The following is a 56,754-nucleotide window of genomic DNA, read 5'->3' as shown; positions in this document are numbered from 1 at the left end:
GCGCAGCGTGTGCACGCCCTCGATCAGCGTGTGCCCGCCCCCGGCCGGCCCGTGCCGGTCGGCGCGGCGCAGTCCGCGGACGGGCGGCAGCACCGGGTTGGCGCCGGTGGCCAGCACCAGTTCGTCCCAGGCCTCGGTGCTGCCGTCGGCCAGCCGAAGCGTCCGGACCCGCGGGTCGAGCGCCACCACCTCGCACCCGGGCCGGGCCGTCGCCCCGCCGAGCGGCAGCGCGATCGACTCGGCGTCGTAGCGCCCCGTCAGCACCTCGGCGAGCAGCACCCGGTTGTACGGGGCGCGCGGCTCGGCGCCGTACACGGTGACGGTGCCGGGCCCGCCGAGCGCGCCGTACCGTTCGGCGAAGCGGGCGGCCGCCATGCCGCCGCCGACCACGGCGATCCTCGGGGTCACGTCGTCACCTCTTTCAGGACCGGCTCCACCCGCACCGCGCAGAGCTTGAACTCCGGCATCCGCGACACCGGGTCGAGCGCCGGATTGGTGAGGCTGTTGGCCCTGCCGGCGCCCGCCCAGTGGAAGGGCATGAACACGGTGTCCGGCCGGATGGCGTCGGTGACCCGCGCCGGGGCGACGGCCCGGCCGCGCCGGCTGGTGACCGCGACCGGCTCGCCGTCCGCGATCCCGAGCCGTTCGGCGAGCCGGGGGTGCAGTTCGACGTACGGGCCGGGCGCGGCCGCGTTGAGCTCGGCGACCCGGCGGGTCTGCGCGCCGCTCTGGTACTGGGAGAGCACCCGGCCGGTGGTCAGGTACAGCGGGTACGCCGCGTCCGGCTCCTCGCCGGCCGGGCGGTGGGTGACGGCGGCGAAGCGGGCCCGGCCGTCCGGGGTGGCGAAGCGGTCCAGGAACAGCCGCCGGGTGCCCGGGTGGTCGGCGGACGGGCAGGGCCAGAACACCCCGTCCTCGGCGGCGATCCGGGCGTAGCTGATGCCCGCGTAGTCGGCGTCGCCGCCGGCCGAGGCACGGCGCAGCTCGTCGAAGGCCCGCTCGGCCTCGACCGGGAAGCCGTCCGCCGGGAAGCCCGCCGGCACGCCGAGCCGGGCGGCCAGCTCGCGCAGCACCCACAGTTCGCTGCGCACGCCCTCCGGCGGGTCGAGGGCGCGTCGGCGCAGGATCACCCTCCCCTCCAGGTTGGTGGTGGTGCCGTCCTCCTCGGCCCACTGGGTGACGGGCAGGACGACGTCGGCGAGCCGGGCGGTCTCGGAGAGCACCAGGTCGGCGACGACCAGCAGGTCCAGGGAGCGCAGCCGCTCGGTGACGTGCCCGGCGTTCGGCGCGGACACCGCCGGGTTGGAGCCGGCCAGCAGCAGCGCCCGGACGCCGTCGGGCCGGCCGAGGCCGTCCAGCAGCTCGTACGCGGACCTGCCCGGGCCGGGGATCGTCGCGGGGTCGACGCCCCAGACGGCGGCGACGTGGGCGCGCGCCGCCGGGTCCTCGATCGAGCGGTAGCCGGGCAGTTGGTCGGCCTTCTGGCCGTGCTCGCGCCCGCCCTGGCCGTTGCCCTGGCCGGTCAGGCAGCCGTAACCGCTGTACGGGCGGCCGGAGTTGCCGGTGGCCAGGCACAGATCGATCCAGGCGCCGACGGCGTCGGTGCCCTTGCTGTGCTGCTCGGGGCCGCGCGCGGTGAGCACCATGCCGGTCTCCGCCTCGCCGAACATCCGGGCCGCCTCGCGGAGCCGGTGGGCGGCGACACCGGTGATCCGCTCCACCCGGTCCGGCCAGTGGGCCATCGCCGCGGCGCGGGCCTGCTCGAAGCCGGTGGTCCGCTCGGCGACGAACTCCTCGTCCACCAGGCCGTCCGCGATCACCAGGTGGAGCAGGCCGAGGGCCAGCGCCAGGTCCCCGCCGGGGCGCGGCTGCAGGTGCAGGTCGGCGAGTTCGGCGGTGCGGGTGCGGCGCGGGTCGACCACGATCAACCGGCCGCCGTTCTCCCGCAGTTCGCGGAAGTAGCGGACGGCCGGCGGCATCGTCTCGGCCGGGTTGGCGCCGACCAGGATCAGGCAGCCGGTGTGCGGGATGTCCTCGAGCGGGAACGGCAGCCCGCGGTCCAGGCCGAAGGCCCGGCGGTGCGCGGCGGCGGCCGAGGACATGCAGAACCGGCCGTTGTAGTCGATGTTGGCGGTGCCCAGCACCACCCGGGCGAACTTGCCCAGCAGGTACGCCTTCTCGTTGGTCAGCCCGCCGCCGCCGAACACACCCACCGCGTCCGGCCCGTGCTCGGCCCGCACCCGCGCCAGCCCGTCGGCGACCCGGTCCAGCGCCTCCGGCCACCCGGCCGAGCGCAGCGGCCCGCCGGGGCGGTCGCGCAACAGCGGGCCGGTCAGCCGGACGTCCCGGGCCAGCAGGGCGGGCGCCGAACGGCCCTTACCGCAGAGCGCGCCCCGGTTCACCGGGAAGTCCGGGCGCTCCAGCACCTCGACTCCTCCGCTGCCTCCGGTCACACCGGTCGCCAGCCGCATGCCGCACTGCAGCGAGCAGTACGGGCAGTGCGTGTCGGTGGCCGCGGCGGGGGCCGTGGCGGGGGCGGCGGTGCTGGTCGGCGTCATGCCGAGAAAGGTGACGGCCCGCTGTTTCGCGACCGGGTCACGGATGTTGCGGCCGCGGTACGCCTCGCTCACGGCGCCCGGGCACCGGGGTGCACGGCCGGACATCTGCCGTAACCGGAGCGGCACTTTCGCTTACCGCCGGGTGACGGCCGGGCAACGCCCCCGAAACACCCTCGCCGCAGGCTGACCCGCATGGCAGCAACCCTCACCCAGCCCGGACCGCTCACCGGCTTCACCATCGGGGTCACCGCCGCCCGCCGCCGCGAGGAGCTCACCGCCCTGCTCGCCCGGCGCGGCGCCCAGGTGGTCGAGGCGCCGGTGCTGCGCATCCTGCCGCTCGCCGACGACCTCGCCCTGCGCGAGGCCACCGACCGCTGCCTGACGGGCCCGCTCGACTACGTGGTGGCCACCACGGGCGTCGGCTGGCGCGGCTGGATGAGCGCGGCCGAGGGCTGGGACCGCGGCGCCGCCCTCGCCGAGGCCTGCCGCGGCGCAGTGGTGCTCAGCCGCGGCCCCAAGGCCACCGGCGCCGTCCGGGCCAGCGGGCTGAACGAGGGCTACTCCCCCGGCACCGAGGCCACCGACGAACTGCTCACCTGGTTGCTCGCCCGCCCCCTGGCCGGGCGCCGGATCGCCGTCCAGGAGCACGGGGTCCGCCTCGACGCCTTCGCGGCCGCGCTGCGCGAACGCGGCGCCGAGGTGATCTCCGTCCCGGTCTACCGCTGGGCGCCCCCGGAGGACCCGGGCGCGGTACGAAGACTCCTCGACCAGACCGTCCGCCGCCAGGTGCACGCCCTCACCTTCACCAGCGCGCCCGCGATCACCGCACTGCTGGCCGCCGCCGAGAGCGAGGGGCTGTACGAGGCGCTGATCGACGCCCTGCGCGCCGACGTCCTGCCGGTGTGCGTGGGAAGCCTGTGCGCCCGCCCGCTCACCGACCTGGGACTGCCCGCCGTCCACCCCGAACGCGGCCGGCTCGGCTCCCTCGTCCGACTGCTCGCCGAGGTCCTGCCGGTCCGCACCAGACGTGAAGTCGACCTCGCCGGGCAGCGGTTGACCCTCCAGGGGAACGCCGCCCTGGTCGACGGCGAGAGCCACTGGCTCAGCCCGCGCGGCGCCGCCGTGCTCCGCGCCCTCGCCGAACGCCCCGGCCGGGTCCTCAGCCGCGCCGAACTCCTGCGCGCCGCCTGGCCGGACGCCACCGCCGACGAACACGCCGTCGAAGCGGCGGTCGGGCGCCTGCGCGCCGCCCTCGGGCCGCACGCGGCGCTGATCCGCACCGTTCCCAAGCGGGGCTATCGGCTGGCGGCGGGCTGATGCTGCTCGCCGTCGCTCATGGAAGCCGAGACCCGGCAGCGGTCACCTCGGTACGGGCGCTGCTGCGGGTGGTGCGCACCCTGCGCCCCGAACTGCCCGTCCGCTGCTGCTTCCTGGACCTCGCACGCCCCTCGCTTGAGGACGCCCTCGCCCAACTCGCAGGCCGCCAGCCGATCCTGGTCCCCCTGCTCCTCGGCACCGGCTACCACCTGCGGGTCGACCTCCCCGCCGCCCTCGCAGCGGCCGGCCTCCCCCGCACCCACCTCGCCCCCGCCCTCGGCCCCCACCCCCTGCTCGCCGAAGCCCTGGCCGACCGCCTGACCGAGAGCGGAGCCCCGCCCCAGGCCCCAGTGGTGCTGGCCGGCGCCGGCTCCTCCGACCCCACCGCCCTCGCCGACACCGAGCGAATGGCCTACCTCCTCGCCACCCGCCTCGGCCGCGACGTCACCCCGGCCCACCTCTCCGCAGCCACCCCCACCCCCCGCCAGGCAGTCGCCACCCTCCAAGCCGCCGGCCACCCCGCCGTCGCCCTCGCCACCTACCTCCTCTCCCCCGGCTTCTTCGCCCGCCGCGCCACCGGTTCCGGAGCACCCTGGACCACCGCCCCCCTGGCAGCCCACCCCGCCGTGGCCCGGCTGGTCCTCCACCGCTATGACCAGGCCCGAGCGGCAATACCCCTGAGGTCCGCCGCCTGAGCCGCCCTACGCCGTCAGGTGGTCGAACTCGCCCGCCTTGACGCCGCCAAGGAAGACCCGAAGCGCGTCAGGAGTGGTGGTGATGATGGTGCCGGGGTCATCACTCTCACGGAGCTTGATGGCGCGGTCAGGAGCTGCGGCAAGGTAGATGCAGTTGGCCGACTCAGAGCTGTAACTGGACTTCTGCCAGTTGAGAGCTTCCATGTCGCTTCCTCTCAGGTGTCCCCATTGACGCTACGGCGCCGGGGGGTTTCCTGTCACTCGTCGCCGCTTCGACCACGCCGAAGCGGCGACGCCCCCCAAAGCCGCCTGCAGGATCGTCCGGAGGGATCACGTAGTCAGGTGGTCAAACTCTCCCGCCTTGACACCGAATATAAGGATGCGGAGCCTGTCCGGCGCGGTGGTGAGGATGGTGCCGGGGTCATCGCTCTCGCGGATCCTGATGGTGCCGTCAGCAGCCGCTGCGAGGTAGATGCAGTTTGCTGCGTCTGCGCTGTAGCTGGACTTCTGCCAGTCGGTAGCGGCCATGCTTCGTTCCTGTCCTCAGATGCTCTGGGCGATGTGGCGAATGAGGTCGCGGGATGCACGCGGCTTGAGCGAATGTGCCTCCAGCCGATCCATCACGGCTCGGTACTTGATCAGCTGTGGCTCGGTGTCGATGAACTCGGACTTGTCCGTGTCGACCTGGACAGTGTCCAGCCGTGGCACCGAAGCACTGAAGTAGACAATGCCAGCGCCGGAACCGGGGTAGCTGCCAGTGCCGAATGGGATCACCCGAAGGTCGATGTGAGGCTTCTCGCTCATGGTCAGCAAGTGATCCAACTGTGCGCTCGCGACGTCCCGGCCACCGAACCCCATACGCAGGGCGGCCTCGTGGACGATGGCCGACAACTGGACGGGCTGATCGCCAAAGATCACTGCTTGCCGTTTGATGCGATGGGAGACGAGATGCTCTACCTCGGGTGGCGACAGGGGCGGAACTGCATCTCGGAAGAGCGCGCGAGCGTGTTCCGGGGTCTGGAGGAGTCCGGGGATGTGAATCGCGGAAGCGATCCGCATCGAATGCGTGTGGTGTTCGAGTTCGGCCAGGTCGAGCGCTCCAGCTGGAAGGATCTCTCGGTACTCCTCCCACCAGCCTCGCGTGCGGCCACCGGTCATGTGCGTCAGCGCCTCGATCAGGGCGTCGTCCGTGCAGCCGTAGAGACGCGCCAGGGTCCGCACCCGGTCCGCGCTCACCGGGTATCCCCCGGATTCGATGTTGCTGATGCGGGACTGCTGGGTGCCGTGCAGTTCCCCGGCTCGCGTGACCGACAGACCTGCCTGCTCGCGCAGCCGGCGCAGTTCTGCGCCGAGGCGCCGCTGCCGAATGCTCGGCGGAATCTTGCTGGGCGGCATCCGCTGTCTCCTCACTCTCAACCGCCATCGTCGGCATCCATCACCCATTGGAGTGAAGGTGCTTCAAATATCTCAATGGCGGTGGACTACATATTACCGACTGGCTACTTTTGATTCTGCGTCAGGTACGCCTGCGCTGCTACGATCGTGGCAGCGCAGGCGTCCACCTCCCGTTTTATGTAGGAGACTTCCATGACCGCTGCGCCCTCACCAAACCTCCACTCGGTCGGGCTCGGGACGCCATCCGCCCCGACCTTCGAACAGGAGCTGTGCGAGCTGGTGCTCGACACCGCACCCCGGCTGTTCGCCGTCGTCCAGGTGTCCGACGAAGGCCTTGCGGACGCCGACGGGTGGGTGGTGGCCTGGGGATTCGCCAACGGTGACGGGTCGGCGCACGTGATCGGCATCGACGGGCGGGCCCGATTGACCCTCTCCTCCCCCGACCGGGCCGTCCGGCACTTCGCCGGGCGGCCCGGGATCACCTCCCGGCTGATCTGGCTCGCCCAGCCGGGTGCCGCCACGACCAGCCGGGCCGAGGCCGCCTGAGCCCTCCGAAACCGGCGCCGCCGCCTCCGGATGTGTCCACAAGCGGAACCGTGCGAACCCATGGCGCCAACGAGACTGCCGTGCCAGCCTGTTCGAGGCCTCGAACGGGCACCGGTCGACATCGGACCGCACCCACCGGCCTTCCTGCACTGTCGACTTGGGACGGGAGTACGGAATGCGCATCACGATCAAACCGCGTGCGGCCAGGCTCGCAGCAGTGGCGGCACTGACGGCCGGCGCGGTGGCCATGGCCACCGGCAGCGCCTACGCCGCAGGTCCGGGCGGGGTGGAGGCTTGCCCCAACGGAACCGTCTGCCTGTACTACAACTCTCCCGGGGTCGGCTGGGGTTCGTTCGAGAACTGGTCCCCGGGCCAGAACGTCGACCTGCACAACTTCACCTTCGCCCACTGGGCGAACGGCTCCGGCTACGGCCAGACCATCTACCAGAACGCCGCCTCGATCGTGAACAACACCGACCACACGGTGTGGGTCGACAAGATCAGCGACGGCTTCTGGCTGTCCTACCCGGCCGGCTACGCCGGATCCCTCAACGGCGCGGCCAACAACGACGCCCGCCTGCTCTCCTGACAGACCATCCGAGGAATCCGCAGGGCCTCCACCTCACGTGAAGGCCCTGCGGGCTTCCTGAACCGCCATCCGTCAACACACCCGTCCGGATGGCGCGCCGGCCGACGAAGGCATGGGTCGGCTCCCTCACGGGTCATCCCGTTCACCTGCGCCCGCCGCTGCCCTCTCGTTAGCGTGAGAACCAGGAGTGTTGCCCAGGAGACCAGCAGGATCACCGACGCGATGAGGAAGCTCGCTGAGGGGCTTCGGATCACGGCGGCCAACTACTATCGGCAGGAAGCCGCCGTTGCCGAGCAACTGCAGAACGCCGCTTCCTTGTTGGAGGGCAAGAACTGATGCCGTCCGTCTACGACGAGGCTCCGGACGGCCGCCGCAAGGTCGCCGAACCCGTTCACGAGCGTCACTTCGCGAAGCCAGTCACACTGCAGCAGATTCGGTCCTGTGACCCCGAGGCATTCCATCGGGCAGCAGAAGAGTGGGACAAGGTCGGGACCGCCCTTGGCTCCGCGCGCTATCTCGCCGTCGACGTGCTCTCCACGCTTCAGGAGGGCTGGAGCGGCGACGCCGCCGACCTGGGGCGCCGGGTGCTGTCCGACCTGCTTGACGAATTGTCCATCGCCGAGCAGGAGATGGAAGCTGCTCGGCTCACCCTGGTGAATGCCGCCGCAGGTCTGGCCCTGGCTCGCCGGTGGGTGTTCGAGGCGGACGATCTCGCTCATGCCAACGACCTCACGATCAAGGACGACGGCGACATCGGCTATCCGGCTTGGTTGAGCGGGAGCAACGACCCGGAGAGCCTGGGTGAGTCCCGTCGCCTGGCCGCCGTTGCCGGAGACATCCGTAACCTGTTGACGGCTGCCAAGAAGTACGCGGCCGATGTCAGCAACACGGCGGGGCAGGAGCTGGATCGCATTGACGACGCAGTGGCCTACCGCCACCTCGATGACTGGACGAAGCGGGTGGTGAGTGAGGATCTGGCCGCGGCACGCGCCCTACCGAAGGTCTTCGGGGGTGAGGGCGGGGTGCTGCTGCCGCCCGATCCCTACGACCGGGGCGCAGGCGACTACAACACCGAGAGCCCTACCGACAAGGACCACAAGCTGGCAGCCACGCTGGGGGCCGGAATCGCCGCCATGCCATTCGCGGCCGGTGGCACACATGCCAGCGCCAACATGGCGCACTACCTCTCCGGCACGGGCGAGCCGCTGGACCTGAACGTCGAGGACATGCTGAAGGACATCCCCGACTTCCAGCAGAGCGTGAACACCACGCTGGACGGAAACCTCAGCGGCTGGGAGGCCGAGGCCCTGGCGGAGTACCGACGAACGGGCAAACCCGTCGCGCTGGTCCAGCAGACCGGTTGGCAACCCATGTCCGCAACGCCGGACAGCAGCAAGGACTGGTTCTACGCGGTTGGTTCCTTCCACTACAACACCGAAGCGAAGGTCGAGGTCAAGCCGACGTCGCCCGGCGCTCCACCCGAGGTGACCGTCACTTACAGGACGAACGTCCGCGACCGGTACAACTGGGACAACGGGAAGAGCACCGATGTGCCAGGGGTGGGACGGGTGACGGACCAGGACATCCAGCGCCTCCACCGCACCGGACTGGCCCGGGAGTTCGACATGGGGGGGAACCAGCAAGACCAGGAGCAGGAAGCTCTGACATGACATACAGCCGGCCCGATCGCAGGCCGTTGCGGCGTGGAGTCCTGGGCGCGTTCCTCGGGCTCTGCATCCTGGTCACCGTGGGATGCCTCTGGTGGGGGGCGACCGGGTTCCTCCGGTTCGGCGATCAGCCTGAGACCGACAGCGACCGTGCGGAGCGGGTGGCGGGGCTGCATCACGACCAGCATCCCAAGAAGGGGCGGTACTACGTGCCGGCGGACGCCGTGCTCGCCCGGACCGTCGGCGGGGTGCCGGTCGCGTACCTGCACTACGGGATCGACGGCGGCGACGACGTCAACGTCGACGATTTCCTCAGCACGTACGACCTGCCGCAGCCTGGTACCACTGCCCCCCTGCCGGAGGACCTGAGGGCGGCGCTCCCCGGCGACGAGCCGGCGGAGGGCGCGCTGGTTCCGGAGGGGCAGGCCGGGCGGCAGGTCTTCGTGGTGCGCCGGCCCGGCGGCCGCCGGGGGGCGGCGGACGTCTACGTTCGAGCCACGGGCGGCACGTGAGGACGGCCCGCCGCGCGAAGTGGCGCGGCGGGCCCGGGTCGTCGTCGAATCTCAGGAGGCGGCGAGCCAGGCGGCGGGGCCACCGACCTGGGTCCAGTCGGTGCCGCCCTGCCACTGGAAGACGCCGCTGCGGTCGGAGCTGAGGCCGTACACGTGGCCGGCACCGTCGATGGTGAACTCGGCGCCGGGGCCACCGATCCGGGACCAGCTCCCGCCGCTGTAGCGCCAGACGTCCCCGGTCGTGGGGTTGGTGGCGAGCAGGGTGCCACCACCACCCGCGACGATGCTGCCGGCCGGGCCGCCGACCTGGGTCCAGTCGGTGCCGCCCTGCCACTGGAAGACGCCGCTGCGGTCGGGGCTGAGGCCGTAGACGCGGCCCGCGTCGTCCACGGCGAACTGGGCGCCGGGGCCGCCGATCCGGGACCATCCGGTGCCGTCGTAGCGCCAGACGTCCCCGGTACTGGGGTTGGTGGCGATCAGGGTGTTGCCGCCGGCGGCGATGCTGCTTGCCGGGCCGCCGATCTGGTTCCAGTTGGTGCCGCCCATCCAGACGAACACACCGCTGCCGTCGGGGCTGAGCCCGAAGACGTGGCGGCTGCCGTCCAGGGCGAACTGCTTGCCCGGCCCGCCGATCCTGGACCAGCTGTTGGGGCTCCAGTTGTAGACGTAGAGGTCCCCGCTGGTCGGGTTGGTGGCGACCAGCCCGCCGCCGCCGGAGACGATGGTGGCAGCCGGACCGCCGACCTGGGTCCAGGTGGCGCCGTTCCAGTTGAAGACACCGCTCCGGTCGGGGGAGAGCGCGAACAAGGCGGTCGACACGGAGATTCGGGCGCCCGGCAGGGCGACGGACGCGGCCGCGCTCACCGGTGCGAGAGCGACCGTAGAGGTGGTGGCCTGGGCCGGGACGGCCAGCAACGGGGCGGCGCCGAGGGCGAGCGCCAGGCCGGCGAGGAGGAGTTTGCGGGTCGTGGCACGGAGGTGCATCGCTTCCAACCTTCTGGTGGTGTGGGAGTGCGAATGGCGCGTGCTGTTGATCCGAGCGGCAGAGCAGAACTGCCGGTGATCCGCATGGACATGCAGAAGACAGTCTTGCCCGCGGGCCCCTGGCCTGTCTTACGACGAACTGCGGATTGTCCGCCACACCCGGGTGCGCTACAAGCACCCGGGGGCCGCGAAGATCCGCCCGCGGGGGCCGTGGTCACTGAGGTCAGACCTTCGTGAGGCCATGCGCATCGCTGTAGGCGCCCTCAGCAGCCGGACTCCCGCCAGCCGGCAGTGCGTAGATTCCACACCGGGAAACGGGCTGACGATATCCTACTAAGCCGCTTTCACCTTGATAGTTACGATCTCCGCATCCTCCAACTTGTCAAGCTCTACGGAAATCTTCACCCTGCCCGGCTCAATTGGCATTTGGAAATATGGCTTCTCGCCAACAATATCCGAGATCTCAAGAATTCCGCTTCGACACTCAATGGTTCCCAAGAATGCCAAAGCTGCGCCTCCCTCATCGCCATGTTCGCCAATTCTTACTCGCACGGGCCCAAAGTCACCATGCAAAACCGTGACGGTCACACAGCGTTCGTTCGCCGATACCGGTCGGCCCCCTCTGTCCGCATCTGGGATATCCCCACCGCCGCCCGCTGCCTCAATCTTCAAGATCCCCCAGGGAACGTTCGCCATGAACTCGTCCATGTCCACCATCCAACAATCGGTCGCGATCCTATGCAGCATTCAAACTATCCGACTCGACAAATTCATCCAAAAATTCACCTTGCGTCAGGGCTGCTCCCACCCTCCCTGGCGTCACCCGGATCAGGCTGCCACCAGATCCACCGCCCTGCTACGACAGGGTCAGCGGCGAAGGTCGAACCAGCTCGATCAGTCATTCGCTCGCCTCGATAGCGTTCATCGTCCATCAAATCTTGCCGCTCGGTCCTTCCAGTACTGCGTCACGGCATCGGCTGCGCAGCGGGCGGCGCGCGCTGAGTCGGCCGTATGGGACGTTCGAAGCACACAGGACAGGTAATGCCGGACGGTGGCAAGCAGTTCACCGGCCGACGGCCGACTCAGGCGGGGCAGGCACCAGGACTTTAACTGCCGAACCTGTTCACCGGCGCGGCGATTAACCCGCCTGTGTCGAACTCTGGCTTACGGGACACTCTGGCCCCCATCCACCCCACATTGCTCATAGCACTCCGCCCCGCTGGATGACCAGCGGGGCGGAGCAATCAAACAGTGCCCGAGATTCTGGCGGGGGTCACCGGGAAGCTATCTCCCTGCGCGAAGCCCTTCATGAGCCAGGAAATCGAGGAAGCTGGCGGCCTCAAATTGAACTCGCCCATCCTCGTGATCCCAGAAATTGATCTGGTCCGCACATCGCCCGTCAATGACCGAGAACCCCCACCAGTCTCCTGTGCCGACCGGGGCTACAGCGATAAAGTCGGCGTCAAGGAACTCCCGAAGGTTCACCTTCAGTAGATCGTCTTCCTGGTCGTCGGAACTAGCGATCGGCAGCAAGTCGAGGAATAGGAACATCCCTCCGCCATATCGCTTCATAAACTCCTTGTACTCACCAGGAAGCCGCGCACCTAGAGCTTCTTCAGCCACCATGAGGTCATCTTCCGAAGCGGTTCGAAACTCAAATACATCAAACCCCTCTGGACTGTTGAGGCCAGCACGTTTTGCGCGAGCCGCAACCAATTTTGCTTCAAACTCTTCAAACTCCATGACTCTCACCTAACGATCATTCCGCCCAGTTATCGAACCAATGGTCCGGGCTGTACGTTCCCCAACCCTGCTCCTGGGACCTGTACCACCAGTGCAGCTGAGTATCTTCCTTGCGCATATCCTTCGTGACGCCTTGATTGTGCGGATTTCGGTGAAGATCCGTTCCGGCCCCTCGGTGAACACTTTGATCAAGCTCGTGGATTGCCGACCCAGGCATCTGATCTGCATGGTGAATCTCCATTCGGCTTCCAACCTGATTGGGTCGAAGTCCAAGCGAGCCTCGAATAATGTCAGAACGAGTCCAAGGCCCGGAATTCCGGATTGCCACGTCCGCAGGGCCCGTACCTGTACCAGGAAGGCAAACGCATTGCACCCCGGGTGGAGTGTCCCCGCAATTGTGCACGAGGATCGGCGTGGCCCCTGTCAGCACATAGTACGTATGGAGCTGACTAACGGTCAGGTTATAGGCAGACGTCGAGTCAGTGTGGTAGTTGCGAACCGATGCGACGGTGACGGTGTCGCCCGCTGGGGTCAGGAGCTGGTGGCCGGCTTGGAGGTCTGCCGCATCGGTCCACCGCTTGGTGGTGACGTCCCAGTACGGGTGGTGTTGGGTTGAGGTGATGGTACTGGGGACCGCCGCCGGGTTTGCCTCTACCGCGGTCGTCAATTGGAGATCGGTGAAGTCCTTGTCATCGGGCGTGATGATGGTCTTCGTGACACGCTCGCCGGCGGTATCGCCGGTCTGGGGGTCGGTGGCGGTGACCTGGTCGCCGATGGTCAGCTGCTCGATCGGCTTGGTGGTTCCGTCGGCGAGGAGAACCTTGGTGCCGGCAGGGAAGCTGTTGCACCACCCTTGTGGAACTTCCGGGTTGGCGGCGTAGGCATCGCCGACCGCAGCAGGGGCGTACGCTCCCGACACAAAATGTGCACTTTGCGGGTCAAGGCCGTGACCTTGGGCCCAGTCTATATAGGTAGCCATCGGGCCTGGCTTGCTATATTCGTGATCACCCAAATGAATAACCGTGTGCACGAGATCAAGCGGCGCCACCACGATTGTGCCGAGGCCAAAAAGGAAGTCCCTGTTGTTGCCTTCGTGGCCTTCCTTGGAATTTGGGTTGCATCGACCGTTGCTGCATTTTGTCGCATATTGCTCGCGAAGCGTCTTATGCGTTCGCCAGTAGCTGTATGCGGAGTACGCCTGGAACTGTTCGGTCTTCTTGTTTTCTTCTACGATCTGGTCGTAGTCTCGCCCCTTCTCGATCGGCGTGATCCCGCCGCTGCACGTGTACATCCCGTTGCTGCACTCCTCGAAGTGCAGGCCTGAGGGGTCGGAGAGGTTGACGGGGTTGTTGTTGCTGTAGGCGTAGCCGTTCCACTGCTGCGGGTCGGCGGCGTCGAGGATGGGGTCGGGGTTGATGAAGCGGCCGGTGGTGGGGTCGTATTGGCGGGCGCCGAGGTTGGTGAGGCCGGTGGTGTCGTCCTTGGTGCCGCCGACGAAGCCCTTGGTGCCGGCCCACTGGCCGGCGGTGGGCTGGGTGCCGCGGAGGTTGCCGAAGGGGTCCGTGTCCCGGCGGGTGACCGTTTGGGCGGCGTCGGTGTTGATCTGGACGCTGTTGGTGCCGTGCGGGTCTGCGGCCTGGATGAGGACGGTGCCGCCGCCGATGGGGGCGGTGACGCGGGTGAAGGTGAGGCCGCCTCCTGCGCTGATGGAGCGCACGTTGCTCATGGAGCCGGTGGCGGTGTCGAGGGTGAGTTCGTCGGTGGGCAGGAACAGGGTGGTCTTGCCGGGGCTCCGGCGGATCAGCGGGTTGCCGTCGGCGTCGTAGAGGTAGGTGGTGGCACCGGCCTGGCCGGTCCTGGCGTAGGAGGCGAGCTTGTCCTCGCCGTTCCAGGCCAGGGTGGCGGTGCCGCCGGTGTCGGTGATGGCGGTGGTGCGGCCCTTGGCGTCGTACTGGTAGCTGACGGCCTTGGACCCGGTGGGAGTTGTGGTGGTGGAGCTAAGCAGCGCGTGGGGCCCGCCTGTTCCACCGCCGGTGTTGGGTGCAGCGGTCGGGGTGTTGGTGCTCCCCATCGGTCGGAAGGCCTGGGTCGTGCTGCTGCCCGTGCCGTTTCCGGTGGCGACTGTCGACCAGGCGGACCACTTGCCGGTGGTCCCGTCCCTCGTGGTCTCGCTGAGCTTGCCGGCCCCGGCGACCGTGACGTTGAGGCCGACCCCGGCCCCCGCAGCGCCGACGGTGGTCAGCGGGGCGATCTGGCCGGCCACGCCGGTGACATCGGCCCACTGGGACCAGGACCCCGCGCTGTTGCGCACCACGTGCCATGGCTTGCCCTGGGCGAGTGCGACGACCTGGAGCCCGTCGTCGGTGTTGGCGAGCGCGAGTTGGCCGTGGTCGGTCTGTGCCCCGCTCAGCGCGCCGGTGACGCTGTAGACGTCACCCCAGCCCTGGACCTGCCAGTTGCCGTCCGGCCTGCGGAGGGGTGCGCCAGAGCTTGCCACCGGCGCTGACCATGACACCAGCGCTTCAACCTCGCCTCCGACGGCACGGTTCGGGCCGGGGGCTACTGCCTCTCCACCAAGGACAACGCACTCCTCGACGGAACCGGCGTCATCCTCACCGACTGCGACGGCAGGACCGGCCAGAGGTGGACCGTGCGTCCCGACGGTCGCATCTACCTCCCCGCCACCGTGGACCCTGCCGCCAGTCCCTCCGGCAGGTGCCTGGAGGTCCCCAACGGGGCGACCGATCAGGGCGCTCGCCTCGACATCTCCAACTGCCCCGGGATCCAGGCGAACCAGCAGTGGACCCTGAACCCTGAACGCACCCCGTGACGTGCCAGGCGAGGTGACGTAGCAGCGGGAAGCCGGGTCACGGCAACGTGACCCGGCTTGCCGGCCAATTATGCTGCGGGCCTGGGGAGTTGGAGAGTACGGACGGAGTCAGCGGGCGGCGGCGGCGTTCCGGGAGTCGCGGTTCTCGTCCTCGTCCTGGTCGTCGTCGTCCCAGCCGTCGCTGCGGTCGCGGTAGAGGGTGAAGCGGTCGTAGAGGACCGGCGTCGGGAGGGGGTTGGCGGCGGTGGCCGGGACGGAGTGGTAGTAGCTGACGGTGATGGTGGTGCGGCCGCCCGGGAGCAGGCCCGGGTCGACGTCGAACACCGCGACGCCGTACGGGAAGTGGGTGTCCGGGTCGGTCACGGCCGACCAGTGGGCCTTCTCCTTGGCGTCGGGGTCGGCCTTGAAGGTGAGCCGCTGGGTGCGGACCGAGGCCTGCCGCACGCCGTCCGCGTCGGCGGGCAGGTAGACGTCGTCGTGTCCGGCCGTGCCTCCGCCGCCGAGGATGAGGTGGACGGTGCCCTGCGAGGTGTCGATCTGCCGCAGGTCGTCGTCGGCGACGGCCGGGGTGAGCAGGCCGCCCGGTTCGGTGCCGCGCACGGGGTGGGTGCGCTCGTAGTCGTGGTCGTGGCCGGCCAGGACGAGGTCGACGCAGTAGCGGTCGAGCAGCGGCAGCAGCTTCTCGCGGATGCCCATGTCGCCGCCGTGGCTGGCGGCCGAGGAGGACATCGCGAACTGGTGCAGGTAGACCACGATCCAGTCCACCGAGGACCCGCCCCGGGCGCGCGACAACAGCCGCTCCAGCCAGCGCAGTTGGGCGCCCTCGCTGTAGTCGCTGATGTAGATGGAGTGCCCGGTGGCCGGGTCGATGCTGGCGTCGTCCTCGACCGCGATCTCGTTGCCGTCCAGGCTGACGAACAGCACCGAACCGACCTGGAAGCCGTACCAGTTGCCGCAGTGGTCGCGGGTGCCGTTGTCCGGCAGCTCGAAGCGGGTCAGGTAGGAGGCGTACCCGAGGTCCCCGCCGCCGGCCTCGACCTCGTGGTTGCCGGGTGTGGGCATCCACGGGCGGTTGGCGGCCGACTTCGCCATGTTGTTCATGAACGCGTTCCAGGCCTGCGGCTGGAGCTGCGGGTTGTTGTTGGCGTACGCGAGGTCGCCGTTGAGCAGGTGGAACAGCGGGTCGAACTGCTCGACCTGCCGGACGGCGGCCGCGCCGTGGATCGAGGACTTGGCGAACACGTTGTCACCCGTGCCCAGGTCCCCGAAGCTGGTGAAGCGGAACGCGGCCCGGCCGCGCGCCGGCGCCGTGCGGAAGGTGCCACGCACCGGCTCGGCGCCGTCGTGCAGCACCTCGTAGACGTAGGTGGTGTCGGGGCGCAGGCCGTTCAGCCGGGCGTGGTGGGTGAAGGTCTCGACCTTGTTGAGGCCGTCCACGTAGCTGCGGCTGCGCGCGCCGACCGTACGGCCCGCGCCCTCGCGCGGCGTCCCGATCCGCACCCGGGGGCGGTTGACGCTCGCCGCCGTCGCCCAGGAGACGGTCATCTCGCGGGACGGCTCGTTGCCCCACTGGAGGTGGACCTGCTCCGGCCCGGGGGTGCCGGCCACCGCGGGCTGGGTCCACAGCAGGGTGGACGCGGGCAGCGCGGCGAGCGTGCCGACCGCCGTGGCGGTGCGAAGGACGCTCCTGCGCGAGGGATGTGCCGAAGGGTGTGCCACCACTGCCGCCTCCTGGGCTCCGGGAATCGCCGAGGAGGCTCCCAGTCCCACCGCACGCCCGGGCGACTTCGGACGGTTCCCACGGCGAACGGCAGTTGAACGACCGTGACGACCGTGACGACCGCGCGGCACGTACGGCCGGTTGGCCGCGGGCCGCCGGGGTGGTCCGGGCCTGCCGTACGGGTGACCCCACGGACGTGTCGGCGGCGGGGCGCCCGGCCGGTCGTGCGTCGGTGGGAGGGCGCCGACTTCGGACGGCGCAGGCCCTGTCCCCGAACCTGAGAGCCGCCCATGCCTGCCACCGGTTGTCTCCGCCGCCTCGTCCCCGCCGCGCTCTGCGCCCTCACCGTGGCCCTCGCCGCCGCCCCCGCGGCCCACGCCGCACCCCCGGGCCGCAGCACCGGCTCCGACCCAGGCCGGGCGGAGGACAGCCGGGCGAAGGAGAGCCGGCCGCAGGACAGCCGGCCCCAGGACGGCCGGTACGACTGGGACAACGTGGCGGCCTGCGAGAGCAGCGGCAACTGGCGCGTCAACACCGGCAACGGCTACTACGGCGGGCTCCAGTTCGACCAGGCCACCTGGCGCGAGAACGGCGGCCTCGGGTACGCCCCGCGCGCCGACCTCGCCACCCGCGAGCAGCAGATCGCCGTCGCCGAGCACCTCGCCGAACACCGCGGCCTCTCCCCCTGGCCCGTCTGCGGCGCCCGCGCCACCCGCAGCCACGATCGCGACGCCGCCGTCCTCCCGCCCCCGGCCGCCGCGCCGAAACACTCCACGACGCCGAAACCCACCGCCGCGCCGACCGCCGCCGAGGACGGCACCTGGACCGTCCGCGACGGCGACACCCTCACCGACCTCGCCGAACGCCTCCGTGTCCCGGGCGGCTGGCCCGCCCTCTACGCCCTCAACCGCAGCACCATCGGCGAGGACCCGGACCTCATTCAGCCGGGCACGGTCCTGGACCTCCCCGCCTGAGGCCCCGCCCCCTCCGAGCCGCCGCCCACGCCCTCCCCTCCCGGGCGTGGGCGGCGCCATTCGGTCCCGTACCGCCGGAAGGCCCCGGGAACGCCGACGGCCCGCCCGCTCACGAGGAGCGGGCGGGCCGTCGCCCGGAAGGACCCGTCAGCCGACGTGGACGCGCGGGCGGCGCGAGCGGTCCGGCTCGGCCTCGCGCAGCACCTCGCGCGTCACCGGCGCGACCTCGCCCTGCCCGAACAGGAAGAACCGCAGGAACTGGGCGAACGGGTTGCCCTCGGTCCACTCGAAGTACAGGTGCGGCCGCTGCCCGGTGCGGTCCCGGACGGTGAGCGCCAGCGCCGCGATCGCGTTGGGGATACTGGAGCTCTCCAGGGTGAGCACCCGGTAGCGCCCGTGCAGGACCTCGCCCCGGACGGTCAGCTCGGACTCGAAGTCCGACGCGTCGTCGACCGTCACCTCGACGAAGACCAGGTCGTCCTCGCCCGGGATGTCGTTGTCGGCCCGGATCTGCCGGATCTTGTCGCGGTACTCGGCGACGTCCCGCTTGGTCGGCTCGTTGGCGATCAGGCGCAGCGGGCGGTGGGCGTAGTCGCGGATGAACCGCTCGGCCGTCTCGTCCAGCACGACGGCCGTGACGCGCAGCTCGAAGGCCCGCTTGAGGCGGGAGAGCAGCGAGACCAGGATGATGCCGGCGATGAAGCAGGCACCGATCTTGACGCCGTCCGGGCGCTCCATGGTGTTCAGCACGGTGGTGTAGAGGAAGACCGCCGCGATGATCCCGAAGGCGATGGTCCAGCCGCGCTGGCGCTTCTTGTAGGCGGCGATGGTGACGGCGATGGCTGCCGAGCTGATCAGGACCAGCACGCCGGTGGCGTAGGCGCCGCCCTGGGCGTCGACGTTCGCGTCGAACAGCCAGGTGATCAGGAAGCCGATCATCGTCAGCACGATCACCATCGGGCGCACGGCGCGGGCCCAGTGCGGGGCCATGCCGTAGCGCGGCAGGTAGCGGGGCAGCAGGTTGAGCATGCCCGCCATGGCCGAGGCGCCGGCGAACCACAGGATGGCGATGGTGGACAGGTCGTAGACGCTGCCGAAGGTGCCGCCCAGGTACTCGTGCGCCAGGTAGGCGAGGGCGCGGCCGTTGGCGTCGCCGCCGGTCTCGAACTCCTTGGCCGGGATGAGCAGGGTGCAGATGAAGCTGGTGGCGATCAGGAAGGAGCTCATGATCACGGCGGCGGTGGTGAGCAGCTTGCGGGTGCCGCGGATCCGGCCCACCGGGCTCGCCTCCGTGTCGCCGGCATCGCCCTTGATGTGCGGCATCACGGCGACGCCGGTCTCGAAGCCGGACATGCCGAGCGCGAGCTTCGGGAAGACGACGAGCGAGACGCCGATCATCACGAAGATGTTGCCGTGTTCGGCGGTCAGCGCGTTGGACCAGTCGGTGACGACGTGCGGCGCCTGGACGATCTTCCAGATGCCGACCGCGACGACGACCACGTTGAGCGCCAGGTAGATCCCGACGAGCCCCACGGCCAGGCCGATCGCCTCGCTGAAGCCCTTGAGGAAGACCGCGCCCAGCAGGGCGACCAGGATCAGCGTGATCACCATCTGCTTGCCGCCGAGCACGCTGGTCAGGTGCGGGTTCTCGACCAGGTGGGCGCTGGCGTCGGCGGCCGAGAGCGTGATCGTGATGATGAAGTCCGTCGCCGCGAAGCCGAGCAGCGCGAGGACGAACAGCTTGCCCTTCCAGAACGGCAGCAGCCGCTCCAGCATCGCGATCGAGCCCTCGCCGCGCGGGCTCTCCTTGGCGACCCGACGGTAGACCGGCAGTGCGCCCAGCAGGGTGACCAGCACGAGCACGATCGTGGCGATCGGCGACAGCAGGCCGGCCGCGAGGGCGGCGATACCCGGCTGGTAGCCGAGCGTCGAGAAGTAGTCCAGGCCGGTCAGGCACATCACGCGCCACCACGGCTGGCCCGTGTGCGCAGAGTGACCAGGGTGATCGGCGGAGCCCCCCGGCTCCCCGCCTTCACCGTCCTGCTGCGCCTGCGCCTGTGCCCGCTCGGCGTCGGCCTTCTGGGCGGCCTTCTCCGGGGACATGTCCTCCAGCAGCCAGCTGCGGAGCCGTATTCGCGCCGAGGACGGATCCTCCGTCGCCGTCTCCGTCGAACCCGACGAAACCACCTTGCACCTCTTGTTCAAGACCCCGTAAAGCGCCGTCGGGCGACGGCAGTGCGCCAGGCTATGCGACAGGCGTCAAGGAGTCGTCATCGGCCCGCGTTAAGAAAACGTCATGACGGCGCAGGTCGGGAAGGGTGACCCGGCGCGGCGGGTGGCGCACCGGGGTCGGGCGCCGGGGCGGGAATCATGATCCCCGCCCCGGCGTCTCGGCATGCGGACGGGGTTACGCCCGGTAACCGAGGACGGTCATCATGCCCGTCTCCGCGTGGTACACGTTGTGGCAGTGCACCATCCACAGCCCCGGGTTGTCGGCGTCGAAGTCGACGGCCAGGGTCGCGCCCGGCAGGACGATCGCGGTGTCCTTGCGCGGGCCGCCGTCCGGCAGCGCGAAGCTGTGGCCGTGCAGGTGGACCGGGTGCCACATGGCGCTGCTGTTGCGGAACTCCAGCCGCACCCGCTCGCCCGCCGCCACCGGGTAGCGCTGCGCCGGGTCGTACGGGCGGCCGTTGAACGCCCAGTCGGCCTTCGCCATGCCGCTGGTGAGCTCCAACTGCACAGTCCGGTCAGGTGACTTGACGGACAGTCGGACACTCGGGTCGGCCTTCAGCTGCGCGGCGGTGACCAGCTTGCCGTCCAGTTCGGCCGGGCGTGCCGAGGCGTCAGGCGCGACGCCGCCGCCGGTGCGCAGCACGGCCAGTGCGGTGGCGTTCTTGCCCTCGGCGAGCGCGGTCAGCGGGAAGGCGCCGTCCTTGGCGGTGACCAGGACGTCGTAGCGCTCGCCCATGCCGAGCAGCAGCGCCTGGGTGGTGGCCTGCTCGACCGGGAAGCCGTCGGTGTGGGTGACGGTCAGCTCGTGGCCGCCGAGGGCGACCCGGTAGGCGGTGTCGCCGCCCGCGTTGATCAGGCGGATCCGGATCCGGTCGCCGGGCTTGGCGGTGAAGGTCTCGGGGGCGGTTGCGAGACGGCCGTTGACCAGGTGGAAGGGGTGGGCGACGTCACCGGCGTCGCCGCCGAGCAGCGGGCTGGTGGCGCCCATCAGCATCCGGGCCGGGCCGCCGGGCGTGCCGGCCGTGCCGGGCGTGCTCGGTTCGCTCGGTGCGCTCGGTGCGCTCGGTGCGCTCCCCATCCCGGGCATCCCCGACATGTCGTGGCCGGAGTGGTCCATGCCGCCCGTCGAGCCGGCATCGGCGCCCGTGCCACCCGTGCCGCCCATGCCCTTGGCGAGTTCGGCCAGGACGGCGTCCGGGGTGCTGCCGTCGATGCCGTCCACCCAGTCGTCCAGGACCACGACCCATTCCTTGTCGTAGCGCAGCGGCTCCTTCGGGTCCTCCACGATCAGCGGCGCGTACAGGCCGCGGTCCTGCTGGACGCCGGAGTGCGGGTGGAGCCAGTACGTGCCCGGGTGGCCGAGCGCGAAGCGGTAGTCGAAGGAGGCGCCGGCCCTGACGGCGGCCTGGGTCAGGCCCGGCACACCGTCCATGTCGTTGCGCAGCGCGAGGCCGTGCCAGTGCAGCGAGGTCGGCTGCGGCAGGTGGTTGGCGAGGGTGAGGGCGAGCGTGTCGCCGACGGTGGCGCGGACCTCCCGGCCGGGCAGACGGTCGCCGTACGCCCAGGTGCGGACGGTGCGGCCGCCGAGGTCCAGGGTCGTCTCGGTGGCGGTGAGCGCGACCTTGCGCTCCGGGCCGGGATTGCGCCGGGCCTCGGCGGCCGCGACCTCGGGGCCGTTCGGGGAGAGGTAGCCGGCGGGGGCGGTGGGGTTCGTCGAGGCGGTGGGATTCGTCGAGGAGTGGTTCATGGACGAGTGGTCCATGCCCTTCATCGAGCCCGAGCCGGAGCCGGAGCCGGAGTCGGAGGAGCAGGCGGTGAGCAGGCCGGTCCCGGCGGCGGCGAGCGCGGCGCCGAGGACGGTACGACGGGTGGGTGTGCGCATGGCGGAGTGCACCTCGTGCGGTGGGTGTGGGTGTGCAGGACCTCGCGTCGGCCGTTCCGCGCGCGGGCGCCTTGCGGAGCACGCGGGCACGGGACGGCGGGCGCGCGCCTACTGACGCAGCACCGACAGCCGGTTGAGGAGGATCCGCCCGCCCCCGGGCGGGGGCTGCGCGCGAACGGCCCGCAGCAGGCGGGCCCGTACGTCGGCGGCGGCGTCGCCGCTACGGCGCAGCAGCGGGCCGGCGGCGGCGAGGAGCACCAGGGTCCAGCCGGCGAGGACGGCGAGGCAGACCGTCATCGGGTCCATGCCCTCGTCGGCGGCTGGCTCGGCAACCGTGGCAGCGGCCTCGGCGAACGTGGCAGCGGCCTCGGCGAGCGCAGCAGGGGACTCGGCCTCGGCCGCACCTGCCATCGGTACGCCCCCCGCGTGGTGCCCCGGCAGTTGCCGGGCTGCCACCTCACGCCCCCCGTGACCGCCGGTCGGATGGCCGAGCGTGTGCATCGTCACGATGCCCAGCAGCAGCGCGGCGAGGAGCAGCAGGCGCAGCGCCCGGGGCAGCGAAGGGCCGAACGGTCGCAGCTGCGCCATCGTTCGCCTCCCCACCGTCTCCGTCCGCACCGTACCCCGGCAGGGTATCCCGAAGTGCGGCGGACGATCCGAGTCGGGGTCAACCCCGTTCACCCTCTTGGCAGGTGCAATTTCACATTGCTATGTTACGGCTCACTCGGCGGCGGTCACGACCCCACAGCGCCCGCCCCGACGCTCCCCCGGCAGTCCCGGGCCGGAACCCATGGCACTGCCGCCTCGCACCGCCCTGCTACTTCCCCCTCCAGGAGATTCGGTGTCAACTTCCCGCGTTGCCAGGCGAGTTCTGCTCGCCGCCGCGACGGCAGCCACGCTCACGCTGCCCACCCTGCAGACCGCCCAGGCTGTCACCCCACCCACCCCGACCACGTCCGCCACCGCGCCGACGACCGCCCAGGCCGGCCCCGCCAAGGCCGCACCCACCCCCGCCGGTTCCACCCCCACCGACCCCGACCAGCGCACCGCCTACGACGACGCCGACCACCTCGGCACCGACGCCGCCAAGCCCGGCGCACCCGCCCCGGCCCCCGGCGGCGGCTCGCTCGGCAGCACCCTCGTCCCCGGCCTGCTGCCCGACCACGTCGGCGCCCCCGCACCCACCGCCGACCAGGTCGCCGCCGCGCCCGGCGCCACCGCGCCCAGCACCGCCGCCGGCGTGCCCTGTACCGTCGACGGCTTCACCGGCCTGTCCGCCGCCCAGCTGACCGCCTTCCTCACCGACCCGGCCGTCACCGCCGACGGCTGTCTGCGCACCGTCATCTGGACCTGGGACGCCCGCTTCGCCACCACCATGGACAACGCCCACGTCCAGGCCGTCGCCAACCGGATCACCCAGCTGTCCGCGACCGACGACGGCACCGGCAGCTCACACCTCTACGAGCTGTGGACGTACCTGCACGCGACCGTCTACCACGCTTTCAGTCACCACGAGTTGAACATCGGCGACCCGGCCACGCTCAACGCGATCCAGCAGGCGGTCACGGCGTACGCGGGCAGCGCGCACGCCTTCGACCGCACCGACCTCGCCGCGAACACCCTGCGCGAGACCGCCATCACCGCCGGCGCCGACGGCCTGCGCCAGCACAACCTCGGCCTCGCCCGCCGGATCCTGGGCGTGCTCGCCCCCGGCACCACCGTCGCCGACAGCGCGGCCTGGGGCAACGCCGTCCTCCAGGCGCTCAACCTCAACTACCTGGGCATCTACAACCAGGACCCGGCCTTCCTCTCCGCCGTCGCCGCCGACGCCGACTACCGGGCCGCGTTCCGCGCCTACGCCTCCTGGGGGCACCTCAAGGGCACCAAGAACGCCTGGGCCGCCCGCGACGCCGTCGGCGAGTACGGCCGCTTCGGACAGGTCCCTGCCCTGCACGACGCCACCGTCGCCGACCTCGGCCCGGTGATCGACGCCACCAAGGCCGCCTTCGGCGAGTGGTCCGACCCGTGGGCCAAGGCCATCGGCTGGGCCAACACCTACGGCGTCTGCAAGCAGTACGGCGTCTGCATCGCCGACCTGGAGGCGAAGCTCTTCCCGAACACCTTCACCTACGACAACGGCGCCATCGAGGTCCGCACCGCCCTCGACAAGGCCACCGTCGACCAGATGTACTACGCGAGCAAGCAGGTCAAGACCCAGTACTTCCGCGTCCTCGGCACCGACCAGCCGCTCGCCGGGGACGTCAACTCCACGCTGCACATCCACCTCTACGCCTCGCGCGCCGACTACGAGGTCTACCAGCCGATCCTCACCGGCTACAGCACCAGCAACGGCGGCATCTACATCGAGCGCGGCGCCACCTTCTACACCTACCAGCGGCGCGTCCCGCAGGACTCCACGCTCACCCTCGAAGAGCTCTTCCGCCACGAGTACGTGCACTACCTCAACGGCCGGTGGGCGGTGCCGGGTTACTTCGGCGACCCGCGCTGGTACGCCGACGACAAGACCACCGCGATGGACGAGGGCACCGCCGAGTTCTTCGACGGCTCCACCCGCGACCAGGGCATCCTGGTGCGCAAGTCGCTGGTCCGCAAGCTCGCCTCCGACGAGGCCGCCGGCATACCCCGGATGACCGTCGCCCAGCTCCTGCACGCCAAGTACACCGACACCCCGGCGTTCCACTTCTACAACTACGCCGGCACCTTCTTCGAGTTCCTCTGGCAGCAGCACCCCTCGCTGCTCCGCGAGATGTACGGCTACCAGCGCGCCGACGACCCGGCCGGCTTCGACGCCTGGCGCGACCGCCTCGGCGCCGACGCGGCCCTGCAGAGCCAGTACTTCGCCTTCCTCGACGCGCAGATCAAGAACGTCGACAAGCTGTACGTCCCGTCGACGACCTTCACGCCCAACGCCTCCCTCGACCTCGCCTGGGCGGACGACGTCCAGGAGGAGTTCGCCGCCGCCACCGGCTCCACGCCGAACTGCAAGGACAACGGCGACTGGGCCAACAAGCCGATGCGGTTCGTCTGCACCGGCCGGATCACCGCCAACCTCTCCGACGCCAAGAACCCGGACAAGGTCTTCAAGGACATGTCCGACACCGTCGACTACTTCATCCTCACCCGCACCAAGAACGTCGAAGGGGCGAACAACCTCAACGACATGAACTGCAGCTTCGGCAAGGTCGACATCTGGACCACCGGCAAGGCCGGCACCTCCGACTACACCTGCGAGGGCCCGCTGCGCCGCTGACGTTCAACCCCCGGGCGCGGTAAGGACTGTGGGGTCCGTACCGCGCCCGGTGCTGTTTCGTCGCCGCGCCCAGGGGCTACTCGCTCCGCGCCTGCCGGACGGCCGCCGCCAGGTGCTCGCGGAACCAACGATGGCCTGGGCCGGCCCGCCCTCCAGCGCCTCCGGCAGGAACAGCACGTCGACCTTCGGCGCCTGTGCGCGGATCCGCTCGGTCAACGGGCCGGCCACCCGCGCCGGCACCACGTCACTGGTCTGCACGGTGAAGGTCCGCTCCAGGTGCACGGGGTCGAAACCCGCACCGGGCCGCAGCACGTTCTCGCAGCCGCGCAGCAACTCGCCCACCTCCTCGCGCAGTTCGACCGCCCGCGGAGTCGGCACCAGCCCCTGCCCGGCCCGCACCAGCCGCGGATCGCCGACCGCGCGGCGCGCGGCCCGCACCGCGCCCGGAGTCTTGCCGCCGTCCGGGGCGGGGCGCATTCTGGGTCCCACTCGGCGATTCGGGGGGAGGCACGGTGGGACGCGGCTTCGGGGTGCTCTGTTCGACGGTGGCGCTGGTGACGGTGCTGGCCGCGGCCACCGCGTGCGAGCCGGTCCTCGTCCCGGCCCGCCGGCCCGTGCTGCTTCCGGAGCCGGCCCCGGCGTCCGCGCAGTGGATCGTGGACCTCGTCGCCGCGCTCAACCTCCCGCCCCAGTGCCCCGAACCGACGCGTTCGACCATGACGGTGCTCGACACCGACGGCCAGGACCGGGCGGTGGCGTTCTGGATGGTGGACAGCCTCGACGTCTGCTACGCGATCATCAACCACAGGGACGTCGCGCCGACCACCATCTGGTTCGCCGCCGTCGAGGACCTGCTCACCCGCACGCCCATGCCGGCCGACACCACGGCGGGCCTGGACTCCTACGCCTTCACGGCCTACCGCGGCCGGGTGGCGCAGATCGAGGTGTCCGGCGACCCCGACCACCTGGTCAGTCCCGTGCGCCTCCGCACCATCGACCTCGGCGCCGCCGACCTCGTCACCTTCGCCGCATACCACTACCGGATCCCGGCCACCGGCAGGCCCCTCTCCCTCTCCCTCTGCACCCCCACCGGGGCCTGCCGCGACGCCCACTGACTTCTCGACGCCCACTGACCGGGTGACGTCATGTCGATCCGGCCAAGGAGGAGGCCTCAAGATCATCACCGACCACAAGGGCCCCGACCGGTCCGGCCGGTCGGGGTCTCCGTGCATGCGGGCTCGGCAGACCCGGAGCCGGACGGGAGACCGCCCGAGCAGCATCGCGGGTCCGCGCGGGGGCAGTGCTCAGACCACGGCCACGCCGGTGCCGGCGAGGGCCTCGGGCCGCAGCAGGGCCGCGAGCCGCTCCGCGGGCAGGAGCCCCCGCTCCAGTACGAGTTCGGCGACGCCCCGGCCGCTGGCAAGGGCCTCCTTGGCGATGTCGGTGGCGGCCGTGTAGCCGATGTGCGGGTTGAGCGCGGTCACCAGGCCGATGGAGTTCTCGACGGTCCGGCGCAGCATTTCGGTGTTGGCGGTGATGCCGTCCACGCAGCGCTCGGCGAGGGTGAGGCAGGCCGCGCGCAGGTGGGTGATGGACTCCGACAGCGAGTGCAGGATGATCGGCTCGAAGGCGTTGAGCTGGAGCTGCCCGGCCTCGGCGGCCATGGTGACGGCGACGTCGTTGCCGATCACCTCGAAGGCGACCTGGTTGACGACTTCGGGGATCACCGGGTTGACCTTGCCGGGCATGATGCTCGAACCGGCTTGCACCGGCGGCAGGTTGATCTCGCCGAGGCCGGCGCGCGGCCCGGAGGAGAGCAGCCGCAGGTCGTTGCAGGTCTTGGACAGTTTGACGGCGACGCGCTTGAGGACGCCGGACATCTGGACGAACGCGCCGCAGTCCTGGGTGGCTTCGACGAGGTTGGCGGCGGTGACCAGGGGCAGCCCGGTGATGGCGGCGAGGTGGCTGCGGGCGGCTTCGGCGTATCCGGCGGGGGCGTTCAGGCCGGTGCCGATCGCGGTGGCGCCGAGGTTGATCTCGTGGATCAGCTCGACGGCTTCCGCGAGTCGGCTGCGGTCCTCGTCGAGCATGACGGCGAAGGCGGAGAACTCCTGGCCGAGCGTCATCGGCACGGCGTCCTGCAACTGCGTGCGGCCCATCTTCAGGACGTCGCGGAACTCGACGGCCTTGCGGGCGAAGGCGTCCTGGAGGACGGCCATCGCGTCGAGCAGGCCGCGCACGGCGGACACGGTCGCGATCCGGACGGCCGTCGGGTACACGTCGTTGGTGGACTGGCCGAGGTTGACGTCCTCGTTGGGGTGCAGGTGCCGGTACTCGCCCTTGGCGTGTCCCAGCAGCTCCAGGGCGCGGTTGGCGATGACCTCGTTGGCGTTCATGTTGGTCGAGGTGCCGGCGCCGCCCTGGATGACGTCCACGACGAACTGGTCGTGCAGCTTGCCGCCGCGGATCTCGCGGCAGGCGGTGACGATCGCGGCGGCCTTCGCGGGTTCCAGCAGGCCGAGTTCCTCGTTGGCGAGGGCTGCGGCTTCCTTCACGGCGGCCAAGGCGTCGATCAGGTGCGGGTAGGCGGAGATGGGAGTGCCGGTGATGGGGAAGTTCTCGGTGGCGCGCAGGGTGTGGATGCCCCAGTAGGCATCGGCGGGGACGTGGCGGTCCCCGAGCAGGTCGTGTTCGCTGCGGGTGGCGGCGGTCATGGGTGTGCGGGTCCTCTCGACGTGGTGGGCCGGATGGGCCCGAGGGTCAGGCGCGGGCGAGCAGGGCTGACGGGTCCAGCGCGGCCACCGGCCGTACGCCACCGACGGGCCGGCCGCCGCCGGCCGCCGGCTCCCCCGCGAATTCGGTCAGCAGTCGCGGGTCGACTCCCGCCAGCGCCAGGGCGGCTGCCGTCACCGGGACGCGCGCCCGGTTCGCCCCGTCGGCGATCTTCAGGGCGACGGCGCGGCCGTCCGCCAGCGCGGCGATCTGGACGCCCTCGAAGCCGTCCTTGGAGAGCAGCCCGGGGACCGCGTGCATCAGTCGGGCCACGTCCCGCCCCTCGCCGGAGGCCATTTCCGGGTGGCTGCGCAGTGCGTTCGCCACCCGGAATTCGGGTGTCCCGGGCGCGCCGGTGGCGATGCGCGCGGCGGCACGGGCCAGTCCGTGGAGGGACACCGCGAAGAGGGGGGTGCCGCAGCCGTCCACGGTGACGTGGGCGATGCGCTGGCCGGTGAGGTCCTCCACGGTTTCCGCGATCGTCCGTTGGAGCGGGTGCTCGGGGGCGTCGTAGTCCTGCAGCGGCCATCCGTTGAGCTTGCAGAGGTGGAGCATCGCGGCGTGTTTGCCGGAGCAGTTCTGGGCGATCCGGGAGGGCAGGCGGTCCTGCCGGATCCAGGCATCGCGGACGGCCGGGTCGTACGGCAGGTCGGGGACGTTGCGCAGGTCGTCCTCGGTGAGGCCGGCGAGTGCCAGGATCCGCCGGGTTCCGGCGAGGTGGCGTTCCTCGCCGGAATGGCTGCCCATCGCGAGGGCGAGCAGTTCGCCGTCGAGCGGCAGTCCGGCGCGGACCATGGCGACGGCCTGGAGGGGTTTGAGGGCCGAGCGCGGGAAGAAGGCGGTCTCGACGTCGCCGAGGCGGAAGCGGACGCCTCCGGCCGCGTCGAGGACGACGACGGAGCCGTAGTGGGTGCTCTCGACCACGCCGCCACGGGTGACGTGGGCGACCGGAACGTGGCGGGGCTCGCGGATCGCGGGTGCGTCCGCACGGGGGCTGGTGAGCATGACTGCCTCGATCGTGATGACGTGGGGGGTGCGGACCTGCGGGCGGCGGGCGCGGGCGGATGCGCGGGTGTTCCGCGCATCCGCCCGGGCCGTCCGGTGTGTCAGTCGCCGGTTCCGGCGGCGACGCGCGCGATGCGCCCGCGGATCGCGTACCAGCCGGCGACGAGTGCGGCGGCGATGAGCGGTACGCACAGCACGGTGGTGCGTCCGGCGCCGCCGTCGGCGTACATGAGGACCAGGACGGTGGCGAGGAAGCCCAGCGTCAGGAGTTCGGTCCAGGGCGAGCCGGGCAACCGGTAGGCGGGGCGGGTCAGTTCGCCGGCCTGGGTCTTCCGCCAGAACAGCAGGTGGCAGACCATGATCATGCCCCAGGTGGCGATGATGCCGATGGCGGCGAGGTTGAGCACGATCTCGAACGCGTCGGCGGGGACGACGAAGTTGAGGACGACGCCGAGCACGCACATGCCGCTGGTGAGCAGGATGCCGCCGTAGGGCACCTGGCTGCGGCTCATCCGGGCGGTGAAGGCCGGGGCCGATCCGTTGACGGCCATGGAGCGCAGGATGCGGCCGGTCGAGTAGAGGCCGGAGTTGAGCGAGGACATCGCCGCGGTGAGGACGACCAGGTTCATCACGCTGCCCGCCGCCGGGACGCCGATGTGGGAGAGCACCGTCACGAAGGGGCTCTGGCCGGAGCTGTACGAGCTCCACGGCATCAGCATCGACAGCAGCACGACCGAGCCGACGTAGAACAGGCCCACGCGCCACATGATCGAGTTGATCGCCTTCGGCATGATCTTCTCGGGGTTCTCGGTCTCCCCGGCCGTCACACCGACCAGTTCGACGGAGGCGTAGGCGAAGACGACGCCCTGGATGATCAGCAGCATCGGCAGCAGGCCGTTGGGGAAGATCCCGCCGTTGTCGGTGATCAGGGACGGACCGGGCACGGTGCCGTCGACGGGGTGCTGGGTGACGAGCAGGAAGATCCCGATGCCCATGAAGACGACCAGGGCGCTGACCTTGACGATGGCGAACCAGAACTCCAGTTCGCCGAAGATCCGCACCGAGATGAGGTTCACGGTGAGGACCACGGCCAGGGCTATGAGCGCGATCACCCATTGCGGGACGTCGGAGAACAGGTGCCAGTAGTGGGTGTACGTGGCGACGGCGGTGATGTCGGCGATGCCGGTGGTCGCCCAGTTGAGGAAGTACATCCAGCCGGCGGTGTACGCGCCCTTCTCCCCCAGGAACTCCCGGGCGTACGACACGAAGGCGCCGGAGGACGGGCGGTACAGGACCAGCTCGCCGAGCGCTCGGACGACGAGGAACGCGAAGACGCCGCAGACGGCGTACGCGACGAACAGGGAGGGCCCGGCATCGGCGAGCCGTCCGCCCGCGCCGAGGAACAGCCCGGTCCCGATCGCGCCGCCGATGGCGATCATGTTGACGTGCCGGGGTTTCAGGGACTTGCTGTAGCCGGTGTCTCCGGCGTCGACGTGACGGGTCGTGGGGCGCTTCTCGTCTTTGAGGAACTGCTCGCTCACGCCTCGGCTCTGCCTTCTCTCGGGGTGTCCGCCCGCTGGGGGCGCACGATGTCGGTCAGGGTGGCCTCCACGCGGTGGAGGTGGTGGGACATCGCCTCGACGGCGTCGGACTCGGAACCGTCGATCAGGGCCTCGACGATCGCCCGGTGCTCGCAGTTGGACTGCTCGCGCCGACCGCCGAGTTCGTTGAGGAAGGTCGACTGACGCGCCAGTGCGTCACGGATCTCCTCGATGACCCGGCGGAACACCGGATTGCCGGAGGCCTCGGCCACCGCCAGGTGGAACACGGTGTCCAGCGCGACCCACGCCGTGGTGTCGGTCTCGCGCTCCATCCGGTCGAGCAGGTGGGCCAGGTGGTCCAGGTCCTCCGGGGTCCGGCGCAGCGCCGCGTACCCGGCGACCGGGATCTCGACGTGCCGGCGCACCTCCAGGAGGTCGCTGGCGGCGTAGTCGCCGAAGGTGGGGTCCTCGACGGTGTTCGCCACGACGAAGGTGCCCTTGCCGGTCTTCGAGACCGTCAGACCCATGGCCTGCAGGGCCCGCAGGGCCTCCCGCAGCACGGGCCTGCTGACCTCCAGGATCCGGCACAGCTCCGCCTCGGACGGAAGCTTGTCACCCACGGCGTACTCACCGCGCTCGATGGCGCTGCGCAGGTGGCCGAACACCGCTTCCATCGCGCTGACGCGCCGCGGGACCGATCCACCTGTCTTGCTGTCTGACAGGTTCACGGGCTGATCCTGGGCCCGGAGCTCCGCGGTGTCAAGACACCGCGGTCGTACCGGTGACTTCGGGTGCACTCCGCCGGACCCGGGCCCTCCGCTCTCCGGCGCGGCTCGGAGCGGGAGGCACGGGCGGAGTCGACCTGGCCGCGGCCACCAGCGCGTGCACCACCGCCGAGTCGAAGGCCATCTCGGGATGCCACTGCACGCCCACCACGAAGCGGTGCCGAGTGCTCTCGATCGCCTCGATGGTGCCGTCCGCCGTGCGCGCACCCACCACCAGGCCGGCCCCGAGGGACTCCACCGCCTGGTGGTGGTGCGTGGCGACGTGGCGCGTCCCCGGGAGGAGCGCGGCGATCCGCGTCCCCGGCACCGTGGTGACGGCGTGCGGCGAGAAGTGCCCGCCGTGCAGGTTGTGCCCGTGGTGACCCACCGCTTCGGGCAGGTGCTGGATCAGCGTGCCGCCCGCGTGCACGTTCAGCAGCTGCATTCCGCGGCACACTCCGAGCACCGGCATGTCCCGCGCCAGGGCCTCGGACAGCACGGCCCACTCCCACCGGTCGCGCTCGTGCACCGGCGGTCCCGTGCAGGGGTGCGGCTGCGCCCCGTACAGCGCGGGATCCACGTCCTCACCGCTGGTCAGGACGATCCCGTCCAGCCGCGCGACGACATCGGCCGCGGCCTCCGGAACGTCCGGCGGCAGGAGGACCACGCGGCCGCCCGCCGCCTGGACGCAGCTGTTGTACGCCGCGGGCAGCAGCGCGGCGGGCAACTCCCACTCCGCCCACTGGGCGTGGGCGAGGTACGTGGTGAGTCCGATGAGTGGCTTGGGCATACCACTTCCTTCCGGGGGTGGCGGGATTCGACCGTCGACGGCCGTCTCCCCCGCAACCCGACCGACGGAGGCGGTGGCGGGCGGGCTGCGGAGGAGGGGGTGCACGGCCCCGACGGGCGCGCGAACGCGCCCGACGACGGTGGGGGTGACCCGCGGACCCGGGCTTGCGCATCCGGGCCGCGAGCAAGAATCCTGCTGCCGTTCACGCTTAAGCACAAGAAAAGACATCTTCGCGACAGATAAGTGAGCGTTAACTCGGTGCAGAGACTCGACCCCCGGCTGCTCGCCACCCTCGAAGCCGTGGTCCGCCACGGCTCCTTCAACGTCGCCGCGCGCGAACTGGGCTACAGCGCGCCCGCCGTCTCCCAACAGATCGCCGAACTGGAACGCCGGGCCGGCCTCATCCTGATAGAGCGCCGCCCGGTGCGCGCCACCCCGGCCGGCATGGTCCTCCTCGACGCCGAACAGCGCGTCCGGAGCGCCCTGGCGGCGGCCTCCGTGGAACTCGACGCGATGCGCGCGGGCACGGCGGGACGGATCAGGCTCGGCGCCTTCGCCTCCTCCGCCGCCGGCATCGTCCCGCAGGCGCTGGCGGAGCTCCACGCGGCCTACCCCGACGTCCGGGTCAGCCTGTCCCAGGTGGAGCCCGAAGCCGGCTACAGCCGGCTCAAACGGGGCGACATGGACCTGGCCCTCACGTACGACTACGACTTCATCCCGGTACCGCCGCCCCGGACGCTGCGCCGACTGCTGGTCGCCCGGGACCCGGTGGTGGCGGTCGTCCCGGCCGACCACCCCCTCGCCGACCGGGACGTCATCGCCCTGGCCGACCTCGCCTCGGAGACGTGGATCGCCGCCCCCGAGGCCGCCCTGCGCCTGGAACTGCTCGCCCAGATGGCCAGGACTCCCGGCTTCCAGGCCCGCCTGGACTACGACGGCGACGACTTCAACACCGTGCTCGGCTTCGTGGCCGCCGGCCTGTGCGTCGCCGTCATGCCCAGGCTGGCGCTGCCCCCGGGCAGCGCGCAGGTCGTGGCCCGCCCCCTCGCCGACCCGGAGCTGACGCGTTTCATCTACACCGTCCGCATCGACACCCGGCACGCCCCGTGCGCCCTCCTGGCCCTGGAACGGATGCTCGCCGCGCAGGCGCAGGCCGCCCTCTCCTGAGCGGGGGCAACGCCGCACGGTTCGGAGCGTTGCCGGCCCGCCTGCGGGCCGGCCCTGCGGGCAGTCCCTCAGGCTTCCGAGTGGACGCTCCGGTCGGCGGTGAGCCGCTCGCGCCACTCGGCCACGGCGCCGGGGGACATCGCCGCGAGACCGGCGATCACCTCGTCGTCCCGCCCGTCGGTCCAGCTGAGGACCCGGGTCAGGACGGTGTTCCGGACCAGGCGGACCTCCTTCAGCAACTCCTCCAGGCGCTTCAGCTCCTCCCCGGTGGCGGCGAGCGTGTCGTCGATCGCCGCCCTTTCCTCGGCCCGCTGTTGCCGCAGGTGGGCCGGCAGGCCGGTGAGGACCACACCGTCGTCGGCCGCGGCGCTGCGGAACGTCTCGGCGAGATGGTTCAACACGCAGTCGGGGGCGTCGGCGAGGCTCGCTCCCACGACCTTCGCGCCCTCCCAGCTGCTCCGTCCGGCGTCGGTGGTCCGCAGCCAGATCCCGGCTTCGACCGGGGTCCGGTCGCCGCAGGCGGCCGCACGGTAGGCGTACAGGGCGGCCCGGTGGCCGTAGAAGGTGTAGCCCTCCTCGATCCGGACGCCCGCCGTAGCGCACATCAGGCCCGGAACGCCGCCGTATCCGGAATCGGCCTGGTAAGCGGCACAGCCGTCGAGCTCGGCGTCGGTGGCTGTCGCCCAGGCCGGGTCGCAGAGCTCGGGGTTGCGGGCGAGGAAGTCCTGCACTTCGATCCGCCACGCGGGAACCGGGCTCATGCGGGGTTCGGACCAGGTCACGGTTCCCGTCGCGTCGAGCGTGAACCGGCAGGCCTGTTCGAGATCGGTCCAGGCCGTGGCGGCTTCGGCGGACCATTCCGGATCCCCGCCCGGGCCCACTCGGTGCAGCGAGCCGATCACCCGCTGGACCAGGGGCAGTAGCCGCCGGACGAGCGCATGGAGTTCCTCGACACCGAAGAAGCGCCAGGTGTCGGCTCCCCGGTCGTCGACGGTCCGGTGGGTGAGCGGGATCACGAACACGGCCGGGGACGGCAGTGCGCCGTCGCCGACCGTGGCCCGGCGATGTCCCGGGAGCGAGTCGGCGACCTCCTCGTCCTGTGTCCGCCAGTCGGTGTCCCCGAACCAGATGGCGCCGGTGGCGACATCGACGGCGATCCACTGCTGGTAGCAGTTGCCCGGCCCGAACCGGTCCCGGCGGTGCTCGGCCTGCCGGTCGTGCCACACGTATTCCGCTGGAGGCGGACTGAACTGGACGGCGACGAAGCCGTCCTGCGGGGTGTATCCGACGACCACGTGTGCCGTTGGTTTGCTGTGCTCGGTCCCGGACATGCGGCTCCCTCCGTGCCGGACCGTGGCGGGTCCACCACTGTGCGGCACCGAGCCTGCCCTGTGAGAGCCGTACGATCAAATCCGATCAGTTGCGGACTTCTCGTCCTGCGACGAGCAGGAATCGGACCTTGACGCCGCGCGGTCGGGCGGCGCATGATCGAGCCGAGAACCTGTCAGACAGCAAGACGGGTAGCTTGGTTCAACGCTCACACCGAAGGAATCGGTTCCGCCCGCACGTGCGCCGACCATGGTTGTCCCCGTAACGGTCCGCGGTGTTGGGCTCGGAGTGACGAAAAGTATCAGACGATCACCCCGCTTTGAGAAGGGTGTAGCCGGATGATCTCCTGATGGCTCGTGGTGGGTCAGCGGGTCCTGAAGCGGCGGTAGAGGTTCCGGGCCACGAACACCCCCGGCCCGCCGAAGCCGACGAGGTCAACGCGCCCCTCACCGGTGATGTCGCCGACGAAGCGGGGGTGCCGGTCGACCCGCCAGGCGCCCGCGTCGTCGCTGTAGCCGAAGCCGCGGCACACCAACTGAGGCTGCCCGAACCGGCCGTCGCCGAGGCCTTGCGACGCCCAGACGCCCTCGTCACCGAAGCCGACGATGTCCGGGGTGCCGTCGCCGGTGACGTCGGCGAGGAACCGCAGGTGCTTCTTGGGCGTCCACCCCTGCGCCGTCCCGAAGTCGTTCAGGACCAGCTTGGCGGGCTCGAAGGTGCCGTCGCCGCGCCCGCGGGACACCGCGACGCCCTGCGGGCCGAACCCGACGATGTCCATGGGCCCGTCGGCGGTGGTCCTGACCAGGAAGCGGGGGTGTTTCGCGACCGACTTCCAGCCCTGGACGGTCCCGAAGTCGCCCAGGACGAGCGAGGGTTCGGTGAACGTGCCGTCGTCGCCCTGGAGGGAGACCCAGACGCCCTCGTCGTGGCAGCCGACGAGGTCGAGGCGGCCGTCGCCGGTGGTGTCGGCGAGGAAGCGGGGGTGCCTGTCGAGGAGCCAGCCGCCCGCCTTCTCGCCGTGGCCGAACGCCCTGAGGGCCGGCTCATCCGGGAGATCGGCGAACGTGCCGTCGTCGGCCTGGAGGGAGATCCAGACGCCGTCCTCGTGGCAGCCGACGAGGTCGAGGCGGCCGTCGCCGGTGGTGTCGGCGAGGAAGCGGGGGTGCTGGTCGGCGAGCCAGCCACCGGCCTTCGGGTCGCTGCCGAACGCCTTGAGGACCAACTTGCCGGCGGCAGGGGCGAACTTGCCGCCGTCGCCCTGGAGGGACACCCGGACGCCGTCGGCGGCCAGCACCACGACATCGGGCTTGCCGCTGCCCGTGGTGTCGGCGAGGGTCCACAGGTCGGTGGGCGCCAGGGCGGGCGCGGACTTGTACAGGGCCTGCTCGTCGTCGAAGGTGCCGTCGCCCCGACTGGGCGCCGTCACGGCCCCCTTGGCGGGCCGAAGTGCCACGATGTCGTGCCGCCCCGCCCCCGTGCGGTCGGCGAGGAACCGCGCACCGGCACCGGCCCACCAACCCGGTTGACCAGGAACGCGGTTGGGCCCCTCGCCGGTCCACTCCCCGGCGGTCTTGTCGCTCCCGAACTGCTCCAGGACGAGCAGCATGTCGCTGAAGGAGGGGGTGGCGCCGGGGACCATCCGCAGCGCGGTCGAGCGGACCAGGGGCCAGGACCGGCGGCCGTTCCAGTGGTCGCGCTGGGCGAAGCGCAGCACCAGGTCGCTGGTGCGGACGGGTTCGGCGGTGACGAAGCGCCAGCGCTGGCTCTTCGCGGCGTCGTCGTACCTGCGCAGGACGACACGGATCTCGGGCTCATCGGCGTCGTCCTCGTCACGGTCGGGGAGGTCGAGGACGGTGCCGTCGGTCACGCTCTCGATGAAGTAGAGGCCCGCCTCACCCTCGACAGGGACGACGTGCCACTGCTGGTCCTTCTTGCCCGCTGCGGCGGCCGACCGGCGGACGCCGCCGTCCTTGCTGATGGGTTCGAGCGCCTTGTTGTCGGCCGCGTTGCGGATCACATAGCCCTGGTCGTCCTGCTCGAACCCGCCGTTCGCGGTCTGCACGGGGGCGAGCTGCCACTGCTCCGGGCTCGGGCCGTCCCCGGGGAAGCCGCGGACGACCAGTGCCCCGTCCGAGTTCGGCGTCGGCGGGGCGCCGAGGGTCTTCCCCGTGGCGGCGTTGACGATCTCCAGCTTCAGTTCTTGCGTGGGCACGGGCATCGTGGCGCCTCTTCCAACTCTTCAAGGCATTAGGGGATTTGGCTAGGGACGGTGGTGACGCGGCGACGGGCTCGGCTCACGTGAAGACGTGGTGGTACGGCACGTTCCACTCGTTGGGCAGCCGCGGGTAGAAGGTGTTGATGATCGTCCCGGTGAAGTCTCCGCCCCAGTTGTAGGTGGTGCGCACCTCGTTGTCGGGCGTCACCGCGTAGTCCTTGAAGCCGAGGATGGCGTCGGGGTGGGTGATCGGCACGAAGGTGATCCCGCCCCACGGTGTCACCGAGACGACGAAGAGCTGGGTGTCCTCGGGGGCGCCGTTCTTGCCGCGCCACTTGTCGCCGACCTTGCTGGGGAGGCCGACCTGCACGGTGTCGGCCGCCGTGGCCTTCGGGGCGTCCTGGTGGACGCTGATGCGGCGCCGCTGCGGCTTCGGGGTGCCGTCGTCGCCGCGCCCGGCGGCGGTGCCGGCCGGATCGATGGGCGCGGGCATCGTCTGGCCGGCGGCGCTCTCCAGGAAGTAGAGCGGTCGCTGCCCGAAGAAGCCGCCGGGCGTGATGTACCAGAGGTGGCCCTTCGCGTCCTTGGTGTCCGGGTCCAGCGTGGTGGCCAGCTTGACGCCCTTGTCGTGGACCGAGTCCTTGAGCTCGACGGGCCGCAAGTAGCCGCCGTTGAAGGCGTGCACGAGCATGACCGGGCGGTTCTCGATCAGTGCCGCCACGATCGCGTTGTCGTAGCTGTTCACCGCCACCGGGCCGCCGACCACCAAATTCGCCATCGCGGTGCGTTCTTGGGTGTACATCGCGGAAACCTCACCTGTTCGGGATGTGGGAGAACAATGCTTCGGACGCTCGGTTCAGGAGTGCATTTGCACGGAAACTGCCAGCGGCGCCACGGTTCCATAATCACCAACTGGTGTGTAGAGCACGGAGGTTGCTTCACCCGAACGAGTGTCATGCGGGGACAGGTCGCTTCCGGCGATAAGGCCCGTGCTAGCTTCGGTCGCCGGAACGTGCGCACAATTCTGTTCCCATTTCACCGAGTTCACCGATCGCGGTTCGACCGGATCATTCGAGGACATCATCCGAGGACGGGGAATGCCTTCCAACGCATACAACCTGGATCGGGCCAAGCGCCAGCCGCTGACCAAGAAGAACCTGCGGGAACTGGGCATCGAGCAGACCTGGCAAGCCATCCTGGAGCACCCCAGCCTGGTCTACGTCGACGATTACGGCGTACAGCACAAACCCGTCGGCTTCTCCGTCAACAAGGCGAGCTTCGGCACCTTCCCCGGTACGGCCCACCAACTCGGCTGGCTCGCCTACATGAACCTCGGCGAGCCGCTGATCGAGGAGCGGCGCGACATCCAGCAGCCGCCGCCCGACATGTTCTCCTCGCGCAGCTACGTCAACCGCAGCCTGACGTCCGACATGAGCTTCACCGACACGGTCGACTTCACCGTCTCGAACGCCGTCACCTGGTCACTGCAGGGGTCGTCCCAGCTGACCTTCGGCGGCAACGTCAGCGCGCAACTCCAGCTGCAGTTGCAGAACCAGCTCCAACTGAGCCTCCAGGGACAGCTCCAGGGACAGCTCCAGGGACAGCTCAGCGCCCAGCTGCAGAACGCCATGGCCAACAAGTGCACCGCCACGGTGACCAACAAGAACAGCAAGGACAACGTCGGGTTGGACAACGCGAACGCCACCGAGAACGGCGTGACCAACACGATGTCCACTACGGCGCAGGCCTCCGCCACGGCCACCGCGACATCCTCGATCACGGACTCGGTGGCGTTCACGACCACGGGCAGCGCCACCGGGAGCGCGCAGCTCAACGCCGCGTTGATGCAGGGCATCACGGCCTCCGTCGGTGGCACCCTGACCACCAGCTGGAAGTCCACCTCGCAGATCTCCGGCAAGGTCCCGCCGACCACCCGGATGGCGACCATCGCCAGCCAGCGGCGCACCCGCAAGCAGTACTCCTACGAGATCCCGGTGACCTTCTCCGGGCTGCTCGCCGTGCAGTACGACGTGCCGGTGGCGGTTCTTTCGCCACCGCAGCCCGGGGACTACCCCGGCCTCGCCAAGTTGGTGGCCCGCGACATCGCCGACCTCGACCTGGCGGGCGGCGGCTTCCGGATGAAGGGGCTGGCCGAGGTGGTCTCCGCTCTGGAGGTCCACCACACGATGTTCGACGGCGAGAGCCTGACCGACAGCGAACGAGACCTTTTCAAACTGCCCTGACCGAGCTGTTCCAACAGCCGTGAACGGGCGCGGCGCCGCCACGACGACCAGAGGTGACAACCATGGTGTTCGGCAACATCTTCGAATCCGCGGGCACGGGCGCGGGGCTCTTCTCGGTGATCTCCGACGGCGACAAGCCGGAGCCCGGCGCGGACGTCGACTTCGAGGACTCCGACGACGAGACGTACGACGACACGACCACGAGCCTGTTCACCAGCGGGATCCACGGGGCCAACAACCGGGCAAAGATCGTGCAGGAGCAGTCGCCCGAAGCACGGGCCATCCTGGGTTTCCTCGGCTCCTTCGTCCAGACCACCCAGGCCTCGGCCGGCACGCAGGCGCAGTACGCCAAGGACCCCGGTTCGGTCTCCACGGCCGCGGCCGGCCGCATGCGGGCAGCCAGTCCGACGGTGACCCAGAACGACGATCTCCAGAAGGCCCCGGACTTGGTGAGCAGGCCGAAGAGGGACGACTACAAAAAGCCCCCCAAGCCGGAGAAGCCGACCGTGGAGGCCCCCGAGCCCCCCGCGACGCCCGAGGCCACCAAGCCGACCGCGGAGGCCCCCGAGCCCCCCGCGACGCCCAAGGCCACCAAGCCGACCGCGGCCGACCCGTCGAGCTCCCAGTAGTGGTCGACCGCGAAGGGGGTCAGGGGCGCTGCCGCCCCTGACCCCCTTCGCATGTGTCAGAGCTCGTGTCAGACGGGGAGCAGCTGCCACTGCCGGTTGCGGTGGTCGCCGTCCGCCTCGTACTGCTTGATCGCCGCCGGCCCCGTGGCATCGACGCGCAGCACCAGACCGCTGTGCCGGTTGGCGATCTCGAACACCCGGGGGCTGTCGCTCGCGGGGCCGATGGGGATCAGCCGCCACTGCTGGTGGTGTGCGTCAACGCCCTGGTAGGCGCCCTGCGCCGCCACCGCACCGGCGGCCTCCTCCGCTTCGAGGATCTCCAGGACCTTGCCGCTGCGCACGTTCTCGAACCTGTAGAGCACCTCGCCGTCCTGCTGGCCCGCCACCACCAAGCGCCACCGCTGGTGCTCCCGGGGGACGGCGAGGGACTGGTGGATCTCGGCCCCGTCCTCGGTGGACTCGCGCAGCACGCCCATCCGCAGCCTGCTGCGGACGTTGGCCCAGGAGACCACCGTGCCCGACGCGGGCAGACCGGCCATCAACGGCGAGGCGATCTTCCGGATCCGGTGACCGCCGTACTCGGCGATGTAGAGCGTGTCGACGCTGTCCAGGGCGAGCGCGGACGGGAGGCTCACCTGGGCCTTGTCGGCCGGGCCGTTGTCACCGGTGGAGGCGGCAGTGCCGGTGCCGGCGATGGTGGTGATCGTGCCGTCGGCCGCGACCTTCCTGATCCGGTGGTTGGCGTGATCGGCGATGTAGAGCACACCGGTGCTGTCCACCACCACCGCCAAGGGGCTGTTCAGTCGGGCCTTGGTGGCCGGGCCGTTGTCACCGGTGGAGCCGGCGGTGCCGGTGCCGGCGATGGTGGTGATCGTGCCGTCGGCCGTGACCTTCCTGATCCGGTGGTTGCTGCCGTCGGCGATGTAGAGGGCGCCCGCGCCGTCCACCGCCAGCCCGCGCGGGTAGTACAGCTGGGCCTTGTTGGCCGGGCCGTTGTCACCGCTGAAGCCCGCGACCCCGGTCCCCGCGACCGTGCTGATCCGGCCGTCCGTGGTGATCCTCCTGACCCGGTGGCCGTTGTAGTCGGAGATGTAGAGGATGCCGGTGCTGTCCACCGTCACCGCCAACGGGTAGTTCAGCTGGGCCTTGTTGGCCGGGCCGTTGTCACCGGTGGAGGCGGCGGAGCCGGTTCCGGCGATGGTGGTGATCGTGCCGTCGGCCGTGATCTTCCGGATCCGCTGGTTGGCGGCGTCGGCGATGTAGAGGGTGCCCGCGCGGTCCGCCGCCAGTCCGCGGGGCTGGTTCAACTGGGCCTTGTTGGCCGGGCCGTTGTCACCGCTGAAGCTCGCGGAAGCGGTGCCGGCGATGGTGCTGATCCGGCCGTCCGTGGTGACCTTCCGGATCCGGTTGTTGCTGTAGTCGGCGATGTAGAGGGTGCCCGTGCTGTCCACCGTCACCCCCAGCGGGTAGTTCAGCTGGGCCGAAGCGGCAGGGCCGCCGTCCCCGGCGAACCCTCCTGTACCCGTCCCCGCGGCCGTGGCGATCGGAGGGACGGACGGGTTGTTGGGAGTGCTCATCGTCATTCCTTCGGTCGTGGTGCCCGACATTCGGTCAGATGGGGAGCAGCTGCCACTGCCGGTTGCGGTGGTCGCCGTCGGCCCCTCGCTGCTGGACGGCCGCGGGGGTGGTGGCGTCGACGCGCAGCAGCAAGCCGCTGTGCCGGTTGGCGATCTCGAACACCCGGGGGCTGTCGGTCGCGGGGCCGATGGGGATCAGCCGCCACTGCTGGTGGTGTGCGTCAGCGCCCTGGTAGGCGCGCTGCGCGACCACCGTCCCGTGCACCTTCAGCCCGTCGGGGACCTCCAGGACCAAGCCGCTGCGCACGTTCTCGAAGGTGTAGAGCACCTCGCCGTCCTGCTGGCCCGCCACCACCAGGCGCCACCGCTGGTGCTCCCGGGGCGCGGCGATGACCTGGTGGATCTCGGCCCCGTCCTTGGTGGACTCGCGCAGGGCGCCCATCCGCAGCCTGCTGCGGACGTTGGCCCAGGAGACCACCGTGCCCGACTCGGGCAGGCCGGCCGTCGCGGGTGAGGTGACCTTCCGGATCCGGTGGCCGCCGTACTCGGAGATGTAGAGGGTGCCGACGCAGTCCAGAGCGAGCCCCAAGGGGTTGTTCAGTTGGGCCTCGTCAGCTGGGCCGCCGTCGCCGGTGGAGTCGGCGGTGCCGGTGCCGGCGATGGTGGTGATCGTGCCCTCGGCCGTGATCTTCCGGACTCGGTGGCTGTTGTATTCGGCGATGTAGAGGACGCCCGTGCCGTCCACCACCAGCCCGGTCGGACAGTTCAGTTGGGCCTCGTCGGCTGGGCCGCCGTCGCCGGTGGAGTCGGCGGTGCCGGTGCCGGCGATGGTCGTGATCGTGCCCTCGGCCGTGATCTTCCTGATGCGGTGGTTGTCGGCATCGGTGAAGTAGAGGGTGCCCGTGCCGTCCATCGCCAGCCCATGCGGGCGGTTCAGTTGGGCCTGGTCCGCAGGCCCGTTGTCGCCACTGAACCCCGCGGCACCGGTGCCGGTGTCGGTGCCGGCGATGGTCGTGATCGTGCCGTCGGCCGTGATCTTCCTGATGCGGTGGTTGTCGCGGTCGATGAAGTGGAGGGTGCCGGTGCTGTCCACCACCAGCCCGGTCGGACAGTTCAGTTGGGCCTTGGCGGCCGGGCCGTTGTCGCCACTGAAGCCCGCGGTGCCGGTGCCGGCGATGGTGGTGATCGTGCCGTCGGCCGTGATCTTCCTGATGCGATGGTTCTCGCCGTCGGTGAGATAGAGAGTGCCCGCGCCGTCCACCGCCACCCCGCGGGGGTAGCTCAGTTGGGCCTTGGCGGCCGGGCCGTTGTCGCCACTGAAACCCGCGGTGCCGGTGCCCGCGACCGTTCCGATCCTCCCGTCGGTCGTGACCTTCCGAAGCCGGTGGTTGTCGCGGTCGACGAAGTAGAGGGTGCCGGTGCTGTCCACCGCGATCCCGAACGGGCCGTTCAGCTCTGCCCGGACCGCAGACCCGTTGTCCCCCTTGGGGCCCGCGACTCCGGTCCCCGCCACCGTGCTGATCACGGGGGCGGGGCTCTCGCTGCCTGTGGTTGCCTCAGGAGCAGTGCTCATCGTCATCCCTTCACCGTTCACTGGCCGCCTGTTGGTCTTTTGCAGGGGGCTGTCGGGTGATTCCAGAAAGTCATATGGACATGGGGATGGCAATTGCCCGTCCGAGTGCTACCTCGCGCAACAGGTTGACGTGCCTGGTGGATGGTCAACTTGTCGGAAGATCAGTGCATGAGTGAGATCCGGACACAAGGGAGCCGGCAGCGCTGGAGCCACTCGCGCACCAGCTCGACGTCCCGCCGGCCCGAATCAGCGACGCCGGGCACGAACCCTGCCCTCAGCAGCCCGAGGTGGCGCGGGCGCACCTGCGCCGGTCGGACAGGAAGGGCAGGGAGCCAAGGGTCGCGCTTCAGCTGCTCGACCCGCGAGCGTTCAGGTGCGTGGAAAAGAAAGCGGTCAGCTTGTCGACGGCCGCATCGATGTACTCCTTCTTGTCATACAGATCGACGTGACTGGCGCCTTCGATCCAGTACAGCTCGGCCGGGCCGGTGGCACGCTGATGTGCCTGGACGGCCATCCACGAGGTGACGGCACGGTCGCCGACGATCTGCAGCATCGGACGCGGGCCGATCAGCGGGACGGCGAAGAACGGGTCGTAGCCGGCCAGGCGGTCGATGCTTTCCCAGGCCAGGAACTTCGCGGACCGTTCGTGCTCGCCGCGCGTGGTGCAGTAGTACTCGAATCCTTCGACGCCGTGCTCGCCGCCCAGCGCGTGTGCCTGCTCGGCGCTCCGCGGGAACATCGTCATCACACCGGGGTCCTTGCCGCGGGCGGCTACGGTACGGGCCCGGGCAGCCGCGTCCAGCAGGGACCGGAAGACGGCCGGGTTCTGCCCCCCGTCGGCTCCCAGCCGGAACTGGCGGGAGGGGTCGGCGGTGCACACGGCGGCCACCGCCCGCACCCGGCTGTCACTGCCGGTCGCGGACAAGGAGTACCCTCCGGACGCGCAGATGCCGAGCAGGCCGATTCGGTCCTCTGCGATGTCGTCACGCGCGATGAGGTATGACACCGCGGCCTTGAAATCCTCCACACGCTGCGCCGGGTCCTCCAGGCCCCGCGGAAGACCGCCGGACTCGCCTTGGTGGGCGGCGTCGAAGGCGAGGGTCACGAACCCGCGCTCGGCGAGCCTTTGCGCGTACGTCCCGGAAGTCTGCTCTTTCACCCCTGTTCCAGGATGGCCTACCACCAGCGCGGGAAGAGGGCCCGCAGTGGGGGTGTCGGGAGTGTACAGGTGCGCGGCGATCTCGATGTCGGCACTGTAGAAACGGATGTCGGACCTGGCCATGCGGGCACTCCTTTGAGTCGGTCGGTTCGTGGGATTTCCGGCAGGTTCCGGACGCGTGAGGATGGGACTGTCCCTCCCGGGCCGGAGGCCCCTGCCCCGGTGCCGCGGGCTGGGCGTGCGGGCCGAGGCAGGAGCGGTGTCAGACCTGGTTCCAGTACTCGTCGAACTTGGTACCGATGACCCTGGTCGAACCACAGAGAAGGGCGAGCAGCGCACGGATCCGGGCGCGGTTGTTGTGGCCGTCCGCAGGAGTGTGTTGCGTCTCCTCCGGCCGCGCGCGGCGGTAAGGCGCGAGACGCCCGCCACACCTGCACGGGACGCAGATCCGATCCTGACGTGTCAGCACGGACCGACGCATCAGTCGTATGACTCAATACGACCGATTTCGACGTCGAGGCGGATCAGGGTGCCCTCGACGGTGGGGAGTTGGCCCTGGTGGTCGCTCCAGGCGGAGCGTCGCCGGACGCGGGGGTGCAGGCGGTGCCAGGCGCGGACGCGGGCGGTGCTGCGGGAGGCGCAGGCCGTGTGGGAACGGGTCGTGATCGCCCGGGAGACGGTGGGCGAGGTCCTGGCGGAACCTCGCGGACGCGGGGAGGATCCCACACTGGTCGCCCCCGGCCCGGGTACTGGCCAGGGTTCGACACTGGCTCGACGGGCCCGTGGTCCCGGGATCGTGGTCGGTGGACGCCGACCGGCTTCCGTTGCGGCGAAGAAGGAGTTGACGAGGGTGGAGCCTGGCGGCAAGGGCAGGCCGGACGGGACGGGGGATCCGTTGTCGCCGCAACTGCGCGGACGCGCCCGGGAACAGGAAGTACTCGATCGGCTGTTGCTCGACCTGCGCCGCGGACACAGCCGCGTACTGGTCCTGCGCGGGGAGTCCGGCATCGGCAAGACCGCGCTGCTCACCTATCTGGCCGGTCGCGCCCCGGCAGGCCGCGTCGTCCGCACGGTCGGGGTGGAAACCGAGTTCGAGATCGCGTACTCGGCTCTCCAGCAGATGTGCGCTCCGCTGCTGAGCCAGCTGGACCGGTTGCCGGCGGCGCAGCGAGCCGCTCTGGCGACGGCGCTGGAGCTGGAGCTGGAGCTGGGGCTGGAGCGCGGACCGAGCGATGGCGGATCGCCTGGCGGTCTGCTGACCGGACTGGCCGTGCTGGGCCTGTTCGCCGAGGCCGCCGCTGTCGAGCCGCTGGTCTGTGTCGTGGACGACGCGCAGTGGATCGACGGGATCTCCGCGGCCGTCCTCGCGTTCGTCGCCCGGCGGCTGGACGCCGAGTCCGTGGCCCTGGTCTTCGCCGTGTCCACCTCGGCGTCGGTCCGCACGCCGACCAGCGCCGGACTCCTTGCCGGCCTGCCTGAGCTACAGGTCGACGGGCTCCGCGACGACGACGCCCGGGCGTTGCTCGACTCGGTGCTGCCCGGTCCGGTGCTCCCCCGCGTACGGGACGCGATCGTCGCCGAAGCACGCGGCAACCCGCTGGCGCTGATGGAGCTGCAGCGCGGTGAGAGCGAAATCAGGAAGAGGTAGGGGGACACATGACCGGGTTGCAGCGATGGGGCGTCACCACGGCGATGGTGGGCCGCGAGGACGAGCAGGCGGAGCTCGTGGCGTTCGTGACGTCCGCCACGGGCCAGGCTCTCGTCCTGCGAGGGGAGACGGGGGTCGGCAAGAGTTCGTTGTTGGGCCACGCCGCCGCGCTGGCGGAGCAGGAGGGCCACGTCGTCCTCCGGGCCGCCGGTGTCGAGGCGGAGTCCGAGCTGCCCTATGCCGGGCTGCACCAGTTCCTCCATCCGCTGCTCGCCGACGTCGCGCGGCTGGACGACGGGACCCGGGCGGTGTTCGACGCTGTGTTCGGCGGAGTGCAGGGCGATCCGCCGTCGGTCATGGCGCTCGGCATCGCCGTGCTCAGCCTGTTGTCGCTCTCCTCCGCACAGCGGCCGCTGTTGTTGGTCCTCGACGACGCGCAGTGGCTGGACGACTCCAGCGCCGACATCTGCGGGTTCGTGGGCCGACGCCTGGCCGGCAGCCCGGCGAAGATGCTGGTCGCGGTCCGCACCGACCTCACGTCCCGCTTCGACACCGCCGCACTGCCCGAACTGCCGATCACCGCCCTCACCGACGAGGACGCGGCCCGCCTGCTGGACCACCGGTACCCGGAGCTGAGCCGACGGGTCCGTCGAATCGTCCTGGAGCAGGCCCAGGGCAACCCCCTGGCCTTGGTGGAGCTGCCCGCCCACTTCGCCGGCCGGTCGAGCGACCTCCCGGTAGAAGATCTGATCGGTCAGCACGGCGTGCCCCTGCCCCGGCGGCTGCAACGGCTGTTCGGCACCCGCATCGCCGCCCTCGACGAGCGGGTGCGGACCCAGCTGCTGATGGGCGCGCTCGACGGCGCCGGGACCCCGAGCGGCACCGACCCCGTCCCCGGCACCCGCTACAGCATGCGCGACGCCGACACGGCGGTGGCCGCTGGTCTGCTGGACATCGACGTGGTCACCGCCGATCTCGTCTTCCGCCACCCGCTCGTGCGGTCCGCCGTCATGCGGATGGCCACTCCCAACCAGCGCCGCGCCGCGCACCTGGCGCTGGCGCAGTTTCATCGGGAGAACCTCGAACGCCGGGCGACGCACCTGGCAGCGGCAACGGTCGATCCGGACGAGGACGTCGCCGACATTCTGGAGGCGGCGGCCGAGTCGGCGACCCGGCGCGGCGGCGCGCTGGCCGCCGTGACCTGGCTGACCCGGGCCGCCGAGCTCAGCGAGAACCACGCCGACCGGTCCCGGCGACTGACCAACGCGGCCTTCGTCGCCGGTCACGCCGCTCGCCTTGGTCAAGCGCACCGTCTGGTCCAGGCAGATCTCGCGCCCGGCTCGACGGACTCGCCGGCCTCGGTGCTGGCGGCCGCCTACCGGGCGCTCTACCAGGACGGGGACGTCCGCTCCACGCACCGCCAGGTCTCGGCCGCGATCGAGAAGCTCCGGGACGCAGGGACAGCCATCGCCGGCGAGGCCGCCGAACCCGACGAGGTCCTCACCCGGCTGGTGATCCTGCTCCTGGCCATCAGTCAGTTCAGCGGGGACCGCGCGGCCTGGGAGAGCACGCGCGAACTCCTCGCCTCCATGGGCGACCTCGTCACCGAACACTCGCGCCTCTACAGCGACACGTGGAGCGATGTGACCAGGCACGGAGCAGGCTGGGCCGGGCCGGTGCGACAGGCCGCCGCGAACCTGTCCGAGCTGGAACCCTGGGCCGTCACGCGGCTCGGCGCGTCCGCGTACCACCTCGACGTCCTGAGCCACTACCGCCCCCACCTCCAGCGCGTCGTGGACCGCGAGCTGGAGACCGGAGCCGTGGCCACCGGCATGGTCATGCTGCACCAGATCATGCTCGACCAGATGACGGCCGGCGAATGGGCCCAGGCCGAGGACACCGGACAGCGCGGCCTGGACCTGGCCACCGAGCACGGCCACCACCTGTTCGCCGCCCAGAGCCGCGCGTACCTGGCCCAGCTGGCGGCGCTGCGCGGTCAGGTCGGGCGGGCGCGGGACCTCCAGGCCGAGGTGGACGCCTGGGCCCGCCCGCGCGGTCTGGGGTTCCTGGCCCAGGTCGCCGACTCCGCCGGCGCGACCGCCGCGCTGGGCTCCGGCGACTACGAGACCGCGTACCTCTACGCCATCGGCATCACACAGCCGGGCACGTTCCGGCCCTACGCGTACCAGGCCTCGCGCACCCTGCTCGATCTCGTCGAGGCCGCCCGGTACACCGGACGCGTCGAGCAGGCCCGGGCGCACGCACTCGCCGCGCGCGACACCGGTCTGCCGAAGGTGTCGCCCCGCCTGGCACTGATCACCTACGGCGCGCTGGCGATGACCGCCGAGGACGAGCGGGAGGCCGCCGAGATGTTCACGCGGGCCGAATCCCACCCGGACGCCGACCGCTTCCCGTTCGAGCTGGCCCGGATCCGGCTGGCGCACGGCATCCGGGTGCGCCACGTCCAGGGTCCGGAGGCGGCACGGCAGTACGTGGTCCCGGCGGCCGAGGCGTTCGAGCAGCTGGGTGCGGCCGGCTGGACCGAACGGGCCCGGGCCGAACTGCGCTCCACCGGGGTTGCCCCCCGCGTCTCGACGCTCAACCTGGCCTCGCTGACCTGGCAGGAACGCCGCATCGCCGACCTGGCCGCCAGCGGCCTGACGAACAAGGAGATCGGCCAGCGGATGCACCTGTCGCCACGAACCGTCAGCTCACACCTGTACCGCATCTTCCCCAAGCTGGGCATCACGGCCCGGGCCGCGCTGCGCGACGCACTGAGCCGGACCGACGCGGCGCAGGTCTGATGCCCGCGCTCAGCCCCCTGCGACCACGGCCTCGACGCCGTTGGCGGCCAGCCAGACGAGGACGTGGTCGGCGACCGAACGCCAGCCGCTGTCGAACACCAGGGAGTGCCCTCGATCGGCGAACTGCTTCAGGTCCGTCACGGCGGAGGAGTCGCCGTAGAGCTTGTAGACCGAGCGGGTCACGGCGTCCGGGACGATCCGGTCCTCCTGGCCGGACACGAGCAGGAGCGGTCCGCGTGCCGAGTTGGCCGCGTTCACGACGGTGTCGGCCGGCCCGGCGGCGGTGCGGTCGAGTCCGAGGTCCGCGAGCAGCCGGAGCGGGGCCGGAACGGCGTACCGGTCGAAGAGCTTCTCGGCCTCCTCCTCTCCGACCGCGTTGACGACGAGGTGTCGGAACCGGGCGCGCGGCAGCAGCCCGAAGCCCGGGTTCCGGGTCGTGCCGGCCGACATCGGCGACCACGGCCGGGGCCGGCCGTCGTCCAGCGGCACACCGCCGGGCGGCAACGGAGCGAGGGCGACGGCGGCACGGCCGAGGCCGGCCGCGAGGAGGTGCTGGGCGATGAGGCCGCCGACCGAATGCCCGATGAGGACCGGCGGATTGTCCAAGGTACGCACTACCTCCTCGTAGTGGGCGGTGAGCGCGGCGAGCCCGAGGTCGCGCAGCGGGCCGGGGTCGCGGCGGGCCTGGTCGGCGGTGGGCGCTTCGCCGGGCCAGCCCGGGACGCACACCGCGTAACCGTGCGCGGTGAACCGTTCGGCCCAGCCCTCCCAGGAGGACATGTGGAACCACGCACCGTGGATGAGGACGACGGGGGTTTGCTTCACGGCCAGACCTTCCGATTGCGCACACGACGACCCGCCGGCATCGCGGCGCTCCTTCGAGGATCACCGAGCAGTAGGACGGCGGAAACAGTCGAATGACTGAATCTGGCGGCCCGGCAGACCCTTCGTGCGTCTGTGAGCCTCTTCGTGCGTCTCGACGTCATGTGACCGATGCGCCGGGCCGGTGACCGAAGAACAGTGGAGGCATCAGCAGGTCTCCAGGAAGGATCAGACATGATCAACAGGCGTACCTTCACCAAAGCGGTCGGTCTCGGCGTGGGCACCACGGCCGTGTCGCTCGGCGCGGCATCGAACGCGCCTGCCGCCTTCGCGGGCGGTGCCGACCGGCCCGGCCGACCGGCCCCGGTCATCCCGGCCGTCGCCCCGGGCACCCACACCACGTTCACCGACCTGAAGCGCATCCGGGCCGGCGTGCTCGACATCGGCTACGCCGAGGCCGGCCCGAAGCACGGGCCCGTGGTCATCTGTCTGCACGGCTGGCCCTTCGACATCCACAGCTATGTCGACGTGGCGCCGCTGCTGGCGGACGCCGGCTACCGGGTGATCGTGCCGTACCTGCGAGGCCACGGCACCACGAACTTCCTGTCCCCGACCACCGTCCGCACCGGGCAACAGGCCGCGATCGCCCTCGACGTCATCGCCCTGATGGATGCCCTGAAGATCCACAAGGCGGTGCTGGCCGGTTTCGATTGGGGCTCGCGCGCCGCCGGAACCGTCGCGGCGCTGTGGCCGGAGCGGGTCAAGGCTCTGGTGGCGGTGAGTGGTTACCTCATCGTCAACGTCCCGTCGCAGAAGAACCCGTTGCCGCCGAAGGCCGAGCACACCTGGTGGTACCAGTACTACTTCGCTACCGACCGCGGCCGCGTCGCCATGGAGACCAGGCAGAACCGGCACGACCTGTGCCGGCTGGTGTGGGAGGAGACATCCCCGACGTGGAACTTCGACGACGCCACCTTCGAGCGCACGGCCACGGCGTTCGAGAACCCTGACTACGCCGCCATCGTGATCCACAACTACCGCTGGCGCCTGGGCCTGGCCGACGGCGAGCGCTGCTACGACCGCTACGAGCAGCTGCTCGCGGCCCGACCGCCCGTCACGGTACCGACCATCGCCGTGGACCCTGCCCTCGACCCGTTCCTGCCCACGACCGACGGCAGCGGGTACCGGCAGTTCTTCACCGGCCCCTACGAGCACCGCGTCCTCGCGGGCATCGGCCACAACGCGCCGCAGGAGGCGCCGACGGCGTTCGCCCAGGCCGTGGTGGACGCCGACCACCTGTGACCCACAAGCGGGTCGACCACATGGAGGTACGAACGTGAGTGATCCCAGTCCCGGCACGCACGAACAGGCGACGGAAATCCGCAAGGCCCGATTCGGCGCGCTCCCGGAACGCGTCCTCTTCGAGGACATGGTCGAGGAGAAGGCGGTGCTGCCGGCGTATCGGGCGGTGGACGCCCACGACCCCGATGCGCTGGCGGTCAGGTTCTCCTGCCTGGCAGCGGATCCGGGCCTCTGAGCACAGCAGGTCAGGCACGACGCGGCACTGGCGAACAAGACGTTCTCCGCCGATGACGGCACATCAGTCACCTGACGCCCGGTCGTCGAGGCCGCTCGGAGGCGCGGAGGGGCCCGGAAGCGTGAAGTCACATGACCGATGCGCCGGGAACGGTCCGAGGGCGACAGTGGGGACCGCCGGATCCACCGCACTGTTCGAAATCCCTTGGAGTGTTTCCATGTTCAGCATCCAGAAGGGCCGCACGCGCCGCTTCATCGCCGGCGCCGCCACCCTCGTCGGCGCGTTCGCCGTCGTCGGCACCGCGAATGCCGCGACCCAGGACTCGGCCGCCGACCGGGCCCCGAAGCCGACCGTCGTCCTCGAACACGGCGCGTTCGCCGACGGCTCCAGCTGGGACGGCGTGATCGCCAAGCTGCGCCATGACGGCTACCCGGTCGTCGCGGCCGCCAACCCGCTTCGCGGCCCGGCCTCCGACGCCGCCGCGCTGCGCAGCCTCGTCGACCACATCAAGGGCCCGGTCGTCCTGGTCGGCCACTCCTACGGCGGTTCGGTCATCAGCGAGGCCGCCGTCGGTGAGCCGCGGGTCAAGGCCCTCGTCTACGTCGCCGCGTTCCTGCCCGCGCCGGGAGAATCCGCGCTGCAGCTGACCGACCGGTTCCCCGGCTCCACCCTGCCCGGCACGCTGGACCCGGTGCCGTTCACCAACGCCGACGGCAGCACCGGCACCGACCTGTACATCCAGCAGGACAAGTTCCGGGCCCAGTTCGCCGCCGACGTCCCGGCCGACCGGGCCGCGCTGGCGGCCGCGTCGCAGCGGCCGATCGCACAGGCCGCACTGACGGAGAAGGCCACCGCAGCCGCCTGGCAGACCGTACCCAGCTGGGACATCGTCACGACCGAGGACCTCAACATCCCGGCCGCCGCGCAGCGGTTCATGGCCGAGCGCGCCCACGCCCACACCACCGAGGTGGCCGCGTCCCACTCCGTCGCGGTGTCCCACCCGGGCCTGGTGACCGGGGTCGTCGAGAAGGCCGCCCGCGCCACCCGCTGAAGGCCCTGCCCGGCGGCCGGCTACTGCCCGGCCAGGGCGCCGTCGAGCTCACGGCGGGAGGAGATCCCCAGCTTGGCGAAGACCTTGCGCAGGTGCCACTCGACTGTGCGGGGGCTGAGGAACAGCCGCGCTCCGATCTCCGCGTTCGGGTGCCCGCCGGCCGCGAGGCGGGCGATCTGCGCCTCCTGCGGAGTCAGGACCGGCGCGCCGGGGGCCCGCTTGCGGACGGTCTCGCCGGTGGCGAGCAGTTCTCGCCGGGCCCGCTCGGCGAACGCCTCCATGCCGAGCGGCTCGCCGAAGGACGCGGCGGCCGCCCGGCCACCGCGCGCGAGGGCCCGGTCGGCGGAGCTCTCCAGCGCGGCCGCCACCTGCTCGTCCGGCCCGACCGCGGCATGGGCCCGGTGCCAGGCCTGCCGGTCAGGGTCGCGCTCGGCGTCGGTGGCCGGCGCGTCCTCGACGGCGTCTGCCTGACCGCCTCCCCCGGCCACCGGATCGGCCTGATCGGGGAGAACGGCGCCGGCAAGTCCACCCTGTTGCGGGTTCTCGCCGGCACTCCACCGTGCTCGACCATGGCGACGGCCTGCAGTGCTTCGCCTTCGGCACCTACGGCACGGCATCAATGCCACTGGTAGAAGGAACCGTCGGCCCGCCGGAACGAACGTGGCGCCGGCGCAGCCCTGTCGGCCGGCGGCGCCCGCCGCGCAGACCCGCCGAAGCCCTGGGTGTGTCCTGCAGTCAAATGACTGATGTGTGCCGGGGACGGGTCGGCGACAGTGGTGCGAGCCGGGGGTGCCCGGCGGCGGGCGCGTCCGGCGTGCCGCGCGCTCGTTGATAGATGAGAACGAGGAGCAACAGAATGACCATCAGTCAGCGGCCCGGCGGGAAGTGGAAGACGGCCGCGGTCGCCGCGGTCGCGGCACTGGCCGTCACCGGCGCCATCGCCGCGCCTGCCAGCGCCGCACCCCAGGTGGTTTCGGCGGCGGACCGCCTGAGCATGGGGACCCAGGACCTGTACGAGGCCGCGCAGTCGGGAGAGCCTGCGAAGCCCCGCGACCACCCGGCCGGGCGCCCGCTGCTCCCGCACCGCTGGGTATCCGTGCTCGGTTACGGCGCCGTGCAGGCCCTGAATCAGAAGACCCACTTCGGCTGGCAGCGCAACTACAAGGACTGGTCGGTCGCCATCGTCGGCAACAACATCCAGGGCAAGGAGGTGACCATCTACACCAAGATCACCAACCTGATCTACGGTGAGGGCGGCGTCATCGGCGCCCGGACGGCTCCGACGGGACAGGTGGCGGTCGCGCACAACACCATCGTGGCTCAGGGGAACGTCAACATCGTGACCGAGATCGTGAACGTCCACCTCATCAGCCCCCAGTTCCAGGACGTCTACAGCGGCCAGTGCTATGCCCAGGAGGACCTCCGAAACAGGATCAAGGCAGAGCTCGCCTGCACGCTGGGCTGAGCCGTAGCCGGGCGGGCCCGAGCGTGTTGCGCTCGGGCCCGCCCGCTCACCGGCCCCGCCAGGTGGAGAGGGACCCGTCAGGGAGCGCCCGGCGCGCATGGATCGGCTCGGCACCGTCCGACACGGTTCAGCCCTGATGCCATCAGGAACATCTCACCCGAGATCCTTCGACATGCCGCTTCCGTTGGTGACGATGCGTAGTGGACCAGTCGGACAGGTAGGCGGCCGGCCGACAGGCCATACCCGCGCCAAATCCACCGATCGCTGTCGGCGCACGGCTCCGCCGCCCGGGGACATTCACCCGTTCGGGTCACAGGTCGACAGGGCGGCCCTTCGGTGGACGAGTATCTGACAACGTGTCACTGGCATGCGAGGAAGGGCTACGGCGGCTGTTCCCCAGCAGGCCGCAGCGGCGCAGATACGTTTCTCCCCCACATGGGCCGGACGTCCTGCACCCGTGTCGACCGGAGCGGTGCGAGAAGGAGGAGGGGTTGATGCGGGTCGGGGTCGTCGGGGGCGGGATTGCGGGACTGAGCTGCGCGCTGAGCCTGCACGCGGCCGGGTTCCGCCCGTGGGTGTGCGAGGCGGCGCGGGCGATCGAGGCGGTGGGCGTGGGGATCAACCTGCTGCCGCATGCCGTCCGGGAGCTCGCCGAGCTCGGCCTGGCCGACGAACTGGCCGCGATCGCCCTCGCGCCGCAGCGGCTGCGCTACTACGACCGGGCCGGCGCACCCGTGTGGGACGAGCCGCTGGGTACGGCGGCCGGTTACCGGTGGCCGCAGTACTCCGTACACCGCGGCCGCCTGCACACCCTGCTGCTGGCGGCGGTGGTCGAGCGGCTGGGCCCGGACGCGGTGCGCACCGGGCGGCGGCTACAGCACTTCGAGACGGTGCCGGGCGGCGTCCGGGCCCACTTCCTGGACCGGCCGACCGGGGCGACGGTGGTGGAGGAGGCCGAGGTGCTGGTCGGCGCCGACGGCATCAACTCCGCGGTCCGGGCCCGGCTCCACCCGCACGAGAGCGCCGCACGCCGGCACGGCGTCCTGATGTGGCGCGGCATCGCGCCCCGCCCGCGGCTGCTCGACGGCCGCTCGCTGGTCGTGGCGGGCGGCACCCCCGGCGCGAAGTTCGTCGCCTACCCCATCGCCCCGACCGCCGAGCCCGGCGAGGATCTGCTGAACTGGGTGCTGGAGGTACCCGACGAACCGCCCGCAGCGGCGCCGGGGCACTCCGGCTGCCCCACCACCCCCACCGAGGCCCGCCCGGTCACCGCGACCGAGGCCCAGGCCCGCCTGCGCGAGTGGCAGCTACCGTGGATCGACCTGCCGGCCCTGGTTGGGCACACCTCCCCCGTCCTCGCGTACCCGATGGCCGACCGCGACCCGCTGCCGTCCTGGAGCGCGGGACGGGTCACCCTGCTCGGGGACGCCGCCCACCCGATGCTCCCGATGGGAATGAACGGCGGCTCGCAGTCCGTGATCGACGCCCGGGTCCTGGCCTGGTGCCTGGCCCGGGAGGCCGACCCGGTGGCCGCCCTGCGGCAGTACGACGATCTGCGCCGCCCGGTCCTGAACGCGCTGGTCCTGGCCAACCGCGCCCTCGGTCCTGAGGAGATCATCGCCCGCGCGGCCGAGCACGGTGGCCCACTGCCCGCCGACCGAGCCGCCGCCGTCTCCGGACGATACAAGGAGCTGTCCCTGGCCACCGTCGCCGACGTCAACGACCGCCCCTCCTGGACCGTCCCGCGGCCCGACGTCCGCTGACACCGCCGCGCCCCCGAGGCTGGCGGTGTTCTCCGGAAAGATGCCGGACTGCACGGTCCGGATTCCCGGCGGCGTCGGTGGAGGCCAGCAGGGCCTGGAGCAGGGCCACCCCGACGCCCCGGCCTTGGGCGTCGGGGTGGACGTGGCTGGAGGGCGCGATCACGGAGGCCGCGAGGCCCTCCACGCCAAGGCAGGCTTCGGTGTGGTCGGCACCCGCGAACGCCTCGGCCGCCACAACGGCGGCTGGCGCGACGTCGTGTTGGTGGAGCGCCGCAGCCCCGTCATCTCCTGACCGGCCTGGCGGCCTGGCGGACGTTCGCCAGGCCGCCAGGGCGAGTCAGAACCGGCCGGCCCCGATCAACTGGCCGGGGCGGCCGTTTGCGGCGGGGGCGAGGTCACCGACGACTACGCCACCATGCGCTCCGCCCAAGGCGGTCGGCCCCTACCTGGAGTTCGTCCGCACGCCGGACACCGAGAGCGTGTGGAGCCGCGTTCACCTCGACGTCCGCCCGTGCCGCGGTGACGACATGGCGGCGGAGGAGTCCCGACTGCGCGCCCTTGGCGCCCCCGACCCCGGTGTCGGCCGGTCCGCGATCTCCTGGACCGTGCTCGCCGACCCGCAGGAGTACGAGTTCTGCCTCCTCACTCCCTGCTGACCGACTCCGGCCCCTGATCGTTCGTTTCCGTTCGACGGCCGCCGGTGATGCGTTAGGTTCCGTGTCGTGACTGACAACTTCGGGCGCCTGCTGGCCGGGCGGTACCGGCTGCGCGACGTGCTCGGCCGGGGCGGCATGGGGACGGTCTGGCGGGCCCACGACGAGCAACTGGACCGGGAGGTGGCCGTCAAGGAACTGCGGCTGCCCGAGGGCATGGAGCCCGCCGAGCGGGAGTCGTGGATCGGGCGGCTGGACCGCGAGGCCCGTGCCGCCGCGAGGCTCAAGCACCCCGGGGTCATCACCGTCCACGACCGGGTGGCGGGGGAGGACGGGCTGCCGTGGATCGTCATGGAACTGGTCCGCGGGCGCTCGCTGGACGACCTCCTCCAGGAGGAGGGCTCGCTGCCGCCCGAGCGGGTCGCGCGCATCGGTCTGCAGGTCCTTGAGGCACTGCGGGCCGCTCATGCGGCGGGCATCACCCACCGGGACATCAAGCCCTCCAACGTGCTGCTGGAGGGCGGGCGCGTCGTCCTGACCGACTTCGGGATCGCCGCCGTCGAGGGCGACCTGACGCTGACCCGCTCGGGCGCGCTCCTCGGCACGCCGGCCTACATGGCCCCCGAGCAGGTCCGTGGGCTCCCGGCGACGGCCGAGTCCGACCTGTGGGCCCTGGGCGCGACGCTCTACACCGCCCTGGAGGGCCGTCCGCCGTTCGCCGGTGCGGGCGCCGGGGCCGTGTTCCTGGCCATCGTCACGGAGGAGCCGACACCGGCCGCCCACGCCGGGGCGCTCGCACCGCTCCTGACGGGCCTGCTCCGCAAGGCGCCCGCGGACCGCCTGACGGCCGAGGCCGCCCACGAGCTGCTCTCCGGACTCGCCCTCGACACCAAGCGCCTCCCACGGGACTGGGCGCCGCCCGCCGCCTCGCACCCGACGCCGGGCACCATGCGCCTGGCGCCACCGGTGGAACGGCACACGCGAACCCGCCGCGCGCTCCTCGCAGTTGTCCTGGCGGCTGCCGTCGCCGTTGCGACGTGGAAGCTGTGGCCGGAAGCGGCATCCGACGCCGGGAGGACTGCGGCCACCAGTGCGCCCACCACGACCGCCAGCAGTGCCGGCACCAGCTCCAGCACCGCGCCCGCGCCGACTCGGACGCCGACCCCGACCCCGGTGCGCACGCCGACCTACACGCCGAAGCCCGCCGTCCCGACGCTCGACCGTGCGGCCGTCGACCGGGTCTTCCAGGTGTACATGAACGGCCTGGCCAACCACGACATGACGGCCCTGCGCAGCGGGACCTGCCCCCGGCTGCGCTCGACGCTGCTCGGG

At 71.0% G+C, this 56,754-nt stretch carries 46 protein-coding genes and 6 pseudogenes (2 of these 52 only partly in view); 24 read left to right on the top strand and 28 right to left on the bottom strand.

The window, feature by feature from the left end:
- Together CRP52_RS27755 and CRP52_RS27750 are read right to left on the bottom strand one after the other, a co-directional pair.
- Positions 1-408: the beginning of an NAD(P)/FAD-dependent oxidoreductase gene (locus tag CRP52_RS27755; RefSeq protein ID WP_097238885.1), read on the bottom strand. The gene continues 837 nt to the left of window position 1, outside the view; only the first 408 of its 1,245 coding nucleotides appear in the window; it begins with the start codon at positions 406-408; the stop codon falls past the left edge of the window.
- Positions 405-2,558 (bottom strand): molybdopterin oxidoreductase family protein, encoded by a 2,154-nt coding sequence (locus CRP52_RS27750; protein ID WP_097240385.1) that lies wholly within the window; start codon positions 2,556-2,558, stop codon positions 405-407. Before CRP52_RS27750 ends, CRP52_RS27755 begins: the two co-directional genes overlap by 4 nt.
- 192 nt (positions 2,559-2,750) lie before the next feature.
- Here CRP52_RS27750 and CRP52_RS27745 point away from each other — a divergent pair, with 192 nt between their 5' ends.
- Positions 2,751-3,875, top strand: a complete 1,125-nt coding sequence (locus CRP52_RS27745; RefSeq protein ID WP_097238884.1) for a uroporphyrinogen-III synthase — start codon at positions 2,751-2,753, stop codon at positions 3,873-3,875.
- Entirely contained in the window at positions 3,875-4,570 is a 696-nt protein-coding gene (locus tag CRP52_RS27740) for a sirohydrochlorin chelatase (RefSeq protein ID WP_097238883.1), read from the top strand. The genes CRP52_RS27745 and CRP52_RS27740 overlap by 1 nt, the downstream gene beginning before the upstream one ends.
- A gap of 6 nt (positions 4,571-4,576) precedes the next feature.
- Here CRP52_RS27740 and CRP52_RS27735 read toward each other — a convergent pair whose 3' ends face one another.
- The 3 genes from CRP52_RS27735 to CRP52_RS27725 all read right to left on the bottom strand — a co-directional run bounded on the left by CRP52_RS27735 (position 4,577) and on the right by CRP52_RS27725 (position 5,965).
- Complete coding sequence (locus tag CRP52_RS27735; protein WP_097238882.1) at positions 4,577-4,774, bottom strand: DUF397 domain-containing protein; 198 nt, start codon at positions 4,772-4,774, stop codon at positions 4,577-4,579.
- Between the two features lie 126 nt (positions 4,775-4,900).
- Positions 4,901-5,098, bottom strand: coding sequence for a DUF397 domain-containing protein (locus CRP52_RS27730; protein ID WP_097238881.1), 198 nt, complete (start codon positions 5,096-5,098; stop codon positions 4,901-4,903).
- Between the two features lie 15 nt (positions 5,099-5,113).
- Entirely contained in the window at positions 5,114-5,965 is an 852-nt protein-coding gene (locus CRP52_RS27725; protein WP_097238880.1) for a helix-turn-helix domain-containing protein, read from the bottom strand.
- Between the two features lie 192 nt (positions 5,966-6,157).
- Here CRP52_RS27725 and CRP52_RS27720 point away from each other — a divergent pair, with 192 nt between their 5' ends.
- From CRP52_RS27720 to CRP52_RS27705, 4 genes are all read left to right on the top strand, one after another.
- The gene (locus tag CRP52_RS27720; protein ID WP_257032882.1) at positions 6,158-6,511 is read left to right on the top strand and encodes a hypothetical protein; all 354 of its coding nucleotides are present in this window, start codon (positions 6,158-6,160) and stop codon (positions 6,509-6,511) included.
- Between the two features lie 175 nt (positions 6,512-6,686).
- Entirely contained in the window at positions 6,687-7,100 is a 414-nt protein-coding gene (locus CRP52_RS27715) for a peptidase inhibitor family I36 protein (protein ID WP_097238879.1), read from the top strand.
- Positions 7,101-7,435: 335 nt separating this feature from the next.
- On the top strand, positions 7,436-8,770 hold the full coding sequence (locus CRP52_RS27710; RefSeq protein WP_097238878.1) for a hypothetical protein: 1,335 nt from the start codon (positions 7,436-7,438) through the stop codon (positions 8,768-8,770).
- 158 nt (positions 8,771-8,928) lie between these two features.
- Positions 8,929-9,279 carry a hypothetical protein gene (locus tag CRP52_RS27705; protein ID WP_143685837.1) on the top strand — a complete coding sequence of 117 codons (351 nt, stop codon included), beginning with the start codon at positions 8,929-8,931 and terminating at the stop codon, positions 9,277-9,279.
- A 51-nt stretch (positions 9,280-9,330) separates the two neighbouring features.
- On the opposite strand, the gene CRP52_RS27700 is transcribed toward CRP52_RS27705, so the two are convergent.
- The 4 genes from CRP52_RS27700 to CRP52_RS27690 all read right to left on the bottom strand — a co-directional run bounded on the left by CRP52_RS27700 (position 9,331) and on the right by CRP52_RS27690 (position 14,503).
- Complete coding sequence (locus tag CRP52_RS27700) at positions 9,331-10,263, bottom strand: hypothetical protein (protein WP_097238876.1); 933 nt, start codon at positions 10,261-10,263, stop codon at positions 9,331-9,333.
- A 333-nt stretch (positions 10,264-10,596) separates the two neighbouring features.
- Positions 10,597-10,971, bottom strand: coding sequence for a hypothetical protein (locus tag CRP52_RS37745; protein ID WP_143685836.1), 375 nt, complete (start codon positions 10,969-10,971; stop codon positions 10,597-10,599).
- A 576-nt stretch (positions 10,972-11,547) separates the two neighbouring features.
- Positions 11,548-12,006, bottom strand: coding sequence for an SMI1/KNR4 family protein (locus CRP52_RS27695; protein WP_097238875.1), 459 nt, complete (start codon positions 12,004-12,006; stop codon positions 11,548-11,550).
- 16 nt (positions 12,007-12,022) lie between these two features.
- Entirely contained in the window at positions 12,023-14,503 is a 2,481-nt protein-coding gene (locus CRP52_RS27690; protein WP_097238874.1) for an RHS repeat-associated core domain-containing protein, read from the bottom strand.
- 30 nt (positions 14,504-14,533) lie between these two features.
- Between CRP52_RS27690 and CRP52_RS40895 the strand changes: the two are divergent.
- Positions 14,534-14,836 (top strand): annotated as a pseudogene (locus CRP52_RS40895) (ricin-type beta-trefoil lectin domain protein); the annotation flags it as partial.
- Between the two features lie 108 nt (positions 14,837-14,944).
- On the opposite strand, the gene CRP52_RS27685 reads toward CRP52_RS40895, so the two are convergent.
- On the bottom strand, positions 14,945-16,555 hold the full coding sequence (locus CRP52_RS27685; RefSeq protein WP_143685835.1) for a purple acid phosphatase family protein: 1,611 nt from the start codon (positions 16,553-16,555) through the stop codon (positions 14,945-14,947).
- A 291-nt stretch (positions 16,556-16,846) separates the two neighbouring features.
- Here CRP52_RS27685 and CRP52_RS40630 point away from each other — a divergent pair, with 291 nt between their 5' ends.
- Positions 16,847-17,530, top strand: coding sequence for a LysM peptidoglycan-binding domain-containing protein (locus tag CRP52_RS40630; protein ID WP_097238872.1), 684 nt, complete (start codon positions 16,847-16,849; stop codon positions 17,528-17,530).
- Positions 17,531-17,677: 147 nt separating this feature from the next.
- Here the strand turns inward: CRP52_RS40630 and CRP52_RS27675 are convergent, their stop codons facing one another.
- The 3 genes from CRP52_RS27675 to CRP52_RS27665 form a co-directional block, all read right to left on the bottom strand.
- Positions 17,678-19,633: an APC family permease gene (locus tag CRP52_RS27675; protein WP_257033141.1), complete on the bottom strand. Its 1,956-nt coding sequence runs from the start codon at positions 19,631-19,633 to the stop codon at positions 17,678-17,680.
- Positions 19,634-19,937: 304 nt separating this feature from the next.
- Positions 19,938-21,644 (bottom strand): multicopper oxidase family protein, encoded by a 1,707-nt coding sequence (locus CRP52_RS27670; protein ID WP_097238870.1) that lies wholly within the window; start codon positions 21,642-21,644, stop codon positions 19,938-19,940.
- Positions 21,645-21,752: 108 nt separating this feature from the next.
- Positions 21,753-22,232 (bottom strand): hypothetical protein, encoded by a 480-nt coding sequence (locus tag CRP52_RS27665; protein WP_097238869.1) that lies wholly within the window; start codon positions 22,230-22,232, stop codon positions 21,753-21,755.
- Positions 22,233-22,485: 253 nt separating this feature from the next.
- On the opposite strand from CRP52_RS27665, the gene CRP52_RS27660 reads away from it, so the two are divergent.
- Complete coding sequence (locus CRP52_RS27660; protein WP_257032881.1) at positions 22,486-24,915, top strand: collagenase; 2,430 nt, start codon at positions 22,486-22,488, stop codon at positions 24,913-24,915.
- 3 nt (positions 24,916-24,918) lie between these two features.
- Here the strand turns inward: CRP52_RS27660 and CRP52_RS39895 are convergent, their stop codons facing one another.
- Positions 24,919-25,392, bottom strand: a complete 474-nt coding sequence (locus tag CRP52_RS39895) for a hypothetical protein (protein WP_257032880.1) — start codon at positions 25,390-25,392, stop codon at positions 24,919-24,921.
- 35 nt (positions 25,393-25,427) lie between these two features.
- Between CRP52_RS39895 and CRP52_RS27650 the strand changes: the two genes are divergently transcribed.
- Positions 25,428-26,030: a hypothetical protein gene (locus CRP52_RS27650; protein ID WP_097238867.1), complete on the top strand. Its 603-nt coding sequence runs from the start codon at positions 25,428-25,430 to the stop codon at positions 26,028-26,030.
- A gap of 189 nt (positions 26,031-26,219) precedes the next feature.
- Here the strand turns inward: CRP52_RS27650 and aspA are convergent, their stop codons facing one another.
- The 5 genes from aspA to CRP52_RS27625 form a co-directional block, all read right to left on the bottom strand.
- Positions 26,220-27,629: an aspartate ammonia-lyase gene (gene aspA / locus CRP52_RS27645; RefSeq protein WP_097238866.1), complete on the bottom strand. Its 1,410-nt coding sequence runs from the start codon at positions 27,627-27,629 to the stop codon at positions 26,220-26,222.
- Positions 27,630-27,675: 46 nt separating this feature from the next.
- Positions 27,676-28,692, bottom strand: coding sequence for an asparaginase (locus tag CRP52_RS27640; protein ID WP_097238865.1), 1,017 nt, complete (start codon positions 28,690-28,692; stop codon positions 27,676-27,678).
- A 101-nt stretch (positions 28,693-28,793) separates the two neighbouring features.
- A complete protein-coding gene (locus CRP52_RS27635) occupies positions 28,794-30,233 on the bottom strand; it encodes an amino acid permease (protein WP_097238864.1) in 1,440 nt (479 codons plus the stop codon).
- Positions 30,230-30,907 (bottom strand): FadR/GntR family transcriptional regulator, encoded by a 678-nt coding sequence (locus tag CRP52_RS27630; RefSeq protein WP_097238863.1) that lies wholly within the window; start codon positions 30,905-30,907, stop codon positions 30,230-30,232. The genes CRP52_RS27635 and CRP52_RS27630 overlap by 4 nt, the downstream gene beginning before the upstream one ends.
- Positions 30,908-30,992: 85 nt before the next feature.
- Positions 30,993-31,787, bottom strand: coding sequence for a gamma-glutamyl-gamma-aminobutyrate hydrolase family protein (locus tag CRP52_RS27625; protein WP_097238862.1), 795 nt, complete (start codon positions 31,785-31,787; stop codon positions 30,993-30,995).
- 258 nt (positions 31,788-32,045) lie between these two features.
- Here CRP52_RS27625 and CRP52_RS27620 point away from each other — a divergent pair, with 258 nt between their 5' ends.
- The gene (locus CRP52_RS27620; protein WP_179852939.1) at positions 32,046-32,954 is read left to right on the top strand and encodes a LysR substrate-binding domain-containing protein; all 909 of its coding nucleotides are present in this window, start codon (positions 32,046-32,048) and stop codon (positions 32,952-32,954) included.
- 68 nt (positions 32,955-33,022) lie between these two features.
- On the opposite strand, the gene CRP52_RS27615 is transcribed toward CRP52_RS27620, so the two are convergent.
- The 3 genes from CRP52_RS27615 to CRP52_RS27605 all read right to left on the bottom strand — a co-directional run bounded on the left by CRP52_RS27615 (position 33,023) and on the right by CRP52_RS27605 (position 37,300).
- Positions 33,023-34,285, bottom strand: coding sequence for a hypothetical protein (locus tag CRP52_RS27615; RefSeq protein ID WP_143685834.1), 1,263 nt, complete (start codon positions 34,283-34,285; stop codon positions 33,023-33,025).
- A gap of 362 nt (positions 34,286-34,647) precedes the next feature.
- Positions 34,648-36,501 carry an RICIN domain-containing protein gene (locus tag CRP52_RS27610; RefSeq protein ID WP_097238859.1) on the bottom strand — a complete coding sequence of 618 codons (1,854 nt, stop codon included), beginning with the start codon at positions 36,499-36,501 and terminating at the stop codon, positions 34,648-34,650.
- Between the two features lie 76 nt (positions 36,502-36,577).
- Positions 36,578-37,300 carry a hypothetical protein gene (locus tag CRP52_RS27605; RefSeq protein WP_097238858.1) on the bottom strand — a complete coding sequence of 241 codons (723 nt, stop codon included), beginning with the start codon at positions 37,298-37,300 and terminating at the stop codon, positions 36,578-36,580.
- A gap of 295 nt (positions 37,301-37,595) precedes the next feature.
- Here CRP52_RS27605 and CRP52_RS27600 point away from each other — a divergent pair, with 295 nt between their 5' ends.
- A complete protein-coding gene (locus tag CRP52_RS27600) occupies positions 37,596-38,741 on the top strand; it encodes a hypothetical protein (RefSeq protein WP_097238857.1) in 1,146 nt (381 codons plus the stop codon).
- A 62-nt stretch (positions 38,742-38,803) separates the two neighbouring features.
- Entirely contained in the window at positions 38,804-39,370 is a 567-nt protein-coding gene (locus CRP52_RS27595; RefSeq protein WP_097238856.1) for a hypothetical protein, read from the top strand.
- 68 nt (positions 39,371-39,438) lie between these two features.
- Here CRP52_RS27595 and CRP52_RS27590 read toward each other — a convergent pair whose 3' ends face one another.
- The 3 genes from CRP52_RS27590 to CRP52_RS27580 all read right to left on the bottom strand — a co-directional run bounded on the left by CRP52_RS27590 (position 39,439) and on the right by CRP52_RS27580 (position 43,802).
- The gene (locus CRP52_RS27590) at positions 39,439-40,947 is read right to left on the bottom strand and encodes an NHL domain-containing protein (RefSeq protein WP_257032879.1); all 1,509 of its coding nucleotides are present in this window, start codon (positions 40,945-40,947) and stop codon (positions 39,439-39,441) included.
- 34 nt (positions 40,948-40,981) lie between these two features.
- Complete coding sequence (locus tag CRP52_RS27585; RefSeq protein WP_097240383.1) at positions 40,982-42,520, bottom strand: NHL domain-containing protein; 1,539 nt, start codon at positions 42,518-42,520, stop codon at positions 40,982-40,984.
- Positions 42,521-42,866: 346 nt separating this feature from the next.
- Positions 42,867-43,802 carry an alpha/beta hydrolase gene (locus tag CRP52_RS27580; protein WP_097238854.1) on the bottom strand — a complete coding sequence of 312 codons (936 nt, stop codon included), beginning with the start codon at positions 43,800-43,802 and terminating at the stop codon, positions 42,867-42,869.
- A gap of 727 nt (positions 43,803-44,529) precedes the next feature.
- Between CRP52_RS27580 and CRP52_RS27570 the strand changes: the two genes are divergently transcribed.
- Together CRP52_RS27570 and CRP52_RS27565 are read left to right on the top strand one after the other, a co-directional pair.
- Entirely contained in the window at positions 44,530-45,327 is a 798-nt protein-coding gene (locus CRP52_RS27570) for an AAA family ATPase (RefSeq protein ID WP_218893122.1), read from the top strand.
- 8 nt (positions 45,328-45,335) lie between these two features.
- On the top strand, positions 45,336-48,131 hold the full coding sequence (locus CRP52_RS27565) for a helix-turn-helix transcriptional regulator (RefSeq protein WP_257032878.1): 2,796 nt from the start codon (positions 45,336-45,338) through the stop codon (positions 48,129-48,131).
- A 9-nt stretch (positions 48,132-48,140) separates the two neighbouring features.
- On the opposite strand, the gene CRP52_RS27560 is transcribed toward CRP52_RS27565, so the two are convergent.
- A complete protein-coding gene (locus CRP52_RS27560; protein ID WP_097238851.1) occupies positions 48,141-48,956 on the bottom strand; it encodes an alpha/beta hydrolase in 816 nt (271 codons plus the stop codon).
- A gap of 231 nt (positions 48,957-49,187) precedes the next feature.
- Here CRP52_RS27560 and CRP52_RS27555 point away from each other — a divergent pair, with 231 nt between their 5' ends.
- The 3 genes from CRP52_RS27555 to CRP52_RS27545 all read left to right on the top strand — a co-directional run bounded on the left by CRP52_RS27555 (position 49,188) and on the right by CRP52_RS27545 (position 51,541).
- Positions 49,188-50,255: an alpha/beta fold hydrolase gene (locus CRP52_RS27555; protein WP_097238850.1), complete on the top strand. Its 1,068-nt coding sequence runs from the start codon at positions 49,188-49,190 to the stop codon at positions 50,253-50,255.
- Positions 50,256-50,289: 34 nt separating this feature from the next.
- Complete coding sequence (locus CRP52_RS27550; protein ID WP_097238849.1) at positions 50,290-50,490, top strand: hypothetical protein; 201 nt, start codon at positions 50,290-50,292, stop codon at positions 50,488-50,490.
- 217 nt (positions 50,491-50,707) lie between these two features.
- Entirely contained in the window at positions 50,708-51,541 is an 834-nt protein-coding gene (locus CRP52_RS27545; protein ID WP_097238848.1) for an alpha/beta fold hydrolase, read from the top strand.
- Between the two features lie 20 nt (positions 51,542-51,561).
- Here the strand turns inward: CRP52_RS27545 and CRP52_RS27540 are convergent.
- Positions 51,562-51,819 (bottom strand): annotated as a pseudogene (locus tag CRP52_RS27540) (helix-turn-helix domain-containing protein); the annotation flags it as partial.
- Between the two features lie 156 nt (positions 51,820-51,975).
- Here CRP52_RS27540 and CRP52_RS27535 point away from each other — a divergent pair.
- The 3 genes and pseudogenes from CRP52_RS27535 to CRP52_RS27525 all read left to right on the top strand — a co-directional run.
- Positions 51,976-52,092 (top strand): annotated as a pseudogene (locus CRP52_RS27535) (ATP-binding cassette domain-containing protein); the annotation flags it as partial.
- Between the two features lie 305 nt (positions 52,093-52,397).
- Positions 52,398-53,006, top strand: coding sequence for a hypothetical protein (locus CRP52_RS27530; protein WP_097238847.1), 609 nt, complete (start codon positions 52,398-52,400; stop codon positions 53,004-53,006).
- 494 nt (positions 53,007-53,500) lie between these two features.
- The gene (locus CRP52_RS27525; RefSeq protein WP_097238846.1) at positions 53,501-54,769 is read left to right on the top strand and encodes an FAD-dependent monooxygenase; all 1,269 of its coding nucleotides are present in this window, start codon (positions 53,501-53,503) and stop codon (positions 54,767-54,769) included.
- Between the two features lie 15 nt (positions 54,770-54,784).
- On the opposite strand, the pseudogene CRP52_RS39890 reads toward CRP52_RS27525, so the two are convergent.
- Positions 54,785-54,920 (bottom strand): annotated as a pseudogene (locus CRP52_RS39890) (GNAT family N-acetyltransferase); the annotation flags it as partial.
- A gap of 24 nt (positions 54,921-54,944) precedes the next feature.
- On the opposite strand from CRP52_RS39890, the pseudogene CRP52_RS39885 reads away from it, so the two are divergent.
- The 3 genes and pseudogenes from CRP52_RS39885 to CRP52_RS39880 form a co-directional block, all read left to right on the top strand.
- A pseudogene (locus CRP52_RS39885) lies at positions 54,945-55,061 on the top strand (GNAT family N-acetyltransferase); the annotation flags it as partial.
- Between the two features lie 99 nt (positions 55,062-55,160).
- Positions 55,161-55,425, top strand: a pseudogene (locus CRP52_RS38510) (VOC family protein); the annotation flags it as partial.
- 66 nt (positions 55,426-55,491) lie between these two features.
- Positions 55,492-56,754 carry the 5' portion of a serine/threonine-protein kinase gene (locus CRP52_RS39880; protein ID WP_257032877.1) on the top strand. 207 nt of this gene lie beyond the right edge of the window, so only the first 1,263 of its 1,470 coding nucleotides appear in the window; the start codon lies at positions 55,492-55,494; its stop codon lies beyond the right edge, outside the window.

Source organism: Streptomyces sp. 1331.2 (assembly GCF_900199205.1).
Taxonomy (GTDB): Bacteria; Actinomycetota; Actinomycetes; order Streptomycetales; family Streptomycetaceae; genus Kitasatospora.
The sequence above is the reverse complement of the archived record's forward strand: the minus strand, read 5'-3'. Positions and strand labels throughout refer to the sequence as shown.

What these genes read in the sequence shown, in the direction of transcription:
- CRP52_RS27610 (WP_097238859.1), bottom strand. Translation starts at nt 36,501, where the DNA reads ATGCCCGTGCCCACGCAAGAACTGAAGCTGGAGATCGTCAACGCCGCC.
- CRP52_RS27615 (WP_143685834.1), bottom strand. Translation starts at nt 34,285, where the DNA reads ATGTCCGGGACCGAGCACAGCAAACCAACGGCACACGTGGTCGTCGGA.
- CRP52_RS27710 (WP_097238878.1), top strand. Translation starts at nt 7,436, where the DNA reads ATGCCGTCCGTCTACGACGAGGCTCCGGACGGCCGCCGCAAGGTCGCC.
- CRP52_RS27625 (WP_097238862.1), bottom strand. Translation starts at nt 31,787, where the DNA reads ATGCCCAAGCCACTCATCGGACTCACCACGTACCTCGCCCACGCCCAG.
- CRP52_RS27725 (WP_097238880.1), bottom strand. Translation starts at nt 5,965, where the DNA reads ATGCCGCCCAGCAAGATTCCGCCGAGCATTCGGCAGCGGCGCCTCGGC.
- CRP52_RS27525 (WP_097238846.1), top strand. Translation starts at nt 53,501, where the DNA reads ATGCGGGTCGGGGTCGTCGGGGGCGGGATTGCGGGACTGAGCTGCGCG.
- CRP52_RS27595 (WP_097238856.1), top strand. Translation starts at nt 38,804, where the DNA reads ATGGTGTTCGGCAACATCTTCGAATCCGCGGGCACGGGCGCGGGGCTC.
- CRP52_RS27640 (WP_097238865.1), bottom strand. Translation starts at nt 28,692, where the DNA reads ATGCTCACCAGCCCCCGTGCGGACGCACCCGCGATCCGCGAGCCCCGC.
- CRP52_RS39895 (WP_257032880.1), bottom strand. Translation starts at nt 25,392, where the DNA reads ATGCGCCCCGCCCCGGACGGCGGCAAGACTCCGGGCGCGGTGCGGGCC.
- CRP52_RS40630 (WP_097238872.1), top strand. Translation starts at nt 16,847, where the DNA reads ATGCCTGCCACCGGTTGTCTCCGCCGCCTCGTCCCCGCCGCGCTCTGC.
- CRP52_RS27630 (WP_097238863.1), bottom strand. Translation starts at nt 30,907, where the DNA reads ATGGAAGCGGTGTTCGGCCACCTGCGCAGCGCCATCGAGCGCGGTGAG.
- CRP52_RS27715 (WP_097238879.1), top strand. Translation starts at nt 6,687, where the DNA reads ATGCGCATCACGATCAAACCGCGTGCGGCCAGGCTCGCAGCAGTGGCG.
- CRP52_RS27735 (WP_097238882.1), bottom strand. Translation starts at nt 4,774, where the DNA reads ATGGAAGCTCTCAACTGGCAGAAGTCCAGTTACAGCTCTGAGTCGGCC.
- aspA (WP_097238866.1), bottom strand. Translation starts at nt 27,629, where the DNA reads ATGACCGCCGCCACCCGCAGCGAACACGACCTGCTCGGGGACCGCCAC.
- CRP52_RS27600 (WP_097238857.1), top strand. Translation starts at nt 37,596, where the DNA reads ATGCCTTCCAACGCATACAACCTGGATCGGGCCAAGCGCCAGCCGCTG.
- CRP52_RS37745 (WP_143685836.1), bottom strand. Translation starts at nt 10,971, where the DNA reads ATGGACGAGTTCATGGCGAACGTTCCCTGGGGGATCTTGAAGATTGAG.
- CRP52_RS27700 (WP_097238876.1), bottom strand. Translation starts at nt 10,263, where the DNA reads ATGCACCTCCGTGCCACGACCCGCAAACTCCTCCTCGCCGGCCTGGCG.
- CRP52_RS27730 (WP_097238881.1), bottom strand. Translation starts at nt 5,098, where the DNA reads ATGGCCGCTACCGACTGGCAGAAGTCCAGCTACAGCGCAGACGCAGCA.
- CRP52_RS27670 (WP_097238870.1), bottom strand. Translation starts at nt 21,644, where the DNA reads ATGCGCACACCCACCCGTCGTACCGTCCTCGGCGCCGCGCTCGCCGCC.
- CRP52_RS27745 (WP_097238884.1), top strand. Translation starts at nt 2,751, where the DNA reads ATGGCAGCAACCCTCACCCAGCCCGGACCGCTCACCGGCTTCACCATC.
- CRP52_RS27565 (WP_257032878.1), top strand. Translation starts at nt 45,336, where the DNA reads ATGACCGGGTTGCAGCGATGGGGCGTCACCACGGCGATGGTGGGCCGC.
- CRP52_RS27695 (WP_097238875.1), bottom strand. Translation starts at nt 12,006, where the DNA reads ATGGAGTTTGAAGAGTTTGAAGCAAAATTGGTTGCGGCTCGCGCAAAA.
- CRP52_RS27740 (WP_097238883.1), top strand. Translation starts at nt 3,875, where the DNA reads ATGCTGCTCGCCGTCGCTCATGGAAGCCGAGACCCGGCAGCGGTCACC.
- CRP52_RS27590 (WP_257032879.1), bottom strand. Translation starts at nt 40,947, where the DNA reads ATGAGCACTCCCAACAACCCGTCCGTCCCTCCGATCGCCACGGCCGCG.
- CRP52_RS27675 (WP_257033141.1), bottom strand. Translation starts at nt 19,633, where the DNA reads ATGTCCCCGGAGAAGGCCGCCCAGAAGGCCGACGCCGAGCGGGCACAG.
- CRP52_RS27545 (WP_097238848.1), top strand. Translation starts at nt 50,708, where the DNA reads ATGTTCAGCATCCAGAAGGGCCGCACGCGCCGCTTCATCGCCGGCGCC.
- CRP52_RS27720 (WP_257032882.1), top strand. Translation starts at nt 6,158, where the DNA reads ATGACCGCTGCGCCCTCACCAAACCTCCACTCGGTCGGGCTCGGGACG.
- CRP52_RS27580 (WP_097238854.1), bottom strand. Translation starts at nt 43,802, where the DNA reads ATGGCCAGGTCCGACATCCGTTTCTACAGTGCCGACATCGAGATCGCC.
- CRP52_RS27555 (WP_097238850.1), top strand. Translation starts at nt 49,188, where the DNA reads ATGATCAACAGGCGTACCTTCACCAAAGCGGTCGGTCTCGGCGTGGGC.
- CRP52_RS27665 (WP_097238869.1), bottom strand. Translation starts at nt 22,232, where the DNA reads ATGGCGCAGCTGCGACCGTTCGGCCCTTCGCTGCCCCGGGCGCTGCGC.
- CRP52_RS27585 (WP_097240383.1), bottom strand. Translation starts at nt 42,520, where the DNA reads ATGAGCACTGCTCCTGAGGCAACCACAGGCAGCGAGAGCCCCGCCCCC.
- CRP52_RS27605 (WP_097238858.1), bottom strand. Translation starts at nt 37,300, where the DNA reads ATGTACACCCAAGAACGCACCGCGATGGCGAATTTGGTGGTCGGCGGC.
- CRP52_RS27530 (WP_097238847.1), top strand. Translation starts at nt 52,398, where the DNA reads ATGACCATCAGTCAGCGGCCCGGCGGGAAGTGGAAGACGGCCGCGGTC.
- CRP52_RS27750 (WP_097240385.1), bottom strand. Translation starts at nt 2,558, where the DNA reads ATGACGCCGACCAGCACCGCCGCCCCCGCCACGGCCCCCGCCGCGGCC.